Consider the following 57,671-nt stretch of genomic DNA (forward strand, 5'->3'; position numbering starts at 1 on the left):
AGAATCCCCCAGCAGACAGGCACTTTCGCGTATCACACGCCGCCCATCACCCAGCCACGTGAAAGATCGAGGCTAGCACCGATCGCATAGCTCGCTGACATCGGGTTGCCAGGCTGTGGCAGGACAGTGGTCGCATGGCATCCCCAACCCTCGCACCAGCGCCGCCGGCGAGCGCAGAGCACGCCGCCGAAGCCGCACGCACGACGCCGCCACGGTGGCTCCGCTGGGCCACCCTCATCACGCTCATCGTTGTGGCGCTGGTCATCCGCATACAGTTCCTCGACATCGAGACCCTTGACTATCGAGCCTTTCTGAGCCGCTGGTACGAGACTCTCGACACGCAGGGCTTCGGCGCATTCCGGGAGAAATTCGCGGACTACAACTACCCCTACCTGTATCTGATCTGGATACTCACCGCGCTCAACATGCCGGCATTGATCGGCATCAAGGCCATCTCGATCGCCTTCGACGTCCTGCTGGCCTTCTTCGCCTACCGCATCGTCGCGCTACGCACACCACGATTCTCGCTGCGGGCGTTGGCGTTCGGCATCGTGCTACTGCTGCCGTCGGTGATCGCCAACAGCGCGTACTGGGGGCAGGCCGATGCCATCTATTCGGCGTTCGTGCTCGGTGGCGTGTACTTCCTGATGAGGGCTACGCCGCAGTCGTCACGAATGAACTCGATCTGGGCATGCGTCATGTTCGGTGTCGCGATCGCGTTCAAGTTGCAGGCGGTCTTCGTCATGCCGGTGCTGCTGTGGTTGCTGATCCGACGGCGCCTGCCGTGGTACAGCCTGCTCGCCATCCCGATCGTCTACGTGCTCCTGGACCTGCCGGCTCTGGTCGCTGGGGCTCCGTGGCACGAGGCGCTCACCGTGTACCTCGATCAGACAGGCTCCTACCAGCAGTTGACTCTGGGCGCGGCCAACCTCTATCAACTGATTCCGGTCTCGGGCGACGTCACCTGGCTGGCCCAACTCGGTATCGCAGTTGCCGCCGCGATCATCGTCGCGTTCCTAGTGTGGTCGGTATGGAAGCGCCGCCCGGCGGTCACCCCCACGTCGATCCTCGCGGTCGCGACGGCGTCCTCGGTGCTGGTGCCATTTCTGTTGCCTGCCATGCACGATCGATACTTCTACACCGCGGAGATCCTCAGCGTGGTACTGGCCTTCTACCTACCGCTGCGGTTCGTGCTCATCCCGATCCTGATCCAGGCCGCGGCGATCGGGGTGTATCACGCATCGCTCACGGGCAACCAGGGACAGCTGATGGGTGGACCGGGCGGCGGGGCCGGGGCGCGACCCGGCGGGCCGGGCGGGCCGGGCGGCAGCGCCGGATTCCATGGCACGGTGGCCGGCGGGCCGGGTCGCGGCGACAGGGGTGCGTCGTCGGGGCCGGGATGGTCGGGCCAGGGACCGCAGGGTGGTGACGATGCCTACGGTTCGGGTCGCGGCGACACCGCGTTGTCGATCTACGCTTCGATGATGGGTCTGGCCGTGCTCGGGGTGGTGTACGCGGTGTTCGACGTCGTTCGGCGAGGTCGTGCTCGGGAGGCCGGGAGTCCCGTTTGAAATGGCCTCTGAACTGCGGTGATCATTCTTGTCGGTGCTGTGTTCTAGTTTGGTGTGTGCAGGATGAGTTGATGCGAAACGGGTAGGCGCGAACTCGCTGACATTCGGCCTCGGGGTCGGTGTCGTCTTGGTGGGTGGCATATCGAAGAAGATCCTGTATCGGTTGGTTGTCGAGTCCGTGAAGGGTCCTTCGTGTCGTCCGTGTTGTCCTCGCCGTCGCCGTGGCCGCAGTTGCCGCGTGACTTTCTCGGTGGTGTGGATGCGGCCTACCCGGATGAGGACCCGACCAACGACCTGCTGCTCGGGATGGCCGAACTCGACCGCGGCCGTGCCTATCTCGCCTACGCCGAGTACCAGTCGGTGGCAGCACTCTACGATCGTCTGGTCGCTGCCCGCGAGGACACCGATGGTTTCGTGGTGGACGGCTTCGCCGACGCCGCAGCACGTATCGCCAAACTCCGCGGCACTTCTCGTGGCGCCGCGGAAACACTGCTCAATGATGCGGTCGCGTTGCGGGACCGGCTGCCCGAGGTGTCGGAATGTTTGCGTGACGGGATCATCAACCCGTGGCACGCGCAGAAAGCGGTCAGCCGGACCGACCTGCTGGCCGAATCATCAGCCGCACCGGCGGTGGACGCCGACATCGCGGAAACGTTGCGCACCAAGCGCGGGACGTGGAGCAAAGCCAGGTTCCGCGACATGATCGATCGGATCGTGTTTCGTCATGACCCCGACGCGGTGCGGGAACGTCGGCAGCAGGCGCTTGATGACCGCCGGATGTGGACCCATCCGCGCGAGGACGGCACCGCCGAGATCACCGGGGTGATGTCGGCGGAGAACGTGCGGATCGCCGCCGCCGCGGTCGCCGCATTGGCCGACAGTGTGTGTGAACACGATCCGCGCACCAAGCCGCAACGGCAATCCGATGCGATGTTCTGCCTGTTGTCGGGCACCGCGTTCGAATGTGACTGCGGCCGCGACGACTGCACCGCCGTGATCCCGGAGCCCGGTGTGATCCCGCCGGTGGACTGCAAGGCCGTCCTCCACGTCGTCGCCGACGAGGCCACCGTGAAAGGGATGGCGAACAACGCCGGTTTCATGGAGGGCCATGGGGTGATCTCGGGCGAGCATGTGCGCGACATCGCTGCTCGTGCGGACACCACGGTTTCCTATCTGGTGCCGCCCACGATCGAACCGGAACCGGATGGCACGTTCACGTTGCCGGCGCATCTGCCGTCGGATCCGTATCGGCCGTCGGCGGCGTTGGATACGTTCATCCGGTTGCGCGATGGGTATTGCACCGAACCGGGATGCCTGACCTCGGCGTGGCGCGGCGACCTCGACCATGTCGATGAGTACGACCACGCCTGCCCGCACAGAGGTGGGCAGACCACCGAGGTCGGGTTGAACGCGAAATGCCGTCCCGGACACCTGCTGAAAACGTTCGGTGACTGGGTCGATGACCAGTGGCGTGACGATGACGGGCGGCTGGTCACCGAATACATCACCCCCGAAGGCCTGGTGTTGCCCGGCGAAGCCGAAACCCAGGAAGACCTGTTCCCCGGACTACGCAGGATCCGGTTCACCGCACCCGCGCAGGCCCCACCCCCGCACACCAGTGCCACGATCGAACGCAGCACCCGCGTCAACACACGGGTGGCGAACAAACACGCCCGCAGACGCGCCGAACGCGCCCGCAACCGCAAACGCGTCACCGACGCCGGCCCACCACCGTTCTAGCGCCGACCTCCGGCAACGGCCGCCACGCGTCATCGATCACATCGGGTCGGCCACTTATCATGGGCCCATGACGGCGGGTGTCGGCACCATGTTGCGCCAGTGGCGATCACAGCGATCGATGAGTCAACTCGACCTCGCCTACGAGGTGGGTGTGTCACCCAAACATCTCAGTTTCATCGAGACAGGCAAGTCCATACCCAGCCCGAACCTTATCGAGGCATTGTCGGTGCGTCTGGACATTCCGTTGCGCGAGCGCAATGCGCTCCTCCTCGCCGCTGGTCACGCGCCGAGATATTCCGAACAATCGCTCGATGCCGCGTCGATGGATCGGGTACGGACATCGGTGCAGCGGGTTCTCGACGCGCACAATCCGTCTCCTGGGCTGGCACTTGACCGTGCTTGGAATGTTGTGCTGGCCAACGAATCTGCGCGGTCGCTGGCCGCGATGTTGCCGCCCCATCTCACCGGTCCGCCGTTCAACCTCTTCCGGGCGTCGCTGCACCCGGACGGGTTCGCGAAGATCACCGTCGACTTCGACATCTGGGCCTCGTACCTGCTGATGACGCTGCGCCGGCTCGTCAGCATCACCGGCGATCCGCGTCTGGTCGACCTTGAGCGTGAGGTGACCGGTTACCCGACCGTGGACGACCTGGAACGGCGTAGCCCACGCACCGCGGAGCGGGATCCGGGCCTGCTGGTGCCATTCGCGATCCGGTCTGGTGAGAACGTGTTGTCTTTCTTCACGACGCTGACCACGTTCGGTTCACCCCGAGACATCACGCTCGAGGAGATGACGATCGAGCTGTTCTATCCCAGCGACGATGCAACCGAGCGCATCCTTACGCGCCACACACACCCACACACCGTGTGACAGACCTCCGCAGGCTGTGGCCCGTTTTTCCGGGGAACATCGCGGGTACCCGGATTGCATGACCGAAGATTCCTCTGTGGTGCCGCCAGACCCCAACGGCGACGACGGGACGGACGACTCGGCAGACCAGCGTGGACAGTGGCAGTCGCAACGGCGCGACGTCGAGAAGCGTTGGGACGACCCGAGCACGCTCCGTCGGGCCGCGCTGTACGTGGTCGGTGTACTTGGGGTGGCCGCGATGGGCGTCGTGGCATTCATGAGCACGGGACGAGACAACCTGGTGTGGGCGGTCGTTGGGCCCGCGGTGCTCGGGCTCGGCGGACTCGCCGCGCTCGTCATCGCCTATCGCGTATACCGCGGCGGCGGCACCTGGCCTATCTGGCACGGTGCCGCATGGTTCCTGCTGGCATTGATGCTGCTCGCTCTCGGGTTCCCCATGCTCGCGATCGAATAGAACGTGCCTACGGCTGTCGCGAATGAAGGCTTACGCAATGCGATGATGCTGACGTGACCGACCGACCGACGACCTCAGCATCGACCCCTGCCGCGGGTGGCTCAACCTTCTCTGCTTCGTCCCTGTCCGGCCCGGCTGCCGTGCTCTGGGACATGGACGGGACGCTCCTCGACTCCGAACCGCTGTGGGACGTGGCCATGGCCGACCTCGCGCTACGGCACGGGATCACGATGAGCCCGGCGCTACGCGAGTCCACCCTGGGCAACGCACTTCCCGATGCGCTGAGCAAGGTGTACGCCGCAGCGAGAATCCCCGCCGCCGAACAGGACCGTGCCGGCGATGAACGGTGGTTGCTCGACCACGTCGCCGCGATGTTCGACAAGGGGCTGCCGTGGCGTCCGGGCGCCGACGCCGCCCTCGAGCTGGTCCGATCGGCGGGCCTGCCCATGGTGTTGGTCACCAACACGGTGCGGGAGCTGACCGATGTGGCACTCGAGACACTCGACGCCACGCGCTTCGTCGCGACCGTGTGTGGCGACGAAGTGGCCCTCGGCAAGCCCCATCCCGACCCGTACCTACGCGCGGCGTCACTCGTGGGCCTGCGGCCCGACCAGTGTCTGGCGGTCGAGGATTCGCCCGCAGGAACCGCGGCGGCGACCGCAGCGGGCTGCCCGACCCTGGTGATCCCGTCGGCGGCCCGGGTGCCTCAGGGCAGTCTGCGCAGCTTTCGGCGCTCGCTGGTCGGCCTGACGATCGCCGACGTCGTCGATGCATGGACCGGGCAACACCCCGGCCATCTTCCAGCCGGGCGTGACATGCAAAGATGAGGGACCGTGAAGACTTTCGAGGAGCTGTTCGCCGAGCTGAGCGACAAGGCACAGACTCGTCCCCCCGGTAGCGGGACGGTCGCCGCCCTCGACTCCGGAGTTCACACACTGGGCAAGAAGATCATCGAGGAGGCCGGCGAGGTCTGGCTCGCCGCCGAACACGAATCCGACGAGTCGCTCGCCGAGGAGATTTCTCAGCTCGTCTACTGGCTGCAGGTGATGATGATCAAGCGGGGTCTGACGCCGGCCGACGTGTACCGACATCTGTGACCGGGCGCCCCGGACACCGACATCGTCAGACACAGATCGACACCTCGACCACAGACCCCCACCTAATCCAGAAGGAACCCGACATGCTGCGTGTGGCCGTGCCCAACAAGGGGGCACTCTCCGAATCTGCGGCCGCCGTCCTCGCCGAGGCCGGCTACCGGAAACGTACTGACGCCAAGGACCTCACAGTCCTCGACAACAACAACGACGTCGAGTTCTTCTTCCTGCGCCCGAAAGACATCGCCATCTACGTCGGCGCCGGCACGCTCGATCTGGGCATCACCGGCCGCGACCTGGCGCGGGACTCGGGGGCGTCGGTCGACGAACAACTCTCGATGGGCTTCGGTTCATCGACCTTCCGTTACGCAGCCCCCGCGGCGGAGAGCTGGTCGGTCGAGTCGTTGGCGGGCAAGCGCATCGCCACGTCGTACCCAAATCTCGTGGCAGATGATCTCGCCGGTCGCGGGGTCGAGGCCACCATCATCCGCCTCGACGGCGCCGTCGAGATCTCCATCCAGCTCGGTGTCGCGGATGCGATCGCCGACGTGGTGGGTTCCGGGCGGACGCTGCGTGCGCACGGGCTGGCCGCCTTCGGCGAGTCGCTGTGCGACTCGGAGGCCGTACTGATCTCGCAGGCCGGGATCACGCAGACCAAGGCCGCGCGGCAGTTCGTCGCCCGCGTTCAGGGCGTGGTGTTCGGCCAGCAGTACGTGATGATCGACTACGACTGCCCGCGGACACTGCTCGCCGAGGCATCGAAACTGACGCCTGGCCTGGAATCACCGACCGTCGCGCCGATGGCGGACCCCGATTGGGTCGCGGTACGGGCCATGGTCCCGCGTAAGATCCACCAGAGCCTGATGGACGAACTGTCCGAACTCGGGGCCAAGGCGATCCTCGCCACCGACATCCGGTCCTGCCGGTTCTGACGGTCCGGCACCGCGCCTCAGGCCATCCGATTCAGCAGGACGGTCTGCGCCGATCGGCCGATGAAGCCGTGGCGGTCGTGGAGGTCACCGAACGTCGCGCCGAAGCCGTCGGGCCCCTGCACCATGTCGGCGTCGATGCCGACCCACGGGCCCGACGGGATGCGGGTGAGGTGGACGGTGGTGTCGGTGTTCATCCACGTCCACTGATCGGTGCGTAGCCGGGTGCCCAGACCGTTGGCGATGTCGATGACGGTGAACATCGACTCGAGGTCGGAGATCTCCTCGCCACCCACCAGAGCGATCGCCGGCCGGACCCACACCGCCGGGGTGTCGCCGGTGCGGCCCGGTGCCGTCGCCGACTCGATCGAGCCAATGAAACCAATTGTGCCCCAGTCCACTCCGAGATCAGAGTTCTCGGTGACGCCATGCACCGGGGTCAGGTCGTCGGGGGTCGGCGTCAACGCCTCGGGGGCTTCGGCGATGTCGGCGGTGTCTGCGGTGCGCAGCCGCCAGCCCACCGATCGAGCCGCGAGGCGAAACGAGCCATCAGCCTGCTGCACCTCGAGATCGGTGCCGACCAGGCTGATCTGGCGGCCGGGCCGGATCACCTCCGCGCGGACCCGATTCACACCCAGTCCGATCGGCCCGAGGATCTCGGTGGTGACGCGGGTGAACTGCTGGCCCGGCTGGGCATCGCAGCGCAGCAGGGAGCGCATCATCAGACCCGACGGTGGCCCGCCGTGTTGCATCGTCGACGCCCACACGCTCTGGGTGGCCTCGGTGGGTTGGAAGTATTCGTGGCCGGTGTTGCCGGCAGAGGCCGGCGGATCGATCGGCACGTAGTAGCAGGACTCCACGACAAGCACAGTATGCCTACCGTCATAACCGACGCGGTCGGGGGTCGGGCTGCGTGACCTCAGCTGGTCATCCGGTGAAGCCCGGCGGCGGCCCCGGATACGGGGGGATCTCCCCGCCGAACTCCGGACAGCGGTGCTGGTGCTCGCACATGCGACACAGCCGAGAGCGGTGCGGGCGGAAGTCGCCGGTGGCGACCGCGGCCCGGATTGCCGTCCAGATGGCCTTGAGCGTGCGGGCGAAACGTTCCAACTCTTCGCGGTCGGGTGTGTAGCTGAGCTGTTGACCATCGGACAGGTACATCAGCTGCAACCGCGCCGGGACCACGCCGCGGATACGCAGCACGGCCAGCGCGTAGAACTTCATCTGAAACAGCGCCTTGGCCTCATAGGCCTCGCCGGGGGATCGGCCGGTCTTGTAGTCGACCACCCGTATCTCGCCGGTCGGCGCGACATCGATCCGATCGATGAAACCCCGCATCGCCACGTCGTCGGCGGTGATCTCGACGTGCTCCTCGCAGGCGTCCGCCTCGAAGGCGGTCGGATTCTCCATCGTGTAATAGGTCGCGATCAACTTCTGCGCATCGGCGACGAATCGGTCGGTGCCGCTTTCACCGATGATTTCCGCCAGCAGGGGATCGGCCTCACACAACGCCGCCCAGGCGCCTTCGACCAGCAGATCCGCCGACTCTTGGGTGCGCAGCTCAGCCGGCATGTCGAAGAGGTTCTCGAGCGCGGCGTGCACCACCGTGCCGCGGGTCTGAGCTGGGGTGGGGGTCTCCGGGAACCGGTCGATGGCGCGATATCGGTACAACAGCGGACACTGTTTGAAGTCGGCAGCGCGTGATGGGGACAACGCCAACGGTCGGCGCACCACGCTCGACCCGGGTGTTGCGGTGTCGTCGCCGGTCTGCTGAGGCGACCCAGCGTCCATCGTCATACTCACATTTGGCAGGGTAGGTCGCGACAGTGACAGGTTCGCGAAACGACACCCGTGCGACCAGCCGGAAGGACTCCAGCCCGATGCCGACGACCGGCCCCTTCGCCGTGGGTGACCGCGTGCAATTGACCGACGCCAAAGGTCGCAAGTTCACCGTTCACCTGGAGGAGGGCAAGCTCTTCCACACCCATCGGGGAGCCATCGCCCACGACGATCTGATCGGAGCGCCCGAGGGCAGCATCGTCGCAGCCACCAGCGGCACGCAGTATCTGGCGCTGCGGCCGCTGCTGGTGGACTACGTGCTGTCGATGCCGCGAGGGGCGCAGGTCATCTATCCGAAGGACGCCGCTCAGATCGTCACCGAAGGCGACATCTTCCCGGGCGCCCGCGTCCTCGAAGCAGGCGCCGGCTCCGGTGCGCTGACGTGCTCGCTGCTGAGAGCGGTCGGAGATCGGGGCACGGTCACGTCCTACGAGATACGCGCAGACCACGCCGAACACGCGATCCGCAATGTCGAGACCTTCTTCGGTGGCCGGCCCGGCAACTGGGAGATCGTGATCGACGACCTGGCCACGTTGGACGCCGATGCAGTGGCCCCCGACCAGCGATTCGACCGCGTGATCCTCGACATGCTGGCGCCCTGGGAACCCCTGGACGTGGTGCGTCGGGCGATAAAACCAGGCGGGGTCGTGGTGATTTATGTGGCGACTGTCACACAGTTGTCCCGCGTGATGGAAGCACTGCGTGACCAGGAGTGTTGGACCGAGCCGCGAGCCTGGGAATCGATGGTCCGGGACTGGAGCGCAGTGGGTCTCGCCGTGCGGCCGGAACACAAAATGCAGGGCCACACGGCATTTCTGATCACCACGCGCCGCCTCGCCGACGGCGTCACGACCCTGCGTCCACAACGTCGTCCCACGCGCGGATGACGACATCTCGCCGCTGATCCGACCCTGCCGGAAGACTCGGCGAAACGTCGCGAATACGTTGCGAAGACGTAGATTTAACACGTCGTCAACACCGAGTGTTGCGCGGTGCAGGGCGATTTCCGGTTCACACCGGTAGCGTGGGGTTACGGCGCAAACACTCCATGAAGACACCATGAGAGAAGTGTTTGCCGGGGAGAGGAGTCAGCAATGACCGAATCTGACCGCCAGGGCGCCAGCGGCGCCGACCACCTCGGGTTCTCGGGTGCGCGAGACGACGGACCCGAACAGGGCGGCACCGGCCAGATGCCCGAGGATAACTTCGTCCCTGCCTACACGGCCCCTCTGGCCCGTCCGGAATCGCTGCGCGGCGGCGCACGCCCCGGCACCGGCCGCCCTGCTGATGTGACCGAACTCCAGGAGCGGGTCGATAACCTGACCACCCGGAATGCGAAACTGCTCGACACGCTCAAGGAGGCGCGCCAGCAGTTGGTCGCGCTGCGCGAAGAGGTAGACCGGCTCGGCCAGCCGCCGAGCGGGTACGGCGTACTCCTCGAGATCTATCCCGACAGTACCGTCGACGTGTTCACCTCCGGCCGCAAGATGCGCCTGACGTGTTCACCGAACATCGAGGTCGAGACCCTGCACAAGGGTCAGACTCTTCGTCTCAACGAGGCCTTGACGATCGTCGAGGCCTGCGAGTTCGACTCCGTCGGCGAGATCAGCACGCTGCGCGAGGTCCTCGGCGACGGCCGCCGCGCGCTCGTGGTCGGACATGCCGACGAAGAACGAGTGGTATGGCTGGCCGAACCCCTCCTCGGCGAGGTCGACGGCGAGGACGGCAAGAAACGCACGTTGCGACCCGGTGATTCTCTGCTCATCGACACCAAGGCCGGGTTCGCCTTCGAACGGGTACCCAAGGCTGAGGTCGAGGACCTCGTGCTCGAAGAGGTGCCCGACGTCGGCTACGAGGACATCGGCGGCCTTGGCCGTCAAATCGAGCAGATCCGCGACGCCGTGGAGCTCCCGTTCCTGCACAAGGACCTGTTCCGCGACTACGCGCTGCGTCCTCCCAAGGGTGTCCTGCTCTACGGTCCGCCCGGATGCGGCAAGACGCTCATCGCCAAGGCGGTGGCCAACTCGCTGGCGAAAAAGATCGCACAGGTGCGCGGCGACGACGCCAAGGAGGCAAAGTCCTACTTCCTCAACATCAAGGGCCCCGAGCTGCTCAACAAGTTCGTCGGTGAGACCGAGCGACACATCCGCCTGATCTTCCAGCGTGCGCGGGAGAAGGCGTCTGAGGGCACCCCGGTGATCGTGTTCTTCGACGAGATGGACTCGATCTTCCGTACCCGCGGTTCGGGTGTGTCGTCCGACGTGGAGACAACCGTCGTCCCGCAGCTGCTCAGCGAGATCGACGGCGTCGAGGGACTCGAGAACGTCATCGTGATCGGTGCGTCCAACCGTGAGGACATGATCGACCCGGCCATCCTGCGTCCGGGCCGTCTCGACGTGAAGATCAAGATCGAACGTCCCGACGCGGAATCGGCGATGGACATCTTCTCGAAGTACCTCACCGAGCAACTGCCGGTGCACGCTGACGACCTCAACGAGTTCGGCGGCGACCGGACGGCATGCGTCAACGCGATGATCGAGAAGGTCGTCGAGCGGATGTACGCCGAAAGCGACGACAATCGGTTCTTGGAGGTCACCTACGCCAACGGCGACAAGGAGATCATGTACTTCAAGGACTTCAACTCCGGTGCGATGATCCAGAATGTCGTCGACCGGTCCAAGAAGTACGCGATCAAGTCGCAGCTCGACACCGGTGCGCCGGGTCTACGGGTGCAGCACCTGTTCGATTCGATCCTCGACGAGTTCGCCGAGAACGAGGATCTGCCGAACACCACCAACCCCGACGATTGGGCACGGATCTCGGGCAAGAAGGGGGAGCGGATCGTCTACATCCGTACCCTGGTCACCGGCAAGAGCGCGGGTGCCAGCCGCGCCATCGACACCGAGACCAACACGGGTCAGTACCTGTGACCTGCTGGGTTTCGCGCCCTTCGTGACGCCCCTTCGCCAGCGCTCCGGAGCTCCTCAGGGATCAGTGACGCGACCCGTGCGCAGCGCGCGTGGGTCGCGTCACTGAGGAGCGAGCTTGCGAGCGTCACGAAGGGGCCTCACGAGCCAGAACCCTGCCCCGGCCCGGCATCCTCGACGGTACCCACCGGGTAGCGCACCAACCCCAGTTCCGCGTCGTCGGAGAGCTGGGGATGTCGCGGCAGTACGCGTGCGGTGTAGCCATGACGGCCCGAGCGTGCCGGCATCACGGTGGCCCGGAACAGCGTCCTGCCGGAGGGATCGGTCTCCGACGTCGGCGACATCTCCGCGATCTCCGGGTCGATGATCTCGCCGTCGCTGTCGACACGCCCCACCAACGCCTGCACACACACGCGTTCCGGACTCAACTCGCCCAGCGCGACGTGTGCGGTGAAGGTGAGGTTGACCCGTTGCGGGCCGTCGGCGTCGAGCGAGTCCCCCGCATCGGATTCGTCGATGCCGGCGATCTGCACCGCAGGCCACGAGCGCTCGAGTTGGTGGCGATATTCGGCGAGATCGCGGGCCGGTGCGAAGTCATCGGCGCAGATGGATGCGAGTTGGTCGGCGGCCGGCACATAGAGTGCGGCGGTGTAGTCCCGGACCATCCGTCCGGCCTGCACCTGCGGGCCCAGCCGGGTGAGCGTGTGACGCACCATCTGCACCCATCGTTCGGGCACCCCACTCGCCGAGCGGTTGTAGAACAGCGGGATGACCGTCTCCTCGAGCAGTGTGTAGAGGGCCTCGGCCTCCAGGTCGTCGCGACGGTGATCGTCGGCAACACCCTCGGCCGACGGAATCGCCCAGCCGTTCTCCCCGTCGGCCATCTCATCCCACCAGCCGTCGAGGATCGACAGGTTCAACCCGCCGTTCATCGCCGATTTCATGCCGGATGTTCCGCACGCCTCCATCGGACGCACCGGATTGTTGAGCCACACGTCGCAACCGGCGTAGATGTCGCGGGCCATCGAAATGTCGTAGTCCGGCAGGAAAACGATGTGCGTGCGCAATTCGGGATCCTCGGTGAACCGCACGACCTGCTGGATCAGTGCCTTGCCGCCGTCGTCGGCCGGGTGTGCCTTTCCCGCGATGACGAGCTGGACCGGACGCTGCGGATCGGTCAGGATGCGGCGCATACGCTCGGGATCACGCAACATCAGCGTCAGGCGTTTGTAGGTGGCCGCGCGCCGAGCGAAACCGATCGTGAGTGCGTCGGTGTCGAAGAGTTCGGCCGTCCACCCGAGTTCGGCCTCGGTGAATCCGCGGTCTCGGGCGCTGTCGTGGGCGCGGCGTCGGACCTCCTCGACCAGACGCGTGCGCAACTCCGATCGCACCTGCCAGATGTTCTCGGGCGACATCGCCGCGATGGCCGCGGCCTGCCCGGCCTCGTCGTCGACCGCCAGATCGAGCCATGTCCGCGCCGTCCAGGTCGGTCCGTGCACACCGTTGGTGACCGAGCCGATCGGCACCTCGTCCGCGTCGAATCCCGGCCACAGGTCGGCGAACATCTCGCGACTGACCGCACCGTGCAACCGGGACACACCATTGCTGCGTTGGCCGAGTCGAAAACCCATGTGCGCCATGTTGAACACACCGGGGTCGGCCTCGTCGCCCAGATCGAGGACGGTGGCGACCGGCAGGCCGGGCAGCAGCCGCGACATCCCCGCGTCGTCGGCATCGAGGTAGTAGCGCACCATGTCGCGTGGGAAGCGGTCGATTCCGGCGGGCACCGGGGTGTGGGTGGTGAAGACGTTCGACGCCCGCACCACCGCCTCGGCGGTGTCGAAGTCCAGCGCTTCGGTCCCGGGGCGGCCGACCATTTCGCGGATGCGCTCCACACCCAAAAAGCCCGCATGGCCCTCGTTCATGTGGAACACGGCCGGCTCGGCCCGACCGGTGACGCGGACATACTCCCGCACGGCCCGAACACCACCGATGCCGAGCAGGATCTCCTGCTTGATCCGATGGTCTTGATCGCCACCGTAGAGGCGGTCGGTGATGCTGCGCAGTTCCTCGTCGTTGTCCGGTAGGTCGGAGTCGAGCAACAGCAGCGGGATCCGGCCCACGGTGGCGACCCAGATCCGGGCGGACAACTGCCGGCCACCCGGCATTGAGATCGTCACTATCACGGTCTCACCGGCATCGGTGAGCAGCTCCAATGGCAGTGAGGTCGGATCGTTGACCGGATACCGTTCGACCTGCCAGCCGTCATGGGACAGACTCTGGTGGAAGTACCCGGAGCGATAGAACAGACCGACCCCGGTCAGCGGTAAACCCAGGTCCGAGGCTGCTTTGAGGTGATCGCCGGCGAGGATGCCGAGGCCGCCGGAGTAGATCGGTAGTACCTCGGAGATGCCGAACTCCATCGAGAAGTAGGCGATCCCGGTCGCGGCCAGGTGCGCCGAGCCCAGTTCGTCGGTGGTGTCGCCGAACCATCGCGACCCGGCCAGATAGCTCTCGAGATCGTTGCGGACGGCGGTCAGGCGTTCCCGGAAGGCGGGGTCGGCGGCGAGCGCGGCGAATCGCTCCGGCTCGACATCTGCGAGTAGTCGCAGCGGGTCGCCGGTGGCGTCCCACAATGCTGGGTCGATGGTGGCGAACAGATCCTGGGTGGGTGCATGCCACACCCAGCGCAGATTGTGCGCCAGCACGGTGAGGTGGGTGAGTTCGGTGGGCAGCGGCACCCGAACGGTGAACCGGCGGAAGGCTTTCACCCCAGTAGACGCTACCCAGAGCAGGACGACGCTGCGACCGCTCACAGATGAACATCTAGGCTCGTAGCATGCAGCGAATCATCGGCACCGAGGTCGAGTACGGGATCTCCGCGCCCGGGGACCCGACCGCGAACCCGATCATGACGTCCACCCAGGCCGTGCTGGCCTATGCCGCGGCCGCGGGCGTGCCCCGCGCCAAGCGCACCCGATGGGATTACGAGGTGGAGTCGCCGCTGCGTGATGCCCGCGGGTTCGACCTCGGTCGCGGCAGCGGACCGGCGCCGATCATCGACGCCGACGAGATCGGCGCGGCGAACATGATCCTCACCAACGGCGCACGGCTCTACGTCGACCACGCTCACCCGGAGTACTCGGCACCAGAGGTGACCGATCCGATGGATGCGGTGATCTGGGACAAGGCCGGTGAGCGGGTCATGGAGGCGGCCGCACGCCATGTGGCGAGTGTGCCGGGTGCGCCACGCCTACAGCTCTACAAGAACAACATCGACGGCAAGGGCGCATCCTACGGGACCCACGAGAATTATCTGATGAACCGGGAGACGCCGTTCACCGCCGTCATCGCCGGACTGACGACATTCTTCGCCTCCCGGCAGATCATCTGCGGAGCCGGCCGCGTCGGCATCGGACAATCCGGCGACGAGGCGGGCTATCAGCTGTCGCAACGGTCGGACTACATCGAGGTCGAGGTCGGCCTGGAGACCACCCTCAAGCGCGGGATCATCAACACCCGCGACGAACCGCACGCCGATCCCGAACGCTACCGTCGGCTGCATGTCATCATCGGTGATGCGAACCTCGCAGAGACCGCGACCTACCTGAAGGTGGGAACCACCGCACTCGTCCTCGACCTCATCGAGGCCGGCGTCGACTTCTCCGACATCGAACTGGCGCGGCCGGTACAGGCGGTGCACACCATCTCCCACGACCCGAGCCTCGCCGCGACCGTCGCACTCACCGACGGCCGAGAGCTCACCGCGCTTGCCCTGCAGCGCGAGTACCTCGAGCGTTGTATGAAGTTCCACGAGTCCGAGCACAGCGACGACACCCGGGCCGCCCACGTGTTGGAGACCTGGGCCGACGTCCTCGATCGGCTCGAGCGCGACCCGATGGAATGTGCCGACATCCTGGACTGGCCCGCCAAGCTGCGGTTGCTGGAGGGCTTCCGGCAGCGTGAAGGCCTCGGGTGGTCCGCGCCACGTCTGCACCTGATCGACCTGCAGTACTCCGACGTGCGGCTCGACAAGGGCCTCTACAACCGGCTCGTCGCGCGCGGATCGATGAAGCGGTTGGTGGACGAGAGCGATGTCACCCGCGCCATCAGCGAACCACCGCAGAACACCCGTGCCTATTTTCGCGGCGAGTGTCTGCGCCGCTTCGGTGCCGACGTCGCCGCGGCGAGCTGGGATTCGGTCATCTTCGATCTGGGCGGCGACTCGCTGGTGCGTATTCCCACCCTCGAACCGTTGCGCGGCAGCCGGGCACACGTCGGCAGGTTGCTCGACTCGGTGGACTCGGCGGCCGAACTCGTCGATCAGTTGACCACCACCTGACCGGGCCCAGCGACTGCCCGCAGCGCGGCCGGTCGCTTCCACCCGCGGCGGCTCGCACACCGGTAGTGTGTGAAATACGCGGTTTTTCAGATCCGGTGACCCATAGCCGGATCGGCGCCCGTCAGGGTGGATCGGGCCGGATTCGCAGTTTGTGTGTCCGGCGAGATGAAGGAGGCAGCAGATGGCGCAGGAACAGACCAGGCGTGATGGCGGCGGCGACGACGGTGACGTCGGCTCGGACGGCAGCGCCGGTCAGGAACGCCGCGAGAAGCTCGCCGAGGACACCGACGACCTGCTCGACGAGATCGACGACGTGCTCGAGGAGAACGCCGAGGACTTCGTACGTGCCTACGTACAGAAGGGCGGCCAGTGAGCGATCGGTTCGGTTCACTGCACACCCACAACTCACCCGCACGACCCATCCCGGCCACCACATCGTCGTTGGGTGCCGACATCTCGTCGTTCACCGACTACCTGCGCAACCATGCGCCCGAGCAGTTGCCGCAGCATCGGTGGGACGGTATGAGCGCGCACGCCACAGATGAGATCCCGCACGGCACAACCATCGTCGCGGTGTCCTATCCCGGTGGCGTGGTGCTCGCCGGCGATCGTCGTGCCACCGCGGGCAACCTCATCGCCACCCGCGATGTGAAGAAGGTCTACATCACCGACGAGTACTCGGCGTGCGGTATCGCGGGCACCGCGGGAATCGCGATCGAGATGGTGCGGTTGTTCGCGGTCGAACTCGAACACTACGAGAAGATCGAGGGCGTCCCGCTGACCCTGGACGGAAAGGTCAGTCGGCTGGCATCGATGGTGCGGGGCAACCTCGGCGCCGCGATGCAGGGCCTGGCCGCCATTCCGCTGTTGGTGGGGTACGACATCGACCACGACGACCCTACCGAGCGTGGCCGGATCTTCTCCTTCGACGTCGCCGGTGACCGGCACGAGGAGTTCGGAGGCTATCAGGCCATCGGCTCTGGATCGGTATTCGCGAAGTCGTCGCTGAAGAAGCTCTACCGGCCCGACCTCGACACCGGTTCGGCGCTGGCGATCGCCATCGAGTCGCTATACGACGCCGCCGACGACGACTCGGCCACCGGTGGTCCGGACCTGGTGCGCAAGATCTTCCCGATGGCAGTCGTCGTGACCGCCGAGGGCGCGCGAGAGGTGGACACCGCCGAGATCGAGGCGGCGGCCCGCGTCATCATCGAACGGCGTGCCGCAGAGCATGAAGGGGGCTCGCGATGACGTTCCCGTATTACGCCAGTGCCGAACAGATCATGCGCGATCGGTCGGAGCTGGCGCGTAAAGGCATCGCCCGGGGCCGCAGCGTCATCGCCCTGACCTATGCCGAAGGCGTGCTGTTCGTGGCCGAGAATCCGTCGAACACTCTGCGCAAGACCAGCGAGATCTACGATCGGATCGGTTTCGCCGCAGTCGGCAAGTACAACGAGTTCGAGAGCCTGCGCAAGGCCGGCATCCAGCTCGCCGACATGCGCGGATACAGCTACGACCGCGCCGATGTCACGGCACTGTCGTTGGCCAACACCTATGCCAACGCACTCGGCTCGGTGTTCACCGAACAGGCCAAGCCCTATGAGGTCGAACTGTGCGTGGCGGAGGTGGCCAAGTACGGCAAGCCGCGGCCGTCACAGCTGTATCGCATCTCCTACGACGGGTCCATCGCCGACGAGACGCGTTTTCTGGTGATGGGCGGTGCGAACGAGGCGATCACGGCCGCACTGCGCGAGAGTTACGCACCCGATCTGGACCTGCCGGCGGCGCTCGCGCTGGCGGTGGCTGCACTGACGACCCCACCGGACACCAATGGATCCTCGACCGGATCGTCCACGTCGGCACCGTCGACTCCGCGCGAACTCGCCGCCACCGACCTCGAGGTCGCGATTCTCGATCGCAATCGGCCCCGCCGCGCATTCCGCCGACTCAGCGAAGCGGCCGTGGCCGAGCTGATGCCGTCCGCCACGACATCAGCGTCACCGTCGAACGAATCGGATGGCTCGGGGTCAGACGGCACGTCCGCTGCCGATGGTGACACATCGTCGAATCCGGATACCTGAGTCGAATACCGGCACATCACCGCAGACCCGGCCACGCGAGCACCCGTCGCGTCGCCGGGTCTGTGGCGTTGTTCGCGGGTAGGGTTGACCTGTGCAGCGTCGAATCATGGGTATCGAGACCGAATTCGGTGTCACGTGTACCTTCCATGGCCATCGCCGACTGAGCCCGGACGAGGTCGCCCGGTATCTGTTCCGGCGGGTCGTCTCGTGGGGCCGATCGTCCAACGTCTTCCTGCAGAACGGCGCGCGGCTCTACCTCGATGTCGGTTCGCATCCCGAGTACGCGACCGCCGAGTGTGACAGTCTCATCCAGCTGATCAACCATGATCGAGCCGGGGAACTCGTCCTCGAGGATCTGCTCGTCGACGCCGAGCAGCGGCTCGCCGATGAGGGGATCGGCGGTGACATCTACCTGTTCAAGAACAACACCGATTCGGCGGGCAATTCCTATGGCTGCCACGAGAACTATCTGGTGGTGCGCGCCGGCGAGTTCTCCCGGATCTCCGACGTCTTGCTGCCGTTCCTGGTGACCCGGCAGCTGATCTGCGGCGCCGGAAAGGTCCTGCAGACCCCCAAGGCGGCCACGTTCTGCCTGTCGCAGCGTGCCGAGCACATCTGGGAAGGAGTGTCGTCGGCGACCACCCGCTCGCGGCCCATCATCAACACGCGCGACGAACCGCATGCCGATGCCGAGAAGTATCGGCGTCTGCACGTCATTGTCGGCGACTCCAACATGTCGGAGATGACGACCCTGCTCAAGGTCGGCTCGGCGGCGCTGGTGCTGGAGATGATCGAGGCCGGCGTGGTGTTTCGTGACTTCGCCCTCGACAACCCGATCCGCGCCATCCGCGAGGTCAGCCACGATCCGACCGGGCGTCGGCCCGTGCGACTGGCCGGTGGCCGACAGGCCAGCGCCTTGGACATCCAGCGCGAGTACCACGCGCGTGCGGTCGAACACATGGCCAACCGTCGCCCGGACCCGGAGATGGATCAAGTCGTCGACCTGTGGGGGCGGATGCTCGACGCGGTGGAGAGCGGCGACTTCTCCACGGTGGACACCGAGGTCGACTGGGTGATCAAACGCAAGCTGTTCCAGCGGTACCAGGACCGCTACTCGATGGATCTCTCGGACCCGAAGATCGCCCAACTCGATCTGGCCTTCCACGACATCAAGCGTGGTCGGGGCGTGTTCGACGTGATGCTGCGCAAAGGCCTGATCGCGCGCGCGACCACCGACGAGGCGATCAAGACCGCGGTCAACGAACCGCCTCAGACCACCCGTGCCAAACTGCGCGGCGACTTCATCTCCGCGGCGCAGAAGGCCGGGCGGGATTTCACCGTGGACTGGGTCCATCTGAAACTCAACGACCAGGCACAGCGCACCGTCCTGTGCAAGGACCCATTCCGCAGTGTCGATGAGCGAGTCGATCGGCTGATCGCGTCCATGTGATCGTAAGCTGGCGGGGTGGCAACGCAGAAAGTCGAGCGCCTGCTCAATCTGGTGATCTGCCTGCTGTCGACACGCCAGTTCCTGACCGCCGACTACATCCGCCGACATGTCGCCGGTTACAACGACGATGGCCAGTCCGACGAGGCGTTCAACCGGATGTTCGAGCGGGACAAGAACCAGCTCCGGGATCTCGGGATACCGCTGATCACCGGCCGGGACCGGATGTCGGGCAACGCCGAGGGCTATCGCATCAACCGCGACGTCTACGAATTGCCCGACATCGAACTCGACCGCGCCGAGGCAGCGGTGGTGGCGATGGCGGCGGCGCTGTGGGAGGCCCCGGAGATCGCTGCGACCGCGCAGAACGCGGTCCTCAAGCTGCGCGCCGCCGGGCTCGATGTCCGCGCAGACGATGAACTGGTGGTTTCCGCCAGTCTCTCGCCCAAGACGGTCGGGTCGGAGGCCGCACTGGCAGCGTTGCTCGCCGCGATCGACGCTGCCACGGCGGTCACCTTCGATTACCGTCCCGGCGCTGCGGCATCGACGACCCGCCGCACGCTGGAACCGTGGGGCATCGTCACCCATCGCGGGCGGTGGTATGTCACCGGCCACGACCGTGACCGGCAGGACACCCGTACCTTTCGGCTGTCCCGGATCTCGGAGGTGACACCGACGGGGACGCACGGGGAGGTCGTGGTTCCGGACGGAACCGACATCCAGCAGATCGTGGCGACCGCCGTCGACTCCGCGGCGGGCGCCGACACCGGCACCGCGCGCATCTGGCTGGCCCACGACCGAGCCGCCGGACTGCGTCGGATCGCGACGCGCATCGAGTCCGAGTCACTCGACGGCGAGCCGGGAGATGTGGTCACCATCGAGATCCGGTCGCTGACCACGCTGGCCCGGATGGTGCTCGGCGCCGGGGCCGACGCCGTGGTCCTGTCGCCGCCGGAGTTGCGTGACAACGTGATCGGTGCGCTCGACCAGCTGAGCGGGGTGACCAGCCGATGACACCACGACCGGACCGACTGAGCCGCCTGCTCGCGTTGGTGCCCTACTTCGCGACCCGCGACGGGATCGCACTGGATCAGGCCGCTCGCGACCTGGGTATCTCGCAGACGCAACTCACCAAAGACCTCGAGTTGCTGTTCGTCTGTGGGTTGCCGGGCTACTTCCCACACCAGCTGATCGACCTGCAGTTCGAGCACGGCTTCGTCGACGTGATCTTCACCGCCGGGATGGATCGGCCGCTGCGCCTGACGAGCGCGGAGGCCAGCACCATGCTGGTCGCGCTGCAAGCGCTTCTCGATCTGCCGGGCGCGGTCGACCAGGAGGCCGCGCGACGCGCCATCGCCAAGATCGAGGCCGCCGTCGGTTCGTCGGACACCGCGGTGCGCATGCCTGCGGGATCCACAGACTCCGACAACCCGACATTTGCGAGCATCCGGGAAGCCGTGACGGCGCGGCGGGCCCTGCGGATCCGGTACTACTCGGCCACCCGGGACAGCGTCAGTGATCGCATCGTCGACCCGATCGGGCTGCAGACGATGGACAATCACACCTATCTCGAGGCGTGGTGCCGGATGAGTGAGGGTGTGCGCCTGTTCCGTTTCGACCGGGTCGACGAGGCCGAGGAGCTCGACGAACCGGCGTCACCTCCGGAGGAAGCGAAGGCCCACCCCCAACGCGCGGTGCTGTCGGAGAATCCCGACCTGCCCTCGGTGCAGATCGAGATCGACCCGGGCGAACTGTGGGTTCTGGACTACTACCTCATCGAGCCGTTGGAATCGCTCGAGACGCGGCTGGACCCGCAGGCACCTGTACGTGCCCGGCTGGTGTACGGGTCGCCGGAGTGGTTGACCCGGTTCCTACTCGGCTTCGGTGGCCGGGTGCGCGTGATCTCCGACTCGGCGATCGCCGATTCGGTCATCTCCTCGGCGGCCGCGGCCCGAGCACGGTATACCTAGGGGCGCCCGCTGGGCGCTGCCGTCGGGGTGGCTCGGGTAGCATTGGCAACGTCGGAATTCGGAGGTGGAGAATATGGGTGCTCTGTCCTGGTGGCACTGGGTGATCGTCCTGCTCGTCGTGGTGATCCTGTTCGGCTCCAAGAAGCTTCCCGACGCAGCTCGGGGACTGGGCCAGTCGCTGCGGATCTTCAAGAGCGAGGTCAAGGAAATGCAGAACGACGGCAAGGACTCCGCAGATGCGGGCGAGTCCGCCAAACGTGAACTGCCGCCCGGTGAAGCGTCGCCCACGTCGGCGCCGACCTCGACCGACGATGTCAAGAAATCTGCCTGATCATCTGTCGTCGACCTGAGGCCAGGCCCCCGCGTGCGCATTTCTCTGGACCCGAGGCGCCGTAAGCGCAAGGTCAATCCCGACGGCACGATGTCGTTGGTCGAACATCTCTACGAACTGCGGACCCGAGTGGTCATCTCGGCGATTGCGATCGTCGTGACAACCATCTTCGGGTTCGTCTGGTACACCCACGGCTTCCTCGGTATCCCGTCGCTGGGCGACCTGCTCCGCGGGCCCTACTGCGATCTGCCGCCGGAGTCGCGGGCAGTACTGACCGAAGACGACTCGTGCCGCCTGCTGGCCACAGGGCCGTTCGACCAGTTCATGCTGCGGCTCAAGGTTGCGCTCACCGCCGGAGTGGTGTTCGCGTGTCCGGTCTGGCTCTACCAGCTGTGGCAGTTCATCACGCCAGGTCTGCACTCGAATGAGCGGCGGTACGCGGTCGGCTTCGTCTCGAGCGCGGCCGTGCTGTTCGTCGGCGGTGCGGTGCTCGCTTATCTGGTGGTCGCCAAGGCGTTCCATTTCCTGCTCACGGTCGGCAACGACGTGCAGGTCACCGCGCTGGCCGGCGACCAGTACTTCAACTTCATGCTGCACTTGCTGATCATCTTCGGTGTCAGCTTCGAACTGCCGTTGCTGATCGTGGCGTTGAACATCATCGGTGTCCTCACCTACGAGAAGCTCAAGAGCTGGCGGCGTGGTCTGATCTTCGCACTTTTCGTGTTCTGCGCCATCGTCACGCCAGGTCAGGATCCGTTCACCATGCTGGCACTGGCGTTGGCGCTGACGGTGCTGATGGAACTGGCCATCCAATTCGCCCGGTTCAACGACCGGCGCCGCAAACGCTCCACACCCGATTGGGCGGCGATCCCCGACGATCAGGCCAGCCCGTTGCCCGCCACCGGACCATCGCCGATGGCGTCGCGACTCGACCGCACCACCACATTACCGACCGATCACGGCGCATCGAAGAACGCACAGGCCCCGTCGGCGCGCACCTCCGTCCGTGAACGCGACACCTTCGACGACATCCTGTGACTCGACTCGACGAGTTCAGTGGGCGGTTGGCGTTCGCCCTCGACGATTTTCAGCAACGTGCATGCGTGGCGCTCGAGGCCGGGCACGGCGTATTGGTGTGCGCCCCGACCGGCGCCGGCAAGACCATCGTCGGCGAGTTCGCCGTCCATCTCGCGCTCACCTCGGGCACGAAGTGTTTTTACACGACGCCCATCAAGGCGCTGTCCAATCAGAAGTACGCCGATCTGGTGGCGGTATACGGTTCGGACTCCGTGGGCCTGCTCACCGGCGACAACTCGATCAATCCTCATGCGCCGGTCGTGGTGATGACCACCGAGGTCGTGCGGAACATGATCTACGCGAACTCGCGGGCGCTGGACGGGCTGTCCTACGTCGTGATGGACGAGGTGCACTTTCTGGCCGACCGATTCCGTGGCGCGGTGTGGGAGGAGGTGATCCTGCATCTGGATCCGTCGGTCCGCGTGGTGAGCCTGTCGGCCACCGTGAGCAATGCCGAGGAGTTCGGTGACTGGATTCAGGCGGTGCGCGGCGACACCACGGTCATCGTCGACGAACATCGCCCGGTGCCGCTCTCACAACACATGCTGGTGGGCACCCGGATGTTCGACCTGTTCGAGCCGGCTCACCCGTCCGTCACCCGGTCGGCTGCAAAGAGGCCGGCCCGGCGGGAGGTCAATCCGGAACTGAAGCGCTACATCCGGCATCGGATGCTGCTTGCCGACGACTCCGACGGACGGTCCCGGGGTGGTGGCCGCCGCGGTGGCGGCCCGCGCGGCCACCGGCGCGGTGGTGCGCGCGGGCCGTCGCGACCGGACCTGGTGTCCAGGCTCGATCGCGAAGGGCTGCTGCCGGCCATCGGGTTCATCTTCTCGCGGGTGGGTTGCGACGCCGCGTTGGCTCAGTGTCTGCGGTCGGGCATTCACCTGTTGACCCCCGAGGAGGCGCAGACGGTGGACGCCGTCGTCGATCGTCACCTGGAAGAACTGTCGCCCACCGACGAGGAGATACTCGGCGTCGAGGAATGGCGTGCCGGACTGCGGCGCGGTTTCGCCGCGCACCACGCCGGACTGCTTCCGACCTTTCGGCATGCGGTCGAAGAACTCTTTGTGCACGGCTTGGTCAAGATGGTCTTCGCCACCGAAACGCTCGCGCTGGGCATCAACATGCCGGCCCGCACGGTGGTCCTCGAACGGCTGGTGAAGTTCAACGGCGAGGCGCACGTCGACCTGACTCCCGGCGAGTTCACCCAACTGACCGGGCGGGCCGGTCGCCGCGGGATCGACATCGAGGGACATGCCGTCGTGGTGTGGACGGCGGAAACGGTTCCGGATCAGGTCGCCGGCCTCGCCGGCGCGCGGACGTTCCCGTTGCGCAGTTCGTTCCAACCCGAGTACAACATGGCCGTCAACCTGTTGGGTCGTCTGGGACTCGCCGGATCGCGTGAACTGCTGAACCGATCGTTCGCCCAGTTCCAGGCCGATCGTTCGGTGGTGGGGCAGGCCCGCAAGGTCGATGACGCGCAGCGGCGACTGCGCAAACTGGATCTGGAATTGATCCGGGCCGCCGAGGACCGCGGCCTCGAGCCCGGTGGCGCACTCGCGGAAGACCCTTCGGGCGACGACGAGGATTTCGATGAGGCCGACGCGGCGGACGCGCAACCCTACAGCGGGTTTCTCGGGTATGTGCAACTGCGCGAGGACATCCGACGCCGCGAACGAGATCTCAAGTTCGAGCGGCGGGCCGCGCACAATCAGTCGACGGTCGCCGATCTCGCCGCGCTCAAACGGGGGCATGTGATCGGCCTGCACGGCGGGCGGCACCGAGGTATCGCAGTCGTCCTCGAACCGGCTGCCCAATCGGTGGATCCCAAACCGCTCGTCCTCGCGCAAGACGCCTGGTGTGGGCGAGTCGGCAGCCGCGATTTCGTCAATCCGCCCCAGGTCCTGGGGAACATGCGGCTACCCAAACACGTCGACCGTCGCACGGGGCGGGGGCGCCGCGATCTGGCGTCGGCGCTGCGCTCCACCGGGATCGAGATGCCGCGTGGTCGATCCAAGAAACGCGCCGCAGCCGCGGACGACCGTGAACTCGGCCGGCTACGGTCCACGCTGCGATCCCATCCGGCGCACCGTCTCGACGGGTCCGACGAGTTGTTCCGGCTCGCCGAACGACGCAACCGGGTGGTCCGCGAGATCGTATCCGCCGAACGGGTCATCGCCGAGCGGACTTCCACCCTCGGTGTGCAATTCGACCGCATCGTCGCAGTGCTGGCCGAACTCGGGTACATCGAGATCGCCTCCGATCGTTCGGGCGCCGAGCAGGTGACCGTCACCGCATCCGGCGAACTGCTCAGCAGGATCTACAGCGAGAGCGACCTGCTGGTCGTCGAATGCATTCGGGCGGGGGTGTGGGATCACCTGGCTCCGCACGAACTCGCCGCAGTGGTCGCCGCGATGGTGTTCGAGGCACGGCGGGAGAGCTTCGCGGGCGCCGACGCGATGCCGGGCAACGCCGCACTGCGTCGTGCGCTGGCAGACACGGTCGACATCTGGCGAGAGCTGACCGCGCTGGAATCTCGTCATCGGGTCGATGCGACGCGCGAACCCGACACCGGATTCTCTGTCGCGGTCTCATTGTGGGCGTCGGGTCGCACGCTGACCGAATCGTTGGCGGCGGCTGGTGAGCGCGGCCAACTGTTGTCGCCGGGAGACTTCGTGCGATGGAATCGGCAGGTCGTCGATCTGTTGGAGCAGATCCGGCTCTGCGTCGGACCCGGCACCCGGCTCGCCGATTCGGCGCGAGCCGCGGTTGCCGGCATCCGTCGCGGCGTCGTGGCAGCCGAGCTGGGCTGAGTTCGGGGTCTTCGACGTCGCACGCCGCGCACATGGCGGGCCGGTTCAGTGATCCCGCCCCCGGCGTGGGGTAACGTTCACGTCGCGGTCGTGAAGCGGGGCGGACCGTTCCGGCGCGGATCCGGTGAGCTGCGGGAACAGTGCTGCGGGAACACGGTTGCGGCCCGCTTCGGCGGACCGGTGTCCTGGCGTTGTGGTGCCCTTGTCGCGGGCGGAGCGGGAGATCGAACATGAGCGAGCCGAACGATCCGAGTCGACCGGACCGACAGACGTCGGACCCCCATGGTCTGGTGCCCGACGACGCGACCGCCTCGGCTGCGCCAGACGGCCCCACGGCACCGGCACCGGGCGCAGCGAACACCCCTGGTGGCCACGACGCCCCGGCGCAGGACGCCTCAGGAGCCCCCGGGACATACCCTCCCTACGGGGCCGGCGGCCAGACCGCACCTCCGGGTCAATACGGTGCTCCCCAGTACGGAAGTGAGCAGCCCGGCGGCCCGCAGTATGCCGCTCCGCAGTACGGGGGTCCGCAGTATGCCGCTCCGCAATACGGGGGTCCGCAGTACGGGGGCTCGCAGTATGGCGCACCCCAGTACGGCAGCCCGCAGTACGGCGCACCCCAGTACGGGGGCTCGCAGTATGGCGCACCCCAGTACGGGGGCTCGCAGTACGGCGCACCCCAGTACGGCAGCCCGCAGTACGGCGCACCCCAGCCCGAGAGCCCGCAGTATGGCGCACCCCAGTACGGAACCGTGCAGCCCGGCGGCCATGCGGGGTACCCGACCACCGCCGAACAGCCGACCCAGGCCGGCGGCCAGTTCGGGGGTGATCAGTTCAGTGCCATGGCCACTCCGCGCGCCACGCACGGCCGGCGCACCGTCCTGCTCATCGGCGGTGGCGCCGTGGTGCTCATCGCCGCGATCCTGTTGTTCACGGCTTTCGTGATCCCCGGCTGGGCTCCCAAGACGATCTCGCAGGACGCCGTCCAGGACGGCGTCCGACAGGTGTTGACCGAGGACTATCAGGCCAGCGACGTGTCTGCCGTCTCGTGTCCGTCGGGTCAGCGCGTCGAGGAGGGCAGTTCCTTCGACTGCACCGCGACGGTCGGCGGGCAGGAGCAGACCGTCACGGTCACATTCCTCGACGATGACGGGACATACGAGGTGTCGCGGCCCACGAACTGAACGGAATCCACATGGCCGACGGTACGATCCGTCGGTCCCCGGTGGGGTTCGGCGAGATCTTCACGCCGGGCACGGTTCGCCTTCATGTCGCACGCGGCGTGGTCGGCCACCCGAGTGCCTTGGCCAACCTCGACACCGAGGCGCCGATGCCGAGTTCGTCGACGAGATCGGCCAGTCCGTTCGCGTCGGCCGGTTCGGTGGGCAGGCTGTCGGCACCGCTGTCGATGGTCTCCGCGTCGGTCCGCACCAGGACCACGGTCCGGGCGGCTCGGAGATATTCCGTCGCGGCCGTCAACGCCTTGCGATTTCGTGGCGTCAACGACGACGTCGAGTCGCCGACCGCGGCCTCCAGCGCATCGAGCGAACCGAACTCCGTGATGAGCTTTGCTGCGGTCTTCTCGCCGATCCCGCTGACCCCCGGGAGCCCATCGGACGGGTCTCCGCGCAGCATCGACATCTCGGCATAGGCCGTACCCGCCCGATCGACGGGCAGGGAGTATTTCTCGGCCACCTCGACGGGGCCCATCATCTCCGCCTTCGACAGACCGCGTCCCACATAGAGCACCCGAACCGCGACCGGGTCGTCGGCGACCACCTGCAACAGGTCGCGGTCACCACTGACCACGACCACAGGGTCCACCGACTCGTCGTAGGCGAGGGTCCCGATCACATCGTCGGCCTCGCAACCGAGCGCCCCCGAGGTCGCGATGCCGGCGCAGCGCAGTACGTCGAGGATCATGTCGACCTGCGGTGTGAGGGTGTCTGGGACCTCCTCGATGTCGACGGTTCGTTCACCGGTGGGCCCGTCCTCGGTTGCATCCGCGGTGTGCGGCGCCTCCTCGGCGACCCGGTGCGCCTTGTAGGACGGGATCAGGTCGGTACGGAACGCCGGACGCCAATCCAGATCCAGACACACCACGAGCCGTGTGGGTTGCTCCCGCGTGACCAGCGCGGCGATGGTGTCCACGAATCCGCGGACGGCGTTCACCGGCCGACCGTCGGGTGACGTCATCTTCTCCGGCAGGGCGAAGTAGGACCGGAACCACAGACTCGCGCCGTCGAGGAGCATCAGAGAACCAGACATCCTCCAACTCTGTCATGGTCGGCTGCGCCGTGGCCCGGCACGCATGACGTGACATCGACCGGCGCCGGTAGGCTGCGCCCATGGCCTACCGCTTTGCTTCGGATGTGTACCGACACCGGCTCGAGCGCGCCCGCACCCTCACCCGGGCCGCCGGTCTCGATGCGCTGGTCGTGTCCACCGGACCGGATCTGCGCTATCTCACCGGTTCGCGCGCCGACACCTTCGAACGTCTCACCGCACTGGTGGTGCCGGCCGATGCGGACCCGCGACTCGTTGTGGCGCGACTCGAGTTGGCATCGGTACGGGACTCGGCGCTGGCCGACCTCGACATCGAGATGGCCGCCTGGGTCGACGGCGAGGATCCGTATGCGATGGCACTGGACGGACTACCCGGCACCGCGCGCGTCGCGGTCTGCGACACCATGCCGGCATTGCATGTCGTGCCCATTGCCGCTCGCACCGGCGCCACACCCGCCCTGGCCACTGACGTGCTCCGAGAACTCCGGATGACCAAGGACACCAGCGAGATCGACGCGTTGCGACACGCGGGCGCAGCCATCGACCGGGTGCACGCCCGCATGGGGGAGTGGCTCGTTCCCGGGCGCACCGAACGCGCCGTCGCCGACGACATCCGCGCCGCGATCCTCGACGAGGGGCACACCGAGGCGGCGTTCATCATCGTCGGTTCGGGGCCGCACGGCGCCGATCCGCACCACGAGTTCTCCGACCGGGTGATCGAGGGTGACGACATCGTGGTCATCGACATCGGCGGACCGGTCGACCCGGGCTACAACTCGGACTCCACCCGCACCTACTGTTTCCGCACACCCGCCGCCGATGTGGCGGAGGCGTACGCGGCGCTTCAGGAGGCCCAGCGCAAGGCGGTCGAGGCGGTGCGGCCCGGCCTCGCCGCCGAGGCGATCGATGCCGTGGCCCGCGACCATCTGCGCGACCACGGTCTCGGCGACGCCTTCATCCACCGGACGGGCCACGGGATCGGGTTGTCGGTGCACGAGGAGCCGTACATCGTGCGCGGCAACGACATCGAACTGCGGGCCGGGATGGCGTTCAGCGTCGAGCCGGGAATCTATTTCGACGGACGCTGGGGAGCGCGCATCGAGGACATCGTCGTGGTGACCGAGGACGGCTGCGAACTGATGAACACCCGGCCGCACGACCTCCAGGTGCTGTGAGGCTCGCGAAAGCGGTCACATCACGCGAACATCCGCGAGGAACCCAGCACCTTCGTCACCGTGATCTCGATGACCACGCGGCGCGGATTGGGCTTTGGCTCGCGATAACGTTCGGCATAGCGGCGCTCGGCCTCCCGAACGCGATCCGGCTCGCGTCGAACCACCGCCTCGCCCTCCAACGTCAGCCACCGCGGCCCTTCGATGTTGGTCACCGCGGCCCGACCGCGGCGTTCGACGTTGCGCACCTTCTGGTTGCCGTCAGAGGTGATGACACGCGCCAGCCCGTGCTCGCCGTCCCAGGTGAATCCCACCGCCACCACATGCGGCGAACCGTCGGCGCGCAGCGTCGCCAACGTCGCGAGGTGACGTTCGGCGAGGAACTCGGTGGCGACGGTTCCCAGGTCTGCGGCGGAGCGGGTCATGGCTGCCACGCTAGCGGGCGATGCGATACTGGCAGCCATGGCCCCGACTCCGACGCCCGCGACGATCGTCCTGTTCGGTGGCCGCAGTGAGATCGGGGTGGCACTGGCCCGCGAACTCGGTGCCGGCCGGCAGATCGTGCTCGCCGCCCGCCGACCCGACGATCTGGAGCCCCAGAAAGCGCAACTGATCGCTGCCGGCGCCACCGCCGTGCACACCGTCGCCTTCGACGCCGACGACACCGACACGCATCCGGAGCTCGTCCGTGAGATCGCCGCCCGTTACGGACCCATCGAGGCCGCGATCATCGCGTTCGGCATCCTCGGAGACCAGGCACGTGCGGAGACCGACACCGCGCACGCGCTGCAGATCGCGCACACCGACTACTTCGCGCAGATCAGCGTGCTCACCCCCCTCGCTCAGGTGCTACGAGCGCAGGCCTCCGGGACGCTCATCGTGTTCTCGTCGGTCGCCGGAATCCGTACTCGCCGAGCCAACTACGTGTACGGATCCACCAAGGCGGGGCTCGACGGCTTCGCGAGCGGGCTGGCAGATGCGCTACACGGTAGCGGTGCCCGCCTGCTGTTGGCCCGGCCGGGCTTCGTCATCGGGGAGATGACCAAGGACTTGATGGCCGCCGGCGTCAAGCCGGCACCGTTCTCGGTCGACGCCGAACGGGTGGCCGTCGACGTCGCCCGCGCCTATCGGCGCGGCCGCGGGGAAGTGTGGATTCCGGCGATCCTGCGTCCGGTGTTCGTGGGCATGCGACTGTTGCCGCGCGCGATATGGCGGAGGCTGCCCCGGTGACCGGCACGTTTGTGGTGGTCGGCATCGGCGCCGACGGATGGGAGGGCCTCGGACGCCGCGCGCGCGACGAACTCGCCGGCGCCGAGATCATCATCGGGTCGCACCGACAGCTGGACCTGTTACCCGACCTGCCGGCGCGTACCGAGGCGTGGACATCGCCGATGAGCACCCACCTGAACCGGTTGATCACCGACGAAGACGACGGTGTGCGGCATATCCTGGCCAGCGGCGATCCGATGTTTCACGGCGTGGGCACCACCCTCGTGCGCGCTGTCGGCTCCGATCGTGTCCGGGTGCTGCCCACGGTGTCGAGTGCCGCGCTCGCCTGCGCACGGCTGGGCTGGGATCTGACCGACGTGCAGGTGGTCAGCCTCGTCACCCACGACGTGGCGACCCTGAGCGCCGAACTCGACGACGATCGAGAACTACTCATCCTCAGCCGAGACGACACCACCCCGCACGAGGTGGCGAAACTGTTGACCGCCAACGGCTTCGGCTGGTCATCGATGACAGTTCTGGAGCAGCTCGGCGGACCCGACGAGCGAGTCATGCGTGGCGTCGCCCGCACGTGGGTCGAACCGCCCGGAGATCGCCTGAACATCATCGCGATCGGCTGCGTCGGCCCCCACCGGTCGCGGGCTCCCGGGCGACCCGACGACGGCTACGACCACGACGGTCAGATCACCAAACAACCCATCCGCGCCCTCACCGTCTCGGCCCTCGCACCCAGTCGGCGACAACTGCTGTGGGATATCGGTTCAGGGTCGGGCAGCGTGGCCATCGAATGGCTCAGGGCCGAACCGACCGGGCGAGCGATGGCCTTCGAGATCGATGCCGAACGCCGACAGCGACTTCACGACAACGCCGTCCGGCACGGTGTGCACGAGCGGCTCACGGTCCGTGGTGCCGCGCCATCGGACTGCGCCACCGCCCCGGAGCCCGATGTCGTCTTCATCGGCGGCGGACTCGACGACGACCTGCTCACCGCAGTGTGGGAACTGGCCCCGAGCGGGGGGCGGCTCGTCGCCAATGCTGTGACGCTGGAAAATCAAACGCTGCTCACCGAATGGTATGCGCGACATGGTGGATCGCTGCGACGCCACATGGTGGAGACGGCCGCGGCACTGGGCTCGATGACCACTTGGCGGCCCGCCCTGCCGATCGTGCAGTGGGTGGTGGACCGCCCGTGACCCTCTACGTCATCGGCGCCGGTCCCGGCGCCGCCGATCTCATCACGGTCCGCGGCGCGGAAGTCCTCGGCCGGTGTCAGACCTGCCTGTATGCCGGTTCGTTGGTCCCCACCGAACTGCTCGACCGGTGCCCACCGGGCGCCGACCTCATCGACACCGCACGAATGCCCCTGTCACAGATCGTGTCCCACATCGTCGACGCGCACACAGCCGGTCACGACGTCGCCCGTCTACACTCCGGCGACCCGTCGTTGTATTCGGCGATGACCGAGCAGCGACGTGCGCTCGCCGCGCACCGGATACCCGTGGAGGTCGTGCCCGGCGTACCCGCTTTCGCCGCCGCCGCGGCAGCCCTCGACGCCGAACTCACCGTCCCGGGGGTGGGCCAGAGCCTGCTCATCACGCGGGTGTCGACATTGTCGACCGACATGCCACCGGGGGAGGAACTCGACCGCCTCGCGGCAACCGGCGTCACCCTGGCTCTGCATCTCGCCGCGCACCGTGCAACGGAGATCGCCGATATCCTGGCTGTCCACTACGGCAAGCACTGTCCCACGGCCACCGTGGCCTTCGCCGGCCGCCCGGACCAGCAGATCGTGCGGTGCCCGCTCGACGAGTTGCCGGATGCGCTGGCGGCCGCGGGGATCCGGCGGACCGCGGTGATCTTCGTCGGCAACATCCTCGACCCGGACTCGCAGCCTGGCCTCAGCGAGAGCTACCTCTACTCACAAGCCCGGATGACCAAGCTGCGTACCGATGGCTGACCGGCCCGTCCTGCTTCTGGGCGGGACCGCCGAGGCGCGTTCGCTCGCCGCGGACCTGCACGCCGCCGGCATCCCGGTCGTGAGTTCCCTGGCGGGTCGGGTGCGTGACCCGCGGCTTCCGGTCGGGCCGGTGCGGATCGGCGGGTTCGGCGGAGTCGAGGGCCTCGTCGGATGGCTACGTGAGCACGACGTCGCCGCCGTCGTCGATGCCACGCATCCGTTCGCCCGGACCATGTCCGAGCATGCGGCGGGTGCTGCCGAACAACTGGGCACACCGTTGCTGCGGCTGCGCCGGCCGGCATGGCAGCCATCCGAGAGTGACCGGTGGGAGCAGGTGGCCGACATCGGCGAAGCCGCACGCGCGGTCGCCGACCGCACAGTCGCCCATCTCGCGGGGGTGGACCCGTCTGGGATGGACTCGGCTGGGCGGCGTCTTCGGGTCTTGCTCACCACCGGACGTCAGGACGTGGGCGTATTCGCCGACAATGCCGACGCCTGGTTTCTCATCCGGGTGGTCGATCCGCCGACCTGCCCACTTCCGCCGCGCCATCAGATTGTCCGGTCGCGGGGCCCCTACGACCTGAGCGGCGAGCTGACGTTGTTGCGCGAGAATTCGATCGACGTCCTGGTCACCAAGAACAGCGGAGGAGATCTGACCCGAGCGAAGCTCACCGCGGCCGCCGAGCTCGGTGTGCCGGTGGTGATGGTGCAGCGGCCACCCGAACCGGCTCTGGGCACCGCGGTGCACACTGCGGCGGCGGCCAAGGAGTGGATCGCGCACCTGAATGCATGATCCCGCTCCGCGGACGGTCGGCGACAAGCCGTCTGCAATTGCGTGTATACCCAGTCGACGGAAAACAGCGCCCAGTCAACGGAAAACGGCACCCACTCGACGAGGCAGGAGCGGGGCGAGGTGGGTCAGGCGTCGTGGCGCCGTGGGGTGTAGGTCAGATCGCCACCGGAGCGGCTGACCACCGTGGTGGCCGGCGACCCGATGATCAGCAACGTGCGCATGTCGACGACCGCCGGGTCGAGTGCTCCGACCGTGGTGGTGCACAACGATTCCTCCGGCCCGCCGACGTCGCGTCCGAGTACCACGACCCGGTCATCGGACACCATTTCCCGCAGCACCTCGCGCAGCCGAGCGACCTGCCAGGTGCGGGCGGCCGAACCGGGGTTGTAGATCGCCACCACGAGGTCGGCACCCACCGCAGCACGAAGCCGATGCTCGATCATGTCCCACGGTTTGAGGCGATCGGACAGGGAGATCACCGCGTAGTCATGACCGAGCGGGGCGCCCACCGCCGCCGCGACCGCGTTCGCGGCCGTGACACCTGGTTGGACGCGGACCGGCACGTCATGCCAGCGGGACTCGGCCGCGACCTCCGCGACGGCGCTGGCCATCGCGAACACCCCGGGATCGCCCGAGGACACCACGGCAACGCGCGCGCCGCGGGCGGCGAGATCGAGCGCGAATTCCGCGCGTTCGGCTTCCACCCGGTTGTCGCTGGCGTGAATCCGCTGGCCCGGTCGCGGGGTGACCCGCGCGAGATAGGTCTTGTATCCGACGAGGTCGGTTGCCAGCGCCAGTTCCACCTGCACTGCCGGTGTGGTGTGTTCGTCGGCGCCGGGACCGAGTCCCACCACCACGACCTCACCGCGCCCCGAGGCTTCGTCGTGGCGTGGGTTGTTGCGTGGCCCGGGCACCACGATCATCGAGAAGTACGGCACCTCTTCAGGGTTCACCTCCGAGACCGGAAGTACACGTTGCACCCGGGTGGAGGCACGTTCGACGTACCACGCCTCGTCGAGCCGACCGGCCGACTCGAGGGCATCGCGCACCCGCGTGAACGTCCGGCCCAGCTTCATCACCGCGATCGCCTCGGCCGTGCGGAACCGGGAGATCAGCGCCTGCGAACCCAGCGTGCCCGGCACCACGGTCAGCGTCTCCTCGCCCTCCACCAACGGGATGCCCACCGCGGCCGACGAGGCACTGACCGAGGTCACGCCGGGGATGATCTCCGCGTCGAACTCACCGGCGAGCCGCTTGTGCATATGCATGTACGAACTGAAGAACAACGGATCCCCCTCGGCGAGGAGGACCACATCACGGCCGGCCCGCAGGTGGCCGGCGAGTCGTTCGGCACTGGCCGTGTAGAAGTCGCGCAGCGCCCCGTCATAGCCGCCGGGATGGTCCGTGCCCTCGGTGGTCACCGGGTACATCAGACGTTCCTCGAGCTGCCCGTCACGCAGATAGGGCTGCGCCACCGAGCGGGCGATGCTGTTGCCGTGACGTGCGCAGTGATAGGCGACGACATCCGCGGATTCGATCACCCGGGCGGCCTTGACGGTCACCAGTTCGCTGTCGCCGGGGCCCAGTCCGATGCCCCAGAGTTTTCCGCTCATCGTCACTCCTCGGGACTCGCGAGCGCATTGACCGCCGCGGCGGTGATGGCCGAGCCACCGCGCCGGCCGGTCACCGTGATGAATTCGAGGTCCTCGCGCGCTGCCAGCGCCCCGCAGGATTCTGCGGCGCCGACGAATCCGACCGGCGCACCCACGATCGCGGCCGGCCGGGGCGCACCGGCGTCGATCATGTCGAGCAATGCGAACAGTGCGGTGGGCGCATTGCCGATCGCAACCACCGCGCCCGCCAGGCTGGGCCGCCAGAACTCCAGGGCGGCTGCGGTTCGGGTGGTTCCGAGCTGTTCGGCGAGGCTCGGCAGCGTCGGTTCGGACAGATGGCACCGAACGTCGTTGTCGGCGGGCAGACGCTTGCGGGTGATCCCGGAGGCGACCATCGATGCGTCGCAGAGGATGGGCGCCCCACCGCGCAACGCCGTTCGCGCTGCGCGGACCACGCCGTCGGTCGCGACCACGTTGTCGGTGAGGTCGGTCTGGCCGCAGGCATGGATCATCCGGACCACCACGCCCGCCACGTCGGGGGAGAACGCGGACAGATCAGACTCCGCACGAATGGTGGCAAAGGACTGGCGATAGATCGCGGGGCCGTCACGCAGGTAGTCGGTCATGGTGCGCTAGAGCCTATCGACGGGCGGAGCGGTACTCGCCGTCGGGACCGGCCTGAACGTACTCGTGCGGCCCGGTGGGCGAACCGCAGCCACGCGGGCAACCCACCCAGTGCTCGCGGTCGTCGACGGGGTCGCCGGACCGCACTCGGGCCAGTAGGTCATCTCGCACCGGGGCGTGCGACTTCGCGCAACCCGGCGAACCCACACAGCAGGTCACCCGCACCCACGGCGAGGACGCGTCGAAGATCAACCCCATCGGCGCGAGCACGCGGACCACCGTCTCCGCGACCCCCTCACCGAGATCACACAACAGGATCTCGCGATCGGGGGTGAGCACGATCGGGGCGTCGACGGCGGCCAGGAATTCGGCCAATCGGGCCGGCAATCGACCCAGTTCCACCACTGCGCCCAACAGGACCTGACCGTCGTCCTGGTCGAACCATCCGACGACTGGCGCCGCCGGTTCGTGGTCGAATGAGCCACCGACGGGCGGAGCCAAACGGGCACGCGCCCGGCTCTCGAGGCGAGTGCGCTCATCTACGGCGAGGTCACCGACCCGCCAGGCGTTCGGATCGATGTCACGCATGTCGAGCGCGATCTCACACATCGCCGCCACGATGGGATCGATGCCGCGTGCCGAACCGACCGGTACGCCGCCCACGACCAGGTCCGCCCCGATCAGGTCGGCAGGGTTCGGGTCGGCAGGGTTCGGATCTGTAGGGCTTTGATCTGCAGCCGGTAGGTGCGGGCCGACGTCACCTCCGGCGTCCGGTGTCGCAGTTTCGCGCACCACCGCGCAGACGTCGGGCCGACGCCCGGCGACGTCGCCGCGGCCGTCGTCGACGCCGAACAGGAAACGACCCGAGAGGCTCGTCGCCCATGCGTCGGCCCGCAGTCGCGCATCGAGTGCGTCGGCGATCGGCGCAGCGTCCACCAACCCGCCGATCCGGCCCGTCAATGGGCTCAGGGCGATGTTGCGGATCTTGTCATGGGCACCACTGGGTGCCAGACCCGCCGCGACGACCTCGCCGGCCACGCCGTCGACATCGTTGATGCCCCGGATCTGCAGGTTCGCGCGCGCGGTGAGCTCGAGAAAACCATCACCGAACTCGGCTGCGGAATGTGCGAGTCGCTGCAACTGGTCGGGACGCAGCCGTCCACCCGGTAGCCGGATCCGGGCGACGGCGCCATCTGCCGCCGAGTGGGTGTCGAACACCCCTGGGCAGCGGTCGGCGGCGGTACGACGGTCGGCTTCGGGCACATCCTCCAGGGTAGGCGCCTGCACTGCGGGTCACTGTCCTAGGCTGAACGCATCGAGGGCGGCAGAAGCCGGTGGGAGTCCGGCACGGTCGCGCCACTGTGACGGCCGGAAGGCCGGAGTCAGACCTACCCCCTCGCCGCACCACACGCCAACACCCCACAGAGCCCGAATCCGGGCTCCACGACGCACCGGGCGCGCCTCCCGGCGAGGAGATCTGATGATCCTGCTGCTCTCGACCTCGGACACCGACCTCATCACCGCTGCCGCGAGCGGCGCGGAGCTGCGCGGTGCCAACCCCTCCCGGATCCTCGTAGATGACATCGACGAGCTCGCGGCCGGGACCGATCTCATCGTCGTCCGGATTCTCGGGGGTGTCCGGGCGTGGGAGGACGGCCTGGCCGCGGTCGCGGCAACAGGAAAACCACTGGTGGTGTGCTCGGGTGAACAGCAGCCCGATCCCGACCTGATGGCGCGATCGACGGTGCCTGCCGGGGTGGTGGCGCAAGCACACAACTATCTGGCCGCCGGGGGCGTGGCGAACTTCGTCAACCTGCACAACTTCCTGTCCGACACAGTGCTCCTGACCGGCATCGGTTTCGAGTCGCCCGCGCAGACACCGGCCTGGGGCGTGCTCGATCGCGCCGCGGCGACACCCGATACGAGCGCGCCGACCGTTGCCGTGCTGTACTACCGCGCCCAGCACCTCGCCGGGAACACGAAATACGTCGATGCCCTCTGCGCAGCGATCGAGGCCAAGGGCGCGCGGGCGCTGCCGATCTTCTGTGCGTCGCTGCGAACCGCACCCGACGATCTGATCGAGCTGCTCGGTACCGCCGACGCGCTGGTCGTCACCGTGCTCGCTGCGGGCGGTGCCACCCCCGCGACCGCAGCCGCCGGTGGAGACGACGACGCCTGGAACATCGAGCGCCTGGCCGCGCTGGACGTCCCGATCCTGCAGGGCTTGTGTTTGACGAGTTCGCGCGCCGACTGGGCGGCCACGGACGACGGCTTGTCGCCGCTGGACGTGGCCACTCAGGTCGCGGTACCCGAGTTCGACGGCCGCATCATCACCGTGCCGTTCTCGTTCAAGGAGTTCGACGACGACGGGCTGCCCTGGTACCAGCCCGACCACGAGCGGTGCGCGCGGGTGGCCGGTATCGCGGTCGCCCATGCCCGACTACGCCACACGGCACCCGCCGACCGCCGCATCGCCCTGATGCTGTCGGCCTATCCGACCAAACACGCGCGGATCGGCAACGCGGTGGGACTTGACACCCCACGCAGCCTGCTGCATCTGCTGGACGCCTTGCGCTCCGCGGGATACGACATCGGGCCGGGTCAGGGACCCGACGCTATCCCGGGCCTCGCCGAGGCCGACTCCGACGCACTGATCCACGCGATCATCGAGGCCGGGGGACAGGATTCGGACTGGCTCACCGAGGAAACCCTGGCCGCCAACCCGATCCGGGTGTCGGCCGCGGACTATCGCCGGTGGTTCGCCACGCTCGGAGAGCCATTGCGTTCCGCGGTCGAGGAGCATTGGGGTCCGGCCCCGGGCGAACTGTTCGTCGACCGCTCGGTCAACCCGGACGGCGACATCGTCGTCGCGGCGATGCGGTTCGGCAACATCGTGCTGATGGTGCAGCCGCCCCGCGGATTCGGCGAGAATCCGGTGGCGATCTACCACGACCCGGATCTTCCTCCGTCGCACCACTACCTGGCGTCGTACCGGTGGCTCACCGGCCGAGCACCCGGCGAGATCGACGGCTTCGGCGCAGACGCCATCGTGCACGTGGGCAAGCACGGCAACCTGGAGTGGCTGCCCGGCAAGACGCTGGGCATGTCGGCCGACTGCGGTACCGACGCCGCACTCGGTGATGTCCCGATGATCTATCCGTTCCTCGTCAACGATCCCGGCGAGGGCACCCAGGCCAAGCGCCGCGCGCACGCCGTGCTCGTCGACCACCTCATCCCGCCGATGGCGCGGGCCGAATCGTATGGCGACATCGCCCGCCTCGAGCAGCTGCTCGACGAACACGCCAACATCTCCGCACTCGATCCGGCCAAGCTCCCGGCGATCCGTCAGCAGATCTGGACCCTGCTCACCGCCGCCAAGATGGATCATGACCTCGGACTGACCGAACGCCCCGACGAGGAGGTGTTCGACGACATGCTGCTGCACGTGGACGGCTGGTTGTGTGAGATCAAGGACGTCCAGATCCGCGACGGCCTGCATGTGCTCGGGCAGGCACCGACCGATGACAACGAGGTCGACCTGGTGCTCGCGATGCTGCGGGCCCGTCAGATCTGGGGCGGCGCCCAGTCATTGCCGGGACTGCGTGAGGCACTCGGACTCGCCGAAGACGGCTCGGCCGCCCGGGGCAGCGTCGACGACATCGAGACCACCGCGCGCACGCTGGTCGCCACGTGCGCCAAGGATGACTGGTCACCGGCGTCGGTCGCCGATGCTGCTGCCGAGCACCCGGCCGCGGTCGCCGACGTCCTGTCGTTTGCAGCCACCGAGGTGGTTCCGCGGCTGCGTCAGACCCGCCGCGAAATCGATCAGGTGCTGCGGGCACTCGACGGCCGCTTCATCGAAGCCGGTCCCAGCGGTTCACCGCTGCGAGGTCTGATCAACGTCTTGCCGACCGGTCGCAATTTCTACTCGGTCGATCCCAAGGCGGTGCCCTCCCGGCTGGCGTGGGAGACCGGCCGCGCGCTGGCCGACTCGCTGCTGACGCGCTACCTCGACGATCACGGCACCTATCCGGCCTCGGTGGGCCTGTCGGTGTGGGGTACCAGCGCGATGCGCACCTCCGGCGACGACATCGCCGAGGTGCTCGCCCTGCTCGGCGTGATGCCGGTCTGGGATGAGGCGTCGCGCCGGGTGTCGGACCTGGAGCTGATCGGGCTCGACGAACTCGGTCGGCCGCGTATCGACGTCACCGTCCGCATCTCGGGCTTCTTCCGCGATGCCTTTCCGCACGTGGTCACCATGCTCGACGACGCGGTCGCGCTGGCCGCGGCTGCCGACGAACCCGACGAGCAGAATTTCGTCGCGGCCCACGTGCGCTCGGCCACCGCCGAACACGGTGACCGGCGACGGGCGCAGACCCGCATCTTCGGGTCCAAGCCGGGGACCTACGGAGCCGGTCTGCTCCAGCTGATCGACTCCCGCGAATGGCGCAGCGACGCCGACCTCGCCCAGGTCTACACGGAGTGGGGTGGCTACGCCTACGGGCGTGACCTGGCGGGAGTTCCGGCAGTCGAGGACATGCGCGCCGCCTACCGCCGCATCGCGGTGGCCGCCAAGAATACCGACACCCGCGAGCACGACATCGCCGATTCCGACGATTACTTCCAATATCACGGCGGGATGGTCGCCACGGTACGCGCGTTGACAGGCAACGATCCGGACGCCTACATCGGTGACAGCACGCGGCCGGACTCGGTGCGCACGCGCACGCTGTCGGAGGAGACCAGCCGTGTCTTCCGGGCCCGCGTGGTCAATCCCCGCTGGATCTCGGCCATGCAGCGCCACGGTTACAAGGGCGCGTTCGAGATGGCGGCGACCGTGGACTACCTGTTCGGATACGACGCCACCACCAATGTGGTCGCCGACTGGATGTACGAGAAGCTCACCGAGTCCTACGTCCTCGACGAGGACAATCAGCGGTTCATGCAGCAGTCGAATCCGTGGGCCCTGCACGGCATCGCCGAACGACTCCTCGAGGCGGTGGAACGGGATCTCTGGGAGGCGCCACCGGCAGAGATGCTCGATCGGTTGCGGCAGGTGTACCTTCAGACCGAAGGTGATATCGAGGGCCGCGACGGCTGAGGCCGACCGCTCCGGATCGAGAAAATCGGTCGAATCGGGAGAAAACCACCGCCCTGCGTCGTTGTACCCATCAGAGAGACACCCACCGACGGGTGGTCGGTGTGCGGATGGTCCCGGGAAGGCAGTGCTGAAGATGCGAATGCTGTTTGTGATCGCCTATATCGCGATCGAGATCGGCGCATTCGTCGCGATGACCCACTTCCTCGGTTTCGGCTGGGCAGTGCTCATCACGGTGGGCGCAGTCGCGGCGGGCCTGCTGCTCCTGCGGCAGCAGGGACGTAAGGTCTTCGCTCAACTGCGACGGGCCTCGCGCAACGAGGTGGACCCACGTGGGCCGCTCACCGACACCGCGCTGCTGGCCGGGGCGACGATGCTGATGGTGATCCCGGGCGTCGTCTCGACGGCGGCGGGCCTGCTGCTCCTGATTCCGCCCGTGCGGCGGGCCCTGCGCCCGGTGGTGGCCGCGGCGGGCGCCAAGAGTTTCGCCGCGAGCATGGATCGAGCCGGGCTGTATGCCTCGGGTATCTATGTGCGCGGTGGCACTGTCGTCGACGGAACCGTGGTGGACTCCGAGGCGACGGTTTCGACACCGCCGACGACCAACCCCGATGACCGTCGGCTGCCGCGGGGCCACTGACCCGTCCCGACCCGTGGCAGGGCACACTGGACGACCGTGACCACGGAATTGCTTCTCGGTGGAGCTGTGTATTCGCCGTCCGCTCCCGACGCGACGGCAATGGCCGTCACCGACGGCGTCGTCGTCTGGGTGGGCAGTGACGAAGTCGGCCGGGCGTTGCATCCCGATGCACAGATCATCGACCTCGGCGGCCGCTTCGTGTCCCCGGGTTTCGTCGACTCCCACGTGCACCTGACCTCCACCGGACTCGCATTGGCGGGGCTGGCCCTCAGCGGCACCACTGACCGATCGGATTGTCTGCGCCGGGTGGCCGAGTACGCCGCCGGCACCGACGAGGGCGACTTGATCTGGGGTCTCGGTTGGGACGATTCGTCGTGGTCGGGCACCGATCCCGACGATCGCCGGTTTCCGACGACGACCGAGATCGACGCGGTGGTCGGCAACCTCCCCACCTATCTCGCACGGATAGACGAGCACTCGGCCGTCGCGTCGAGCGCGCTGCGACGCCTGGTGCCCGATCTGGCCGATGCCGCCGGTTACCACCCCGAAGAGCCGCTGGTCGCCGAAGCCCACCATCTGGTCCGTGGCGCTGCTCGCCAGTTGGTGACGGCCGCGCAGCGCGCCCGCGCGCAACGGCGTGCGCTCGACCATGCCGCGGCACACGGGGTGGTGGCCGTTCACGAGAACGGCGGTCCCGACATCAGTGGGCTCGACGACTTCCTCGCCCTCGCCGATCTCGATCACCCGATGGAAGTGCGCCGATACTGGGGTCAGCCGGTCGGCAGCGCCGATCATGCCCGCGAGCTCCTGGCCATCAGTCGTGCCGACGCGCTGGCCGGTGACCTGTTCATCGACGGGGCGTTCGGCTCGCACACCGCATGGCTGACCGAGCCCTATCACGATGAACCAGGGCAGACCGGTATCAGCTATCTCGACTACGCGACGATCCGCGACCACATCCGGGCCTGCACCGACATCGGCATTCAAGCCGGTTTCCACGTGATCGGGGACGCCGCCACTGCGTCGGTGGTGGCGGCGTTCGACGAACTCGCCGCCGAACTGGGCACTCCGGCGCTGGCGCGATGTGCGCACCGCATCGAGCACGCCGAGATGGTCTCTGACCAGCAGGCCGCGGTCCTCGCGCGCTGTGGCGTCGTCGCGAGCATGCAGCCGCAGTTCGATGCGGCCTGGGGCGGCAGTGGTGACCTGTATGAACAGCGGCTGGGACGTGCGCGGGCGGTGGGGCTGAACAACTTCGCCGGACACGCCCGGCAGGGCGTCGTCCTGTCGTTCTCCTCCGACGCACCGGTCACCCCGATCGACCCGTGGTCGTCGATCCGCGCGGCGGTCCATCATCATCAACCGCACAATGCGATCTCGGCACGCGGCGCGTTTGCCGCGGCGACCCGGGGCGGCTGGCGCGCCGCAGGGGTCAACGACGGGCTCACCGGCACCCTGGTGCCTGGGGCTCCGGCGAGCTACGCGGTGTGGGATATCGACGATCTCGTGGTCGCGGGGTCGCATGCGAGTGTGCAGCGGTGGTCCACCGACCCGCGATCGCGGGTCCCGGCACTGCCCGACATCGCGCCCGATGCGCGCCTGCCCCGCTGCGTGCGGACCGTGCACCGCGACGACGTGCTGTTCGACATCGGGGTCCTCGACGGCGGCGGGACGTGACCGGCGGTCGGTGGCGACCCGGCTCCGATCGGATGATCCTGCTGCTGCGGACACTGGTCGCCGTGGTCGCCGGTATCGCGATGTGGGCGGCCTTCCCACCGCGCAACCTCTGGTTCCTGGCCGTCGTCGGCCTCGGACTGCTCGCCGCTGTTCTCGGTACCGGACGTCCGCGCGCCCGTACCGGACTGTGGCTCGGCTTCGTGTTCGGAGCGGCATTCTTCGTGCCATTGCTGCCCTGGATCGGCGTGTATGTCGGGCCGCTGCCGTGGCTCGCGCTCGCCGCCGCCCTGGCCGTCTACACCGCCCTGTTCGGACTCATCGCCGTGGTCAGCATGCGGCTACCCGTGCCTCCGGTCTGGTTCACCCTGTCGTGGCTACTGGTGGAGGCATTACGGTCGGCGTTCCCGTTCGGCGGCTTTCCCTGGGGGAGGACTGCGTTCAGCCAGGTCGACGGCCCGCTGCTGCCGTTGGCCTCGGTTGCGGGCGCGCCGGGACTCTCGGCCGCCGTCGCGTTGTCGGGTGCCTCGATCGTCTGGTTGTGTCAGGTGATGATCCGGGCGGTTCGCGACGGTGAGCATCATGGCCGCCGCACCGTCCGCACCGCGGCGATCGCCGTGGTGTTGGCCCTTGTCGGTCCGGTGGCCGCCATCGCGCTGACACCGGACACCGTCGATCGCAATGTGGCATCGGCATCGGTGCGCGTCGCGGCGGTGCAGGGCAACGTCCCGCGCCTCGGTCTGGATTTCAACGCCCAGCGTCGCGCGGTCCTCGACAATCACGTCCGGCAAACCGAGCTGCTCGCGGCGGCGGTCCGCGCAGGTACCGCCGATCAACCTGATTTCGTGGCGTGGCCGGAGAACGCATCCGACATCTCTCCGCTCACCAACCCGGACGCGGCGGCAGAGATCACCGCGGCGTCGGTGTCGGTGGGCGCACCGATCCTGGTCGGCACCCTGGTCATGAACCCCGACGGCCACTACACGAACACGGTGCTGGTGTGGGATCAACAACGCGGTCCGGTCGACCGGTACGACAAACACATCATCCAGCCGTTCGGCGAGTACCTGCCGTGGCGTGGCTTCTTCCGCCTGTTCTCGTCGTATGCGGACCTCGCGGGTGATTTTCGGCCGGGTTCGGGGTCCTCGAGTCTCACCGTGCCGGGACGGTCGGGATCGGTCCAGGTCGGAGTGTCGACATGTTGGGAGGTGGCCTTCGACCGGTCGGCGCGCAAGGCGGTCGATGACGGCGCGCAGATTCTCTACATCCCGACCAACAACGCGACCTTCGGACGCACCGAGATGACCTACCAGCAGTTGGCCATGTCCCAGGTGCGTGCGGTCGAACACGGCCGCGCCGCCGTCGTGGCCGCGACAAGCGGCGTCAGCGCGATCATCGACCCCGACGGGATGATCATCGCAGAGAGCGGGATCTTCACGCCGGCAGTGTTGTCGAGTCGGCTTCCGTTGCACGACGACCGCACGCTCGCGACGCGGCTGGGGGACTGGCCTCTGGCCGTGGCCATCGTGATCGCGGTCATCGGGTTTTTGTTCGCGGTGAGACGGCATACTAGGTTCTCTCTGAGGTGGTTCACGGCGGGCGCACGCCGCGCGCGTGGACGAGCACCCGAGGCGACGCAAACGGAATCGACAGCGACGCAGAATTGGACGGCACAGGGTTGAACGCCCCACGGTCGAACACCACAGGATCAACCACCGCAGGATCGACCACCACAGGATCGACCACTGCGGGACTGAATGAGGAGCTCGGTGGCATTGGGTGAACCGACAGCCGGTGATGGACAACCGGAGAACGGCGCGGACGCGACGGCGCCCGGCGTCGTCGGCCCGTCCGGCGAACGCGCGCTGGTGGTGATCCCGACTTTCAACGAGCGGGAGAACCTACCCGTCATCGTCGAACGCCTGCACGCGGCCCTGCCCGGCATCCACCTCCTGGTGGTCGACGATTCCAGTCCCGACGGTACCGGCGAAGTGGCCGACGGTCTCGCCGCCGAGGATGCGCGCAACCGAGTCCACGTGCTGCACCGGGTCGAGAAGGACGGCCTCGGCAAGGCCTACCTGGCCGGCTTCGCGTGGGGTCTCGACCGTGACTACGCCACGATCATCGAGATGGATGCCGACGGGAGTCACGCTCCCGAGCAGCTCCACCGCCTGCTCGACGCCGTCAACGACGGTGCCGATCTGGTGATCGGGTCACGCTATGTTCCCGGTGGCCAGTTGGTGAACTGGCCACGTCATCGTGAGGTGTTGTCCCGAGGAGCCAACACCTACGCGCGACTGGCGCTCGGTGCCAGGGTGCACGACATCACCGCCGGCTTCCGTGCCTACCGCCGCCAGGTGCTCGACAAGATCGAACTCGACACCGTCGAGTCGGCCGGTTACTGCTTCCAGATCGACTTGGCCTGGCGGGCCGTCCGCGCGGGGTTCGACGTCCGAGAGGTACCGATCACCTTCACCGAACGCGAGATCGGGGAGTCGAAGATGAGCGGTGGTGTGATGGGCGAGGCGTTCGTGATGGTAGCCCGGTGGGGGATCGAGAGCCGGATCGAACGGTTGCGCGGTCTGCGCCGCTGACCGAACCAACCGAGTGCACAGAAACGACAGAGGGCCGGGTGAACATCACCCGGCCCTCTGTTGCGTGTCGTCTGTACCGAATCAGTTCGTGACGCCCTTGCGCCGCTGCTTGAGCAGTTCGAGACGCTCGTTGAGCAGCACCTCGAGCTCTTCTTCCGAACGACGCTCGAGCAACATGTCCCAGTGCGTGCGCGGCGGCTTGGTCTTCTTCTCCTCGGGCTCGGCACCTTCCAGGATGGTGCCCTCCATGCCGTTCTTGCACGGCCACTTCGACGGCACCTCGGCGTCGTCGGCGAACGGGACGTCGAAGATCTCACCGTTGTCGGTCCGGTACTGGACGATGCGTCGTGGGGCGAGGTCGTGATCGCGATCGGTCTCGTAGCTCACCGCACCGAGTCGGCTACCCCGTAGCACTCGATCTGCCATTGACTTTCCTCTCAACATCTCGTCGGTCCGGGCGCAGCCAGACCCCCGCGCGTGACATTCACGCACGGCGATCCGGGCTGAACCGGCGCTGAACACGACCATTCTACGCGTTCGGCCCCGATCGGCGGGGACGCCACGTCCCACACCCGCCCACGGGCCCCGGTACGGTCTACTCCGTGGACGACCCCCGCCGACGGCCCTATTCCTGCGCGTGGTGCGGTCGCAGCATGATCGACTCCGACCTCGGTCGTCGCCGCAAGTACTGCAAACGTTCGTGTAGGCAACGTGCCTACGAACAAAGAGCGCTCACACAGGGCACTTCTATTCCCGACGACGCGGTCATCCTCACCTCGGCCGAGGCGGACGCATTCGGTGACCGCATGTTCGCGCTACGCTGCGCCGCCGAGGACCTGGTGACCGCTGTGGCCGAATGCGCCGACACCCCGACGCTGCAATCGCTGACCGACGACCTGCTCGGCCTGGCCCGCGAAGCCGAGCGCCTGCGGTGATCGTCCGGGTCTTCGGGCTGTCGGTTCTCGTCAGTCTCGCCGCATTGGCTGCCGCCTTCCTGTACCGGGGCTGGACCGGACTGGCGTTGTGCGCCATCCTCGGCATCCTCGAAGTGTCGTTGTCCTTCGACAACGCCGTGATCAACGCGACGGTGCTGGAACGGATGAGTCTGTTCTGGCAACGGATGTTCTTGACGGTGGGCATAGTGATCGCCGTGTTCGGCATGCGTCTGCTGTTCCCGCTGGCCATCGTCTGGATCACCGGGGGCCTCGCCCCGGCCGAGGCGTTCCGGCTCGCGATGAATCCGCCGCCCGATGGCGCCGACCATTTCCCTGATGGCAGCCCGAGCTATGAGGCGATCCTGTTGGAGGCCCACCCGCAGATCGCCGCATTCGGCGGCATGTTCTTGCTGCTGCTGTTCCTCAATTTCGTTCTCAGCAACCGTGACCTGACGTGGCTGTCGTGGATCGAGCGGCCACTGGGGCAGCTCGGTCGTCTCGATCAGCTCGCCGTCGTGATCGCGATGGTGGTTCTGGTGGTGGTGGCAGAGTATCTGTCACCTGACGACACACGGGCCACCGTGCTGATCTCAGGTCTACTGGGAGCGGTCACCTACCTCCTCGTCGATGGCCTCAGCTCGTTGTTCCAACGTCGCCAACCCGGTGTGTTCGGCGGTTCGCCTGACGACGGGCCGGGCGACACGTCTGCGATGGATACCGATATGTCGACACGTACGGGTCGCGATCCCCACCCCACCACGGTGGCGGTGGGCAAGGCCGGATTCTTCTTGTTCCTCTACCTCGAGGTACTCGATGCGTCGTTCTCGTTCGACGGAGTCATCGGCGCGTTCGCCATCACCCCGGACCCCATCCTGATCGCGCTCGGGCTGGGGTTCATCGGCGCGATGTTCGTCCGCTCGATCACCATCTATCTCGTTCGGCAGGGCACATTGGGCCAGTACCGATATCTGGAGCACGGCGCGCACTGGGCGATCGGGGCACTTGCGGTCATCCTTCTTCTCAGCATCCAGATCGAGGTCAACGAGGTGGTCACGGGCTTGGTCGGAGTGGCGTTCATCGGCGCTGCGATGGCGAGCAGTGTGCGCGCGAACCGCCGTGACGGCCGCCGCCGCTCCGATCACGAGGCTGCCGGCACCCACTGACCGCCCGTGACCCACATCCGGGCGGAGCCCTACGGCCGGCGGAATACACTGGCCCACGTGACGCGGACCGACGATGCCGGCGACGAGCACGGCGATGCTGCCGACCCCACCGACGCAATCACGGCGACCTCCTCGACGCGGCATTCGGGCAACCTTGGGCCTGCACGCCGTGCCGCCGACGCACTGGCTCGTTCTGATGCCAACGCCCGAGCGGTTCGGGCGGCGCGTGCGGCACGCGGTCTGCTGCCCGGCTCGCCACCGCAGGTTGGGGGCCGGACCTCCGATCGCCTGGCCCGATTGATCAACGAGGCTCGTCCCGAGCAGCCCAGCGTCATTCGCGAACTGGGCCTGGGTGCGCTGCAGGTGTGGCAGACGATGCTCGCCCGACGCGGCGGCCGGGGGCGCGAACCGGTGCCCGCAACCATCCTGTTCACCGATCTGGTCGGTTTCTCCACGTGGGCTCTCGGGGCGGGCGACGACCAGGTGTTGCGGCTGTTGTCCGAGGTGAACGCGGTGACCGAATCTGTCATCTCCGCGCGGGGTGGCAGTGTGGTGAAGTACCTCGGCGATGGGACGATGGCGGTGTTCCTGGACGGCACCGAGGCGATCGAAGCAGCCCACGAGGCCATCTGCGCAGTGAGCGCGCTGACCATCGACAGCTACCGGCCACAACTGCGCGCCGGTCTGCACACCGGAACCCCGCGCGCGGTGGGGGACGATTTCATCGGCGTCGATGTCAACATCGCGGCCCGGGTGGCCGATGCCGCGGGACCCGGCGAACTGTTCGCCAGTGATGCGACCCTGAACAACGCGGACGCCGAACGCTACCACCGTCGCAAGCGGCGGTTCAAAGCCAAGGGCGTTCCATCGGATCTCGTCGTTTACGCGGTGGTCCCTCGCTACGAGCAGTGAGTGGAGCGAACGAAATATCCGGTGCGCGCGGACTTTTGGACGTTTCGGGGGAAATGTCCGACCCTGCGGCGACACGCCACGCGACATTCACGTCCCGTTGATTCCAGGCAGTGACACACGCCATCATCCGAGGGCACAATATGGGCGACAGGCGTCGAACGGCCGGTGTTGAACAGTCAGCGCGGGTGCCGGTTCCATTCGACGATTCTCCGGCGATATCTCAGGGGCAGAGTGACAGTGCGCGACAAGCAGCGGCTCGACACACCGCACGACAAGCAGCAGAAAATGATCGACTTCGAGAAGCACTGGTATCAACTCGGCGGTGGCTCGTCGAGCGCCATCGCCGAACAGTTCGGACTCACCGATAGGGAGTTCTTCGATGAGGTCGACCGCATCGTCGCCGACGATCCGCCCGCGACGTTGACCTCCGGAGAGCTGCGTCGGATGCGCGGTGTCATCCGACGACGGCGCTGGATGGCCCGCTGACTTGACCGAGTAACGCGCAACCTTTTTCGCAAAGGTGTCGACGTGGGCGAGCTCACACGTTAATCTGACTACATAAGTCCTCAGAATGAGGTCGCTCGTTGAGACGAGTCAGAACGCGTGGAGGTCCGACATGACAATCACCCAACCGTCCCCGATGCTGGCCGACGAACCGGTGATATCGCACGGCGATGACGAGATCGAACTCATTTCTCCCGATTCACTGACCGCCGAACTCGTTGGCCGCTACACGTTCCTGCCGGTCAACGGTGCGGCGTTCGTGATGCAGGTGATGCATCCGGTCATCGGCGACGTCGTCGGCAAGTACTCGGTGTACCGCACAGACCCGATGGGTAGGGCCATCCGGTCGATCGACTCGGTCATGCGTTGGGTGTATGGCGGGCAGGAGGCCATCGAGGAGGGCAAACGGCTGCGGCGCATGCATCAGCCGCTACAGATGCGCAACGCGGAGGGCAAGCACATCAGCGCGCTCAACCCCGAGGCCTATCAGTGGGTCATCGCCACTGCCTTTCCGACGTCGGTGACGGCAGCACCGCTTGTCCTCGGTCGCGAGTTCACCCCGGTCGAAGAGGAGGAGGTGTACCGCGACAACGTCCGGATCGCGAAGATCGTGCAGGTGCCCATGAAGGGGTTCCCGCAGACGATCGAGGAGTTCACCCCCTACTTCGACAACATGATCGACAACGTGTTGGTCGCCCACCCGACGGCGGTGGAACTGGTCCGCCAGATGCAGACGGCGCCGCGGCTCGACGGCACGGTCCCCGCACCGTTGGTCCGGTTCGCCAACACCATCGCACGCTATGCCTCGGTGCCCGCCCAGAAGTTGAACTATCTGACCACCATCGGCGTGATGGACCCACGCATCCGAGAGATCCTCGGTGTCACCTGGACCGACGGCGAACAGCGCGAACTCGAGCGCATCCACGCGGCGATTCGCGCCGCCTATCGCGTACTGCCCGAGCGGTTGACCTACTTCCCGCTGGCCTACCACGCGCGACGTCACCACGACGCGATCGTGAAGATGAAGCAGCGGGAAGGTGCCGGAGCGGCCTACAAGGTGGCGAGAGCCGCCGGCTGAGCCAACATGCGGGATCGCCTCGACCGGCAGCCATGGGCCGGGCGGCGGTGATCAGTTGACACGGTGATCTGCGCGCGCGGCGCACTAAACTCGTGGGGTGCCGTTCTCCGACGACGATCTCGAGGCGTTCTATCGTGAGATCGAGCAGCGCACCGACGAGCGCCGTTCGGGTCGTCCAGTGCGACCCGAACCGTCGAAACCGCAGGACATCAACGGCCGGCAGCCCGAGTCCTCGTCGTTCACCGACGCCGAACTCGAGAACTTCTATCGCGCCATCGAAGCTCGAACCGCCGCGACTCCGGCTCGCAAGCGTCGGCGCGCCGGCGTCTCGAAAGCGGCCCCACCGCGAACGTGCCCCACCCCGGACAAGGTGGCCTTTGCCTCCGACGTACTCGCCCGCGAGAGCATCGTTGCCGTCCGCCGCCACACCGGCTCCGGGCCGACGCTGCGGTGCTACCGATGTGTCTGCGGCGCATGGCACATCACCAGTAAGCTGCGGCCGTGAACGGAGCACCGCCGACCGGCGTCGACGTCGACCTTATGTCACCGGACGTCGCTGCGACCCACGCCGTGTACACGTCCCTGTTGGGTCGTGGGTCCACGGACGGGGCGTTCGGGTTCGGTAACGGATCGCTGCGGGTTCACGGACATGGGGCAGCAGGACACCGGGTGAGCTTCGGCGTCGACGATCTCGCCGACGCGCAGCGACTGACCAAGCGCCGAGGCCTGGACCCTGACGAACCCGTCGACGTGACCGATCGGATCGACCTACCGCTGTGGCCGGATGCCGACATCCCCAAGCTCGATCATCTCGTCTTCACAGCACCGACTCGTGATCATGCGCTCGCGCTTTTCGGCGCCACCCTTGACCTCGACTTCCGCCTGGATCGCCACATCGGCGGCGATACTCGCCAACTGTTCTTTCGCGCCGCCGATCTCGTCGTCGAGGTCGTGGTCGGAGCCGATCCGGCCCACGGGCCCACGTGCCGATTGTGGGGCCTCGCGTGGTCTGCCCCCGATATCGCGGTGACCCACGACCGGTTGACCTCGGTGGGCATGGCGATCAGTGAGATCCGGATCGGTCAGAAACCCGGCACGCGGTTGTTCACCGTCCGCGATCGCGCACTGGCCACCCGCACCGTGGTGATCGGCCCGACCTGACCGCCCCGTCGGTGGGAGACTGGTTCGGTGACCACGCCAGCTGCGGACAACTCACGTGCGCCATCGATCGTCGTGGTGGCCTCCGGCCATGCCGCGACCCTCATGGGCGAATTCGACCGCTACCGTCGTGACTACGACATCACCTGTGCGGCATCGGCAATCGAGGCGATCACCCAGCTGAGCAGGCTGCGTAGCGACGGGCGGCACATCGCGATGATCGTGGTCGAGTCTGAATTGCCCGACATGAACCTGCTCGAGGCACTCGCGACCTTCCGGAGTATCGTGCCGACCGCACGTCGAGTGGTAGGCATCCACTGGTCGGTGTTCATGGAGCGATCCGAGACTCTGCGGCCCGCACTGCAAAAGGGCAAGTTCGACACATTTCTGTTGATCCCGCGCGGCCCGCGCGACGAAGAATTTCACTACGCCATCACCGAACTGCTCTCCGACTGGGGAGCAACGGTCGCCGCACCGGAAGTGGAGGTCATCCGGATCGTCAGCACCGAACTCACGGCGCTCACCATGTCCATCCGAGACTTCCTCGACCGGATGGGGATGCCGTACCGCACGCACATGCCGGACAGTCCGGAGGGCCGCGCCACCATCGACTTGTTCAGCCGGACCGATTCGCGCACACCCGTTCCCGACACCCTGGTCCATTCACTGCGCGGTGACACCACCTCGGTCATCGCGCCGACGTCGGTCCGTGACGTCGCGGTGCTGCTCTACGGCCGACCCTCCGACATCTCGGTTGACACCGTTGTCGACCTCGCCGTGGTGGGGGCCGGGCCGGCCGGTCTCGCAGCCGCCGTGTACGCCGCCTCCGAGGGATTGCGGACGGTCGTCATCGAGTCGGAGGCGGTGGGCGGGCAGGCAGGTACCAGCTCGATGATCCGCAACTATCTCGGGTTCCCGCGCGGGATCTCCGGGATGCGACTCGCGCAGCGGGCACGGACGCAGGCGCTGCGTTTCGGCGCGCGGTTCCTGACCGGGTGGCCGGTGCAGCGTCTGCTGATCGAGGAGGCGCTGGCGCCCTATCGTCTCGTGACCGACGGCGGCGAGGTATGCGCTCGGTCGGTCCTCATCAGTACGGGCGTCGCCTATCGACGCCTCGGCGTGGCCGCGTTGGAGGAACTCGTCGGTGTCGGCGTCCATTACGGCGCCGCGATGAGCGCCGCACGCGAGATGGACGGGCAGGATGTCTTCGTGGTCGGCGGCGGCAACTCCGCCGGTCAGGCAGCCATCCACCTGGCGCGCCATGCGCGCTCGGTCACAATCGTGGTGCGGCGTCCGGATCTGAGTTCGACGATGTCGGACTACCTCGTCGGGGAGATCGCATTCAATCCACGCATCACCGTGCGCGGGTCAAGCGAGGTCGTCGACGGTGGTGGTTCCGGCAGGCTGGAGTGGGTGATGTTGCGCGACAATCGCACCGGACGCGAGCAACGCTGCGCGGCCGGTGGACTGTTCCTGCTGCTGGGTGCCTCCCCACATTGCGACTGGCTGCCCGAGGTGGTGGAGCGTGACGATGACGGGTTCGTGTTGACCGGCCGCGACGTACCCCGGCAGCGGTGGCCTGGCGACGTTCCGCCTGCCGAACTGACCACCAGCGAACCCGGCCTGTTCGCGGCCGGCGACATCCGTTCGGGGTCGATGAAGCGAGTCGCCGCCGCCAGTGGGGAAGGGGCCAGCGTCGTCCCGCTGGTGCACACCTGGCTGGCCACTCTGCGGGAAGCGCAGACGTCCTAGACTTCCCACTCCTGATCGCGCACCCCGCGATAGATTCCGCGGCGGACGATCCAAGGCTGCAGGACGGTGTCGATCGACCATGCGGGCAGCCGGAACCCTCGACCATCGGGGGTGAAGATCTCCAGTCCGTCGCGCTGGACACCGAGAACCGACCCCCAGCGATGCTGTCGAGGACGATAACGGCGCCGGTGGCCGCCGCGCAGTGTGGCGCGCACATTGTGTGCGACCAGTCGGTCGGCCCGGTTACGTGCCGAGTTGCGCAGGGGATCGGTCGCCGCCACATCGCCGAGCGCGAAGATGCGCTCGTGCCCGGTCACGCCGAGATCGTCGTCGACGCGGACGAACCCGTGTTCATCCAGCAGATCGGCGGGCAGCCACTCGGTGTTCGGACGCACCGCTCCGACCGCCCAGACAACGGCGTCGGCATGTGCCGATGGCTGACCGGTGCTCCAGTGAACGGGTCCGGTACCGATGTGGTCGATCCCGGAGCCGGCGGGAAGTCGGGCGCGATGCCCCGGGTGCAGCTCGACACCATAGCCCTCGAGTCGGGCCCGCACCTGTTGCCACACCCGCGGATGATGACCGGGTAACGCCCGGGAGCCCGGAAAGTACAGGTGCACGTTCTTGTTGGGCCATACCGCGGCCACGTTGGCCGCACTGCTGATCGCGGCCGCCCCACCGCCGATCACCGCAATGCTCGTCGCAGCGCGCAGACGTGCATGTGTCCGCCTGAGGTCGTCGGCGATGTCGGCCGCGGTCTGCAGCGTCGGCTGCCGCCAGAAGCCGTTGCGCACCCCAGTGGAGATCACCAGCACGTCGTAGGGTTCGGCGACGGTCGAGCAGTCGCTGCGCACAACCTCCACCCGCCGCTGACCGGTGTCGAGACCGACGAGTGTGCCGTGCACGGTCCGCACCCGGTCGAGTCCGCGAAAGCGGTCGAACCCGATCCAATAATCGCGGCTCCACACGTCGGGTCGCGAAATCCGGGTGCCCAGTTCCTGTCCGCTGAGCAGCCCGGGTTTCGACGAGATCCCGACGATGTCGATAGCCGCCCGAGAACCGGACCGAGACAACGGAACCGGCGATCTGCCACGCGCCAGATGGAGCGCGGTGAGCAACCCGCTGTCACCCATGCCGGCGATCACGACCCGCGGTCGCCGTCGGTGCGCGCTCATCGGCGAGTCCGCACGGCACCGCCCGCGCGCGGTGGCCGCGGCACGAACCGCGGTACCCGGTCGATCACCGACTGGTAGCCGGGTCGTCGGGCGAGGCTGCGCTGCTCCATCATCGGGATGCTCGCGCCCTCGAACAGAGCGAGCATTACCGCGGCGCCGATGAACAGCCACCAGGCGTCCGCCGGAGACGCCGCCACCCCGAACAGCGCGAGCGAGAACCAGAACGAGAACTCACCGAAATAGTTCGGGTGGCGCGACCATCCCCAGACGCCACGATCCATCACATCGCCGTCGCGAGCGGACCGGACGAACCGGCGCAGCTGCCCATCGGCGATCGTCTCGAGTCCGACAGCCGACAACCCCACCAGGAACGCCACGACGACCAACCAGGTCGGGCCCTGGGCCGGGTGGGTGACTGCAACATAGGCCGGCACCATCCCGGCGAACACCTGCAGGGTCGGGATCACATGGATGGCGAACAGGTCCACCGGCAGCTCCCATCGACCGGCGTCGGCGCGCAGCTGTGCGTAGCGCCAATCTTCGTGGTGCAGACCGGGGAACGTACCGACCCAGTTCGCGGTCAAGCGGACCGCCCACACCGCAACCACGATGAACAACAGCCAGGTGCGGAGATCGTCGACGCCGAGGTCTGACTGCCACCACCAGTACCCGAGCAGCAGCGGCGGGATCACGCTCCAGTACGCGTCGTAGAAGCTGCTGTTGTGGTGGACCCGGCTGAAACCGAAGATGACGACCGTGGCCAGCAGGTCGGCGATCAACGTATCGAGCCACAACACACCGGTCGCGGGTCCCCACAGCAACCACAGCACCGCGACCGCGATGGCGAGCAGGTAGGCGAATGTGACCCGGACGAGTGCGGTGACCCGACCCGACGGCGATTGGCGCGACATCTGGCTGCTCAGATGAGCGTCGCCAGTTGCTCGATCTCGGGCACGCTGCCGGGCGACACCAGCATCATGGTGACGCCGGCGGCCTCCCACCGCTTGACCTCCGACCGCACGTGTTCGATGTCACCGACGATGGCCGAATCGGCCACGACTTCGTCGGGTATCACCTGTGCGGCCTCGTCTTTGCGGTTGCTGCGGAACAACGCGGTCACCTCGTCGACGACGTCGGCGTAGCCCATCCGCCGATACACCTCGGCGTGGAAATTCGTGTCCTCGCTGCCCATCCCGCCCATGTAGAGCGCGAGGAACGGTTTGATCGCCTCGTAGGTGGCGGCCCGGTCGTCGGTGATGACGATCTGGGCGGTGGCGCAGATCTCGAAGTCGGCGCGCGTGCGCCAGGCCCCCGGCCGTGCGAATCCCTCATCAAGCCACTCGTTGTAGGTGTCGGCGAGTCGGGGCGTGTAGAACAGCGGCAGCCAGCCGTCGGCGATCTCGGCTGCCAGGGCGATGTTCTTGGGGCCTTCGGCGCCCAGCATCACCGGGATGTCGGCACGCAGCGGGTGCGTGATCGGCTTGAGTGGTTTACCCAGTCCGGTGGCGTCGTCCCCGGTCAGCGGCAACCGATAGTGTGGGCCCGTGCTGGTGACCGGCGCCTCGCGGGCCCACACCTGCCGCATGATGTCGATGTACTCACGGGTTCGCGCGAGCGGCTTGGCGAATCGTTGACCGTACCAACCTTCGACAACCTGCGGACCCGACACACCGAGCCCGACGATGTGGCGGCCACCGGACAGGTGGTCGAGGGTGAGTGCGGCCATCGCGCACGCGGTCGGGGTACGTGCCGACAGCTGCAGCACCGACGTGCCGAGCCGGACGCGTTCGGTTGACGATCCCCACCACGCCAAGGGGGTATAGGCATCCGATCCCCACGCCTCGGCGGTGAAGACGGCGTCGAATCCGGCGGCCTCGGCCGCCCGGACCAGCTCGGCATGGTTCGTTGCCGGCTGTGCACCCCAATATCCCAGCTGTAACCCGAGTTTCATGCTGCTCCCCACATCAGACCGCCGTCGCGACGGCTCCGTGCAGTTCACCGTAGCCGGTCACGGTCGATCGTCGCGGCAACATGGGCAGCCAGCGCCAGACAGGACGTCAGGCCCGGACTCTCGATGCCGAACAGGTTGACGACGCCGGCGACGCCATGGTCGGTGGGCCCCTGCACCAGGAAGTCGGCGGCCGGTTCTCCCGGGCCGGTCAGCTTCGGTCGGACGCCGGCGAAGTCCGGCTGCAGGGCGTCGTCGGGCAATCCGGGCCAGTAGCGGCGGATGGCGGCGTAGAACGCATCGGCCCGGGCCGGATCGACGACATGCTCAGCGTGGGCGACCCATTCCACATCGGGACCGAAACGTGCGATGCCGTCGAGGTCGACGGTCAGATGGACGCCGAGGCCACCGTCCACCGGCACCGGATAGATCAACCGCTCGAATGGTGCTCGACCGGCTCGCAAGCCGAAGTAGCTCCCCTTGGCGAGGTGCCGGAGCGGCACCCGCTCGGCCGGGAACCCGGTCAGCGATCGCGCGAGCCCCCAGGCGCCCAGACCCGCGCAGTTGACCACCGTCGCGCAGACGATGGCACCGATGTCGCGGACCGTGAGTTCGATCCGACCATCCGGTTGAACGCGGCCCCCTGTCACGTCGCTGCGCAAGGAGATCACCGCCCCTGCCTGCTCGGCGTCGCGGCGAAGCGCACCCATCAGACCATGGGCGTCGACGATTCCGGTCGACGGCGACCACAACGCAGCCACGCCGCTCACTTCGGGCTCCATCTCCGCCAGTTCGGTCCGACCGATCCGTCGCAGATCGTCGACGCCGTTCTCGCGCGCACGCTGGGCGATACCGTCGAGTGCGGCGAGCTGATCGGTGTCGGTGGCGACGATCAGTTTGCCGGTCCGACGGTGCGCGACATCGTGATCGGCGCAGTAGCGATACAGGAGTTCGCGGCCGGCCACGCACATCCGTGCCTTCAGGCTGCCCGACGGATAGTAGATCCCGGCGTGGATGATCTCGGAGTTGCGGGAACTGGTCTGGGTGCCGATCGCGTCCTCACGCTCGAGGACCACCACGCTGAGACCGTCCCGGGCAAGCCGGCGCGCCACGGCTAGACCGATCACACCTGCACCCACCACCACGACGTCCACGGACTCTGTCACGGTGTGCCAGCCTAGTGTCCCGCGAGCCGCCTGATGCGTAACCCACTGGCTCGTGACGCGAGCGGCCGCCGGTTCGGTGAGGAGCCCCGGTGCCTGCCCAGCGGCGTCGCGAAGAACCCTAATTCCACACGATGCGGGCCAAGGCGTCCCGATCCGCGACGTCGAGTTTGATGCAGGCGCGGTAGATGTGCCCCTCCACGGTTCGGATCGACACGGTGAGGCGCTCGGCGATCTCTCGGTTGCTGAGCCCCTGCGCCACCAGCGCGGTGATCTCCCGCTCCCGCGCGGTGACCGGCAGCGGCCGCGCGGCAGCACGGATGGCCGGTGTCGTCGCCGAGTCGCAGCGTGCGGCCAGCCGTGCGGAGCGCGCGGTCGCCTCGGCACACTCGCGTCGTCGTCCGGCCCGGTCGTACAACGGAACCGCCTGCGCGGCCGCATCGGCGGCCGAGAGCATCAGACCGATCTGTTCAAACCGCCCACTTACCACGCAGAGCGCGGCCGGGTCCGCATTCGCGACCGCGGCCGCATGCTGCACATAGAGGCCGACCACCGGACCCTGGACCAACCGGCCGACGTCGGTGAGACGCTGCGCGATCTGCCGGTCGCCGAACCGAGCCGCATGGTGCAACGCCTCGGCGGCTACCGCATACTGCCCCGAGCTCTGGGCCGAGTCCGCAGCCTCACCACACAACTCGATCGCCTCCCGAGGGCTCCCG

Annotated in this window: 52 protein-coding genes (1 of these 52 running past the window's edge); 38 read left to right on the top strand and 14 right to left on the bottom strand. The window is 67.3% G+C overall.

All coding sequences use genetic code 11. From position 1 onward, the window contains the following. Nucleotides 1-134 precede the first annotated feature (134 nt). The 7 genes from VX037_RS20765 to hisG all read left to right on the top strand — a co-directional run bounded on the left by VX037_RS20765 (nucleotide 135) and on the right by hisG (nucleotide 6,662). Nucleotides 135-1,571 carry a hypothetical protein gene (locus tag VX037_RS20765; RefSeq protein ID WP_328715755.1) on the top strand — a complete coding sequence of 479 codons (1,437 nt, stop codon included), beginning with the start codon at nucleotides 135-137 and terminating at the stop codon, nucleotides 1,569-1,571. A gap of 192 nt (nucleotides 1,572-1,763) precedes the next feature. Beyond that, nucleotides 1,764-3,311: a DUF222 domain-containing protein gene (locus tag VX037_RS20770; RefSeq protein WP_328715757.1), complete on the top strand. Its 1,548-nt coding sequence runs from the start codon at nucleotides 1,764-1,766 to the stop codon at nucleotides 3,309-3,311. A 67-nt stretch (nucleotides 3,312-3,378) separates the two neighbouring features. After that, nucleotides 3,379-4,182, top strand: a complete 804-nt coding sequence (locus VX037_RS20775; protein ID WP_328715758.1) for a helix-turn-helix transcriptional regulator — start codon at nucleotides 3,379-3,381, stop codon at nucleotides 4,180-4,182. 58 nt (nucleotides 4,183-4,240) lie between these two features. Beyond that, nucleotides 4,241-4,636 carry a hypothetical protein gene (locus VX037_RS20780; protein WP_328715759.1) on the top strand — a complete coding sequence of 132 codons (396 nt, stop codon included), beginning with the start codon at nucleotides 4,241-4,243 and terminating at the stop codon, nucleotides 4,634-4,636. Between the two features lie 122 nt (nucleotides 4,637-4,758). After that, nucleotides 4,759-5,463 (top strand): HAD family hydrolase, encoded by a 705-nt coding sequence (locus VX037_RS20785; RefSeq protein ID WP_266063461.1) that lies wholly within the window; start codon nucleotides 4,759-4,761, stop codon nucleotides 5,461-5,463. A gap of 6 nt (nucleotides 5,464-5,469) precedes the next feature. Further along, nucleotides 5,470-5,733 carry a phosphoribosyl-ATP diphosphatase gene (locus VX037_RS20790; protein WP_235724829.1) on the top strand — a complete coding sequence of 88 codons (264 nt, stop codon included), beginning with the start codon at nucleotides 5,470-5,472 and terminating at the stop codon, nucleotides 5,731-5,733. An 83-nt stretch (nucleotides 5,734-5,816) separates the two neighbouring features. Next, a complete protein-coding gene (hisG, locus tag VX037_RS20795; protein ID WP_266063439.1) occupies nucleotides 5,817-6,662 on the top strand; it encodes an ATP phosphoribosyltransferase in 846 nt (281 codons plus the stop codon). Nucleotides 6,663-6,679: 17 nt separating this feature from the next. Here hisG and VX037_RS20800 read toward each other — a convergent pair whose 3' ends face one another. Together VX037_RS20800 and VX037_RS20805 are read right to left on the bottom strand one after the other, a co-directional pair. Next, nucleotides 6,680-7,519, bottom strand: coding sequence for a thioesterase family protein (locus VX037_RS20800; RefSeq protein WP_328715760.1), 840 nt, complete (start codon nucleotides 7,517-7,519; stop codon nucleotides 6,680-6,682). Between the two features lie 67 nt (nucleotides 7,520-7,586). Further along, entirely contained in the window at nucleotides 7,587-8,450 is an 864-nt protein-coding gene (locus VX037_RS20805; RefSeq protein WP_328715789.1) for a RecB family exonuclease, read from the bottom strand. An 89-nt stretch (nucleotides 8,451-8,539) separates the two neighbouring features. Here VX037_RS20805 and VX037_RS20810 point away from each other — a divergent pair, with 89 nt between their 5' ends. Both VX037_RS20810 and arc read left to right on the top strand, forming a co-directional pair. Next, on the top strand, nucleotides 8,540-9,385 hold the full coding sequence (locus tag VX037_RS20810; protein ID WP_235724825.1) for a tRNA (adenine-N1)-methyltransferase: 846 nt from the start codon (nucleotides 8,540-8,542) through the stop codon (nucleotides 9,383-9,385). 303 nt (nucleotides 9,386-9,688) lie between these two features. Then, nucleotides 9,689-11,428, top strand: a complete 1,740-nt coding sequence (arc, locus tag VX037_RS20815; protein WP_372475167.1) for a proteasome ATPase — start codon at nucleotides 9,689-9,691, stop codon at nucleotides 11,426-11,428. Between the two features lie 137 nt (nucleotides 11,429-11,565). Here the strand turns inward: arc and glgP are convergent, their stop codons facing one another. Next, nucleotides 11,566-14,196: an alpha-glucan family phosphorylase gene (glgP, locus tag VX037_RS20820; protein ID WP_328715762.1), complete on the bottom strand. Its 2,631-nt coding sequence runs from the start codon at nucleotides 14,194-14,196 to the stop codon at nucleotides 11,566-11,568. Nucleotides 14,197-14,264: 68 nt separating this feature from the next. On the opposite strand from glgP, the gene dop reads away from it, so the two are divergent. From dop to VX037_RS20875, 11 genes are all read left to right on the top strand, one after another. After that, nucleotides 14,265-15,767: a depupylase/deamidase Dop gene (gene dop / locus VX037_RS20825; RefSeq protein ID WP_235724820.1), complete on the top strand. Its 1,503-nt coding sequence runs from the start codon at nucleotides 14,265-14,267 to the stop codon at nucleotides 15,765-15,767. Between the two features lie 181 nt (nucleotides 15,768-15,948). After that, a complete protein-coding gene (locus VX037_RS20830) occupies nucleotides 15,949-16,140 on the top strand; it encodes a ubiquitin-like protein Pup (protein ID WP_235724819.1) in 192 nt (63 codons plus the stop codon). Beyond that, nucleotides 16,137-17,018: a proteasome subunit beta gene (prcB, locus tag VX037_RS20835; protein ID WP_235724817.1), complete on the top strand. Its 882-nt coding sequence runs from the start codon at nucleotides 16,137-16,139 to the stop codon at nucleotides 17,016-17,018. The genes VX037_RS20830 and prcB overlap by 4 nt, the downstream gene beginning before the upstream one ends. Further along, on the top strand, nucleotides 17,015-17,848 hold the full coding sequence (prcA, locus tag VX037_RS20840) for a proteasome subunit alpha (RefSeq protein ID WP_328715763.1): 834 nt from the start codon (nucleotides 17,015-17,017) through the stop codon (nucleotides 17,846-17,848). The genes prcB and prcA overlap by 4 nt, the downstream gene beginning before the upstream one ends. Before the next feature lie 91 nt (nucleotides 17,849-17,939). Further along, complete coding sequence (pafA, locus tag VX037_RS20845) at nucleotides 17,940-19,298, top strand: Pup--protein ligase (protein WP_235724813.1); 1,359 nt, start codon at nucleotides 17,940-17,942, stop codon at nucleotides 19,296-19,298. Between the two features lie 15 nt (nucleotides 19,299-19,313). Continuing rightward, complete coding sequence (locus tag VX037_RS20850) at nucleotides 19,314-20,309, top strand: helix-turn-helix transcriptional regulator (protein ID WP_235724812.1); 996 nt, start codon at nucleotides 19,314-19,316, stop codon at nucleotides 20,307-20,309. Further along, entirely contained in the window at nucleotides 20,306-21,265 is a 960-nt protein-coding gene (locus tag VX037_RS20855) for a helix-turn-helix transcriptional regulator (protein WP_328715764.1), read from the top strand. Before VX037_RS20850 ends, VX037_RS20855 begins: the two co-directional genes overlap by 4 nt. A gap of 73 nt (nucleotides 21,266-21,338) precedes the next feature. Next, nucleotides 21,339-21,596: a Sec-independent protein translocase subunit TatA gene (gene tatA, locus VX037_RS20860; RefSeq protein ID WP_235724810.1), complete on the top strand. Its 258-nt coding sequence runs from the start codon at nucleotides 21,339-21,341 to the stop codon at nucleotides 21,594-21,596. Nucleotides 21,597-21,629: 33 nt separating this feature from the next. Next, the gene (tatC, locus tag VX037_RS20865) at nucleotides 21,630-22,634 is read left to right on the top strand and encodes a twin-arginine translocase subunit TatC (protein WP_328715765.1); all 1,005 of its coding nucleotides are present in this window, start codon (nucleotides 21,630-21,632) and stop codon (nucleotides 22,632-22,634) included. After that, nucleotides 22,631-25,486: a DEAD/DEAH box helicase gene (locus VX037_RS20870; protein ID WP_328715766.1), complete on the top strand. Its 2,856-nt coding sequence runs from the start codon at nucleotides 22,631-22,633 to the stop codon at nucleotides 25,484-25,486. Before tatC ends, VX037_RS20870 begins: the two co-directional genes overlap by 4 nt. Before the next feature lie 230 nt (nucleotides 25,487-25,716). After that, nucleotides 25,717-26,670 (top strand): DUF4333 domain-containing protein, encoded by a 954-nt coding sequence (locus VX037_RS20875; protein ID WP_328715767.1) that lies wholly within the window; start codon nucleotides 25,717-25,719, stop codon nucleotides 26,668-26,670. A gap of 82 nt (nucleotides 26,671-26,752) precedes the next feature. Here VX037_RS20875 and VX037_RS20880 read toward each other — a convergent pair whose 3' ends face one another. Then, complete coding sequence (locus tag VX037_RS20880; protein ID WP_328715790.1) at nucleotides 26,753-27,739, bottom strand: 5'-3' exonuclease; 987 nt, start codon at nucleotides 27,737-27,739, stop codon at nucleotides 26,753-26,755. A 95-nt stretch (nucleotides 27,740-27,834) separates the two neighbouring features. On the opposite strand from VX037_RS20880, the gene VX037_RS20885 reads away from it, so the two are divergent. After that, a complete protein-coding gene (locus VX037_RS20885) occupies nucleotides 27,835-28,947 on the top strand; it encodes a M24 family metallopeptidase (protein ID WP_328715768.1) in 1,113 nt (370 codons plus the stop codon). Nucleotides 28,948-28,967: 20 nt separating this feature from the next. On the opposite strand, the gene VX037_RS20890 is transcribed toward VX037_RS20885, so the two are convergent. Continuing rightward, complete coding sequence (locus VX037_RS20890; protein WP_328715769.1) at nucleotides 28,968-29,369, bottom strand: PPOX class F420-dependent oxidoreductase; 402 nt, start codon at nucleotides 29,367-29,369, stop codon at nucleotides 28,968-28,970. Between the two features lie 37 nt (nucleotides 29,370-29,406). Between VX037_RS20890 and VX037_RS20895 the strand changes: the two genes are divergently transcribed. Genes VX037_RS20895 through VX037_RS20910 form a run of 4 tightly spaced genes read left to right on the top strand, consistent with a single transcriptional unit; the run spans nucleotide 29,407 to nucleotide 32,921 of the window. Beyond that, nucleotides 29,407-30,174: an SDR family NAD(P)-dependent oxidoreductase gene (locus tag VX037_RS20895; RefSeq protein WP_328715791.1), complete on the top strand. Its 768-nt coding sequence runs from the start codon at nucleotides 29,407-29,409 to the stop codon at nucleotides 30,172-30,174. After that, complete coding sequence (cbiE, locus tag VX037_RS20900) at nucleotides 30,153-31,364, top strand: precorrin-6y C5,15-methyltransferase (decarboxylating) subunit CbiE (RefSeq protein ID WP_328715770.1); 1,212 nt, start codon at nucleotides 30,153-30,155, stop codon at nucleotides 31,362-31,364. The genes VX037_RS20895 and cbiE overlap by 22 nt, the downstream gene beginning before the upstream one ends. Further along, the gene (locus VX037_RS20905; protein ID WP_328715771.1) at nucleotides 31,361-32,128 is read left to right on the top strand and encodes a cobalt-precorrin-4/precorrin-4 C(11)-methyltransferase; all 768 of its coding nucleotides are present in this window, start codon (nucleotides 31,361-31,363) and stop codon (nucleotides 32,126-32,128) included. The genes cbiE and VX037_RS20905 overlap by 4 nt, the downstream gene beginning before the upstream one ends. Further along, nucleotides 32,121-32,921 (top strand): cobalt-precorrin-6A reductase, encoded by an 801-nt coding sequence (locus VX037_RS20910; RefSeq protein ID WP_266063445.1) that lies wholly within the window; start codon nucleotides 32,121-32,123, stop codon nucleotides 32,919-32,921. Before VX037_RS20905 ends, VX037_RS20910 begins: the two co-directional genes overlap by 8 nt. A gap of 125 nt (nucleotides 32,922-33,046) precedes the next feature. Here VX037_RS20910 and VX037_RS20915 read toward each other — a convergent pair whose 3' ends face one another. Genes VX037_RS20915 through VX037_RS20925 form a run of 3 tightly spaced genes read right to left on the bottom strand, consistent with a single transcriptional unit; the run spans nucleotide 33,047 to nucleotide 36,421 of the window. After that, nucleotides 33,047-34,534: a precorrin-2 C(20)-methyltransferase gene (locus tag VX037_RS20915; RefSeq protein WP_235724797.1), complete on the bottom strand. Its 1,488-nt coding sequence runs from the start codon at nucleotides 34,532-34,534 to the stop codon at nucleotides 33,047-33,049. 2 nt (nucleotides 34,535-34,536) lie between these two features. Continuing rightward, a complete protein-coding gene (locus VX037_RS20920) occupies nucleotides 34,537-35,160 on the bottom strand; it encodes a precorrin-8X methylmutase (RefSeq protein WP_328715772.1) in 624 nt (207 codons plus the stop codon). 13 nt (nucleotides 35,161-35,173) lie between these two features. Beyond that, complete coding sequence (locus tag VX037_RS20925) at nucleotides 35,174-36,421, bottom strand: nitrite/sulfite reductase (protein WP_328715773.1); 1,248 nt, start codon at nucleotides 36,419-36,421, stop codon at nucleotides 35,174-35,176. A 217-nt stretch (nucleotides 36,422-36,638) separates the two neighbouring features. Between VX037_RS20925 and cobN the strand changes: the two genes are divergently transcribed. From cobN to VX037_RS20950, 5 genes are all read left to right on the top strand, one after another. Next, on the top strand, nucleotides 36,639-40,259 hold the full coding sequence (cobN, locus tag VX037_RS20930) for a cobaltochelatase subunit CobN (RefSeq protein ID WP_328715774.1): 3,621 nt from the start codon (nucleotides 36,639-36,641) through the stop codon (nucleotides 40,257-40,259). A gap of 133 nt (nucleotides 40,260-40,392) precedes the next feature. Then, complete coding sequence (locus tag VX037_RS20935; RefSeq protein ID WP_328715775.1) at nucleotides 40,393-40,896, top strand: FxsA family protein; 504 nt, start codon at nucleotides 40,393-40,395, stop codon at nucleotides 40,894-40,896. A gap of 36 nt (nucleotides 40,897-40,932) precedes the next feature. Next, nucleotides 40,933-42,573 carry an amidohydrolase gene (locus tag VX037_RS20940; protein ID WP_287015810.1) on the top strand — a complete coding sequence of 547 codons (1,641 nt, stop codon included), beginning with the start codon at nucleotides 40,933-40,935 and terminating at the stop codon, nucleotides 42,571-42,573. Nucleotides 42,574-42,605: 32 nt separating this feature from the next. Next, nucleotides 42,606-44,252 (top strand): apolipoprotein N-acyltransferase, encoded by a 1,647-nt coding sequence (lnt, locus tag VX037_RS20945; protein ID WP_328715794.1) that lies wholly within the window; start codon nucleotides 42,606-42,608, stop codon nucleotides 44,250-44,252. Nucleotides 44,253-44,339: 87 nt separating this feature from the next. Next, on the top strand, nucleotides 44,340-45,164 hold the full coding sequence (locus VX037_RS20950) for a polyprenol monophosphomannose synthase (RefSeq protein WP_442903726.1): 825 nt from the start codon (nucleotides 44,340-44,342) through the stop codon (nucleotides 45,162-45,164). Nucleotides 45,165-45,245: 81 nt separating this feature from the next. Here the strand turns inward: VX037_RS20950 and VX037_RS20955 are convergent, their stop codons facing one another. Beyond that, nucleotides 45,246-45,590 carry an RNA polymerase-binding protein RbpA gene (locus VX037_RS20955; protein WP_160902307.1) on the bottom strand — a complete coding sequence of 115 codons (345 nt, stop codon included), beginning with the start codon at nucleotides 45,588-45,590 and terminating at the stop codon, nucleotides 45,246-45,248. Between the two features lie 176 nt (nucleotides 45,591-45,766). On the opposite strand from VX037_RS20955, the gene VX037_RS20960 reads away from it, so the two are divergent. The 8 genes from VX037_RS20960 (at nucleotide 45,767) to VX037_RS20995 (ending at nucleotide 52,666) form a co-directional block, all read left to right on the top strand. Then, entirely contained in the window at nucleotides 45,767-46,099 is a 333-nt protein-coding gene (locus VX037_RS20960; RefSeq protein WP_372475152.1) for a hypothetical protein, read from the top strand. Beyond that, nucleotides 46,096-47,262: a DUF475 domain-containing protein gene (locus tag VX037_RS20965; RefSeq protein WP_328715776.1), complete on the top strand. Its 1,167-nt coding sequence runs from the start codon at nucleotides 46,096-46,098 to the stop codon at nucleotides 47,260-47,262. Before VX037_RS20960 ends, VX037_RS20965 begins: the two co-directional genes overlap by 4 nt. 57 nt (nucleotides 47,263-47,319) lie before the next feature. After that, a complete protein-coding gene (locus VX037_RS20970; protein WP_442903727.1) occupies nucleotides 47,320-48,174 on the top strand; it encodes an adenylate/guanylate cyclase domain-containing protein in 855 nt (284 codons plus the stop codon). Nucleotides 48,175-48,411: 237 nt separating this feature from the next. Next, entirely contained in the window at nucleotides 48,412-48,660 is a 249-nt protein-coding gene (locus VX037_RS20975; RefSeq protein WP_372475150.1) for a DUF3263 domain-containing protein, read from the top strand. A gap of 130 nt (nucleotides 48,661-48,790) precedes the next feature. Further along, the gene (locus VX037_RS20980; RefSeq protein WP_328715777.1) at nucleotides 48,791-49,756 is read left to right on the top strand and encodes an oxygenase MpaB family protein; all 966 of its coding nucleotides are present in this window, start codon (nucleotides 48,791-48,793) and stop codon (nucleotides 49,754-49,756) included. A 97-nt stretch (nucleotides 49,757-49,853) separates the two neighbouring features. Then, the gene (locus VX037_RS20985; RefSeq protein WP_328715778.1) at nucleotides 49,854-50,261 is read left to right on the top strand and encodes a hypothetical protein; all 408 of its coding nucleotides are present in this window, start codon (nucleotides 49,854-49,856) and stop codon (nucleotides 50,259-50,261) included. Further along, complete coding sequence (locus tag VX037_RS20990) at nucleotides 50,258-50,917, top strand: VOC family protein (RefSeq protein ID WP_328715779.1); 660 nt, start codon at nucleotides 50,258-50,260, stop codon at nucleotides 50,915-50,917. Before VX037_RS20985 ends, VX037_RS20990 begins: the two co-directional genes overlap by 4 nt. A 102-nt stretch (nucleotides 50,918-51,019) precedes the next feature. Continuing rightward, nucleotides 51,020-52,666 carry an FAD-dependent oxidoreductase gene (locus VX037_RS20995; protein WP_328715799.1) on the top strand — a complete coding sequence of 549 codons (1,647 nt, stop codon included), beginning with the start codon at nucleotides 51,020-51,022 and terminating at the stop codon, nucleotides 52,664-52,666. On the opposite strand, the gene VX037_RS21000 is transcribed toward VX037_RS20995, so the two are convergent. The 5 genes from VX037_RS21000 to VX037_RS21020 form a co-directional block, all read right to left on the bottom strand. Then, complete coding sequence (locus tag VX037_RS21000) at nucleotides 52,663-53,841, bottom strand: FAD-dependent oxidoreductase (RefSeq protein WP_328715780.1); 1,179 nt, start codon at nucleotides 53,839-53,841, stop codon at nucleotides 52,663-52,665. The genes VX037_RS20995 and VX037_RS21000 overlap by 4 nt on opposite strands. Then, nucleotides 53,838-54,752 carry a DUF1295 domain-containing protein gene (locus VX037_RS21005; RefSeq protein WP_328715781.1) on the bottom strand — a complete coding sequence of 305 codons (915 nt, stop codon included), beginning with the start codon at nucleotides 54,750-54,752 and terminating at the stop codon, nucleotides 53,838-53,840. The genes VX037_RS21000 and VX037_RS21005 overlap by 4 nt, the downstream gene beginning before the upstream one ends. Nucleotides 54,753-54,760: 8 nt before the next feature. Continuing rightward, on the bottom strand, nucleotides 54,761-55,792 hold the full coding sequence (locus tag VX037_RS21010) for an LLM class F420-dependent oxidoreductase (protein WP_328715782.1): 1,032 nt from the start codon (nucleotides 55,790-55,792) through the stop codon (nucleotides 54,761-54,763). Between the two features lie 44 nt (nucleotides 55,793-55,836). Then, nucleotides 55,837-56,955, bottom strand: coding sequence for an NAD(P)/FAD-dependent oxidoreductase (locus VX037_RS21015; protein ID WP_328715783.1), 1,119 nt, complete (start codon nucleotides 56,953-56,955; stop codon nucleotides 55,837-55,839). Between the two features lie 118 nt (nucleotides 56,956-57,073). Continuing rightward, nucleotides 57,074-57,671, bottom strand: the end of a protein-coding gene (locus VX037_RS21020) for a LuxR C-terminal-related transcriptional regulator (RefSeq protein ID WP_328715784.1). 1,994 nt of this gene lie beyond the right edge of the window; the window shows 598 of its 2,592 coding nt (coding positions 1,995-2,592); its start codon lies off the right edge, out of view; its stop codon occupies nucleotides 57,074-57,076.

The organism is Gordonia sp. Z-3, assembly GCF_036233855.1.
In the GTDB taxonomy this organism is placed as follows: domain Bacteria; phylum Actinomycetota; class Actinomycetes; order Mycobacteriales; family Mycobacteriaceae; genus Gordonia; species Gordonia tangerina.

Excerpts from the sequence above, each read along its gene's own strand:
- cbiE (WP_328715770.1), top strand. The coding sequence starts at position 30,153 with ATGGCGGAGGCTGCCCCGGTGACCGGCACGTTTGTGGTGGTCGGCATC.
- hisG (WP_266063439.1), top strand. The coding sequence starts at position 5,817 with ATGCTGCGTGTGGCCGTGCCCAACAAGGGGGCACTCTCCGAATCTGCG.
- VX037_RS21010 (WP_328715782.1), bottom strand. The coding sequence starts at position 55,792 with ATGAAACTCGGGTTACAGCTGGGATATTGGGGTGCACAGCCGGCAACG.
- VX037_RS20880 (WP_328715790.1), bottom strand. The coding sequence starts at position 27,739 with ATGCTCCTCGACGGCGCGAGTCTGTGGTTCCGGTCCTACTTCGCCCTG.
- VX037_RS21005 (WP_328715781.1), bottom strand. The coding sequence starts at position 54,752 with ATGTCGCGCCAATCGCCGTCGGGTCGGGTCACCGCACTCGTCCGGGTC.
- VX037_RS20805 (WP_328715789.1), bottom strand. The coding sequence starts at position 8,450 with ATGGACGCTGGGTCGCCTCAGCAGACCGGCGACGACACCGCAACACCC.
- lnt (WP_328715794.1), top strand. The coding sequence starts at position 42,606 with ATGATCCTGCTGCTGCGGACACTGGTCGCCGTGGTCGCCGGTATCGCG.
- VX037_RS20915 (WP_235724797.1), bottom strand. The coding sequence starts at position 34,534 with ATGAGCGGAAAACTCTGGGGCATCGGACTGGGCCCCGGCGACAGCGAA.
- VX037_RS20855 (WP_328715764.1), top strand. The coding sequence starts at position 20,306 with ATGACACCACGACCGGACCGACTGAGCCGCCTGCTCGCGTTGGTGCCC.
- arc (WP_372475167.1), top strand. The coding sequence starts at position 9,689 with ATGCCCGAGGATAACTTCGTCCCTGCCTACACGGCCCCTCTGGCCCGT.
- VX037_RS20875 (WP_328715767.1), top strand. The coding sequence starts at position 25,717 with ATGAGCGAGCCGAACGATCCGAGTCGACCGGACCGACAGACGTCGGAC.
- VX037_RS20830 (WP_235724819.1), top strand. The coding sequence starts at position 15,949 with ATGGCGCAGGAACAGACCAGGCGTGATGGCGGCGGCGACGACGGTGAC.
- VX037_RS20955 (WP_160902307.1), bottom strand. The coding sequence starts at position 45,590 with ATGGCAGATCGAGTGCTACGGGGTAGCCGACTCGGTGCGGTGAGCTAC.
- VX037_RS20980 (WP_328715777.1), top strand. The coding sequence starts at position 48,791 with ATGACAATCACCCAACCGTCCCCGATGCTGGCCGACGAACCGGTGATA.
- VX037_RS20935 (WP_328715775.1), top strand. The coding sequence starts at position 40,393 with ATGCGAATGCTGTTTGTGATCGCCTATATCGCGATCGAGATCGGCGCA.
- cobN (WP_328715774.1), top strand. The coding sequence starts at position 36,639 with ATGATCCTGCTGCTCTCGACCTCGGACACCGACCTCATCACCGCTGCC.
- VX037_RS20775 (WP_328715758.1), top strand. The coding sequence starts at position 3,379 with ATGACGGCGGGTGTCGGCACCATGTTGCGCCAGTGGCGATCACAGCGA.
- VX037_RS20810 (WP_235724825.1), top strand. The coding sequence starts at position 8,540 with ATGCCGACGACCGGCCCCTTCGCCGTGGGTGACCGCGTGCAATTGACC.
- tatA (WP_235724810.1), top strand. The coding sequence starts at position 21,339 with ATGGGTGCTCTGTCCTGGTGGCACTGGGTGATCGTCCTGCTCGTCGTG.
- VX037_RS20920 (WP_328715772.1), bottom strand. The coding sequence starts at position 35,160 with ATGACCGACTACCTGCGTGACGGCCCCGCGATCTATCGCCAGTCCTTT.
- prcA (WP_328715763.1), top strand. The coding sequence starts at position 17,015 with ATGACGTTCCCGTATTACGCCAGTGCCGAACAGATCATGCGCGATCGG.
- VX037_RS20890 (WP_328715769.1), bottom strand. The coding sequence starts at position 29,369 with ATGACCCGCTCCGCCGCAGACCTGGGAACCGTCGCCACCGAGTTCCTC.
- VX037_RS20765 (WP_328715755.1), top strand. The coding sequence starts at position 135 with ATGGCATCCCCAACCCTCGCACCAGCGCCGCCGGCGAGCGCAGAGCAC.
- VX037_RS20910 (WP_266063445.1), top strand. The coding sequence starts at position 32,121 with ATGGCTGACCGGCCCGTCCTGCTTCTGGGCGGGACCGCCGAGGCGCGT.
- VX037_RS21000 (WP_328715780.1), bottom strand. The coding sequence starts at position 53,841 with ATGAGCGCGCACCGACGGCGACCGCGGGTCGTGATCGCCGGCATGGGT.
- VX037_RS20895 (WP_328715791.1), top strand. The coding sequence starts at position 29,407 with ATGGCCCCGACTCCGACGCCCGCGACGATCGTCCTGTTCGGTGGCCGC.
- dop (WP_235724820.1), top strand. The coding sequence starts at position 14,265 with ATGCAGCGAATCATCGGCACCGAGGTCGAGTACGGGATCTCCGCGCCC.
- VX037_RS20780 (WP_328715759.1), top strand. The coding sequence starts at position 4,241 with ATGACCGAAGATTCCTCTGTGGTGCCGCCAGACCCCAACGGCGACGAC.
- VX037_RS20995 (WP_328715799.1), top strand. The coding sequence starts at position 51,020 with ATGGGCGAATTCGACCGCTACCGTCGTGACTACGACATCACCTGTGCG.
- VX037_RS20885 (WP_328715768.1), top strand. The coding sequence starts at position 27,835 with ATGGCCTACCGCTTTGCTTCGGATGTGTACCGACACCGGCTCGAGCGC.